This is a genomic window from Micromonospora sp. NPDC047762, from assembly GCF_043204655.1.
Lineage (GTDB): Bacteria > Actinomycetota > Actinomycetes > Mycobacteriales > Micromonosporaceae > Micromonospora.
Genome location: NZ_JBIDCQ010000009.1, coordinates 228,149 through 285,819, shown reverse-complemented (window position 1 = coordinate 285,819; position 57,671 = coordinate 228,149). Strand labels below are relative to the sequence as shown.

General features: G+C 70.9%; 50 protein-coding genes and 1 pseudogene (1 of these 51 cut by a window edge). 26 read left to right on the top strand and 25 right to left on the bottom strand.

The features are described from left to right. The first annotated feature begins 42 nt into the window (after positions 1-42). The gene (locus ACGF3C_RS26590) at positions 43-1,215 is read left to right on the top strand and encodes a lactonase family protein (RefSeq protein ID WP_393226243.1); all 1,173 of its coding nucleotides are present in this window, start codon (positions 43-45) and stop codon (positions 1,213-1,215) included. Between the two features lie 99 nt (positions 1,216-1,314). On the opposite strand, the gene ACGF3C_RS26585 is transcribed toward ACGF3C_RS26590, so the two are convergent. Next, on the bottom strand, positions 1,315-1,617 hold the full coding sequence (locus ACGF3C_RS26585; RefSeq protein WP_357225152.1) for a helix-turn-helix transcriptional regulator: 303 nt from the start codon (positions 1,615-1,617) through the stop codon (positions 1,315-1,317). Between the two features lie 65 nt (positions 1,618-1,682). Here ACGF3C_RS26585 and map point away from each other — a divergent pair, with 65 nt between their 5' ends. The 5 genes and pseudogenes from map (at position 1,683) to ACGF3C_RS26560 (ending at position 7,115) form a co-directional block, all read left to right on the top strand. Continuing rightward, entirely contained in the window at positions 1,683-2,456 is a 774-nt protein-coding gene (gene map / locus ACGF3C_RS26580; RefSeq protein WP_393226240.1) for a type I methionyl aminopeptidase, read from the top strand. Positions 2,457-2,619: 163 nt separating this feature from the next. Continuing rightward, positions 2,620-3,324: pseudogene (locus ACGF3C_RS26575) on the top strand (CDP-alcohol phosphatidyltransferase family protein); the annotation flags it as partial. A 254-nt stretch (positions 3,325-3,578) separates the two neighbouring features. Further along, positions 3,579-5,234 carry a sulfatase-like hydrolase/transferase gene (locus ACGF3C_RS26570; protein WP_357225158.1) on the top strand — a complete coding sequence of 552 codons (1,656 nt, stop codon included), beginning with the start codon at positions 3,579-3,581 and terminating at the stop codon, positions 5,232-5,234. Between the two features lie 35 nt (positions 5,235-5,269). After that, positions 5,270-6,067 carry an FkbM family methyltransferase gene (locus ACGF3C_RS26565; protein WP_393226237.1) on the top strand — a complete coding sequence of 266 codons (798 nt, stop codon included), beginning with the start codon at positions 5,270-5,272 and terminating at the stop codon, positions 6,065-6,067. Between the two features lie 91 nt (positions 6,068-6,158). Then, complete coding sequence (locus tag ACGF3C_RS26560) at positions 6,159-7,115, top strand: LysR family transcriptional regulator (protein ID WP_357225165.1); 957 nt, start codon at positions 6,159-6,161, stop codon at positions 7,113-7,115. Here ACGF3C_RS26560 and ACGF3C_RS26555 read toward each other — a convergent pair. From ACGF3C_RS26555 to ACGF3C_RS26520, 8 genes are read right to left on the bottom strand one after another with little or no spacing between them, the layout of a single operon-like run. Then, positions 7,040-8,278 (bottom strand): VWA domain-containing protein, encoded by a 1,239-nt coding sequence (locus ACGF3C_RS26555; protein WP_393226234.1) that lies wholly within the window; start codon positions 8,276-8,278, stop codon positions 7,040-7,042. The genes ACGF3C_RS26560 and ACGF3C_RS26555 overlap by 76 nt on opposite strands. Continuing rightward, positions 8,275-8,997: an SRPBCC family protein gene (locus tag ACGF3C_RS26550; protein WP_393226231.1), complete on the bottom strand. Its 723-nt coding sequence runs from the start codon at positions 8,995-8,997 to the stop codon at positions 8,275-8,277. The genes ACGF3C_RS26555 and ACGF3C_RS26550 overlap by 4 nt, the downstream gene beginning before the upstream one ends. Then, on the bottom strand, positions 8,994-9,863 hold the full coding sequence (locus tag ACGF3C_RS26545; protein WP_393226228.1) for an AAA family ATPase: 870 nt from the start codon (positions 9,861-9,863) through the stop codon (positions 8,994-8,996). Before ACGF3C_RS26545 ends, ACGF3C_RS26550 begins: the two co-directional genes overlap by 4 nt. After that, positions 9,860-10,435, bottom strand: coding sequence for a nucleotidyltransferase family protein (locus tag ACGF3C_RS26540; RefSeq protein ID WP_357225182.1), 576 nt, complete (start codon positions 10,433-10,435; stop codon positions 9,860-9,862). Before ACGF3C_RS26540 ends, ACGF3C_RS26545 begins: the two co-directional genes overlap by 4 nt. A gap of 3 nt (positions 10,436-10,438) precedes the next feature. After that, positions 10,439-11,305, bottom strand: a complete 867-nt coding sequence (locus ACGF3C_RS26535) for an XdhC family protein (RefSeq protein ID WP_393226225.1) — start codon at positions 11,303-11,305, stop codon at positions 10,439-10,441. A 10-nt stretch (positions 11,306-11,315) separates the two neighbouring features. Next, on the bottom strand, positions 11,316-13,706 hold the full coding sequence (locus tag ACGF3C_RS26530; protein ID WP_393226222.1) for an aerobic carbon-monoxide dehydrogenase large subunit: 2,391 nt from the start codon (positions 13,704-13,706) through the stop codon (positions 11,316-11,318). Continuing rightward, the gene (locus ACGF3C_RS26525) at positions 13,703-14,251 is read right to left on the bottom strand and encodes a (2Fe-2S)-binding protein (protein WP_393226219.1); all 549 of its coding nucleotides are present in this window, start codon (positions 14,249-14,251) and stop codon (positions 13,703-13,705) included. Before ACGF3C_RS26525 ends, ACGF3C_RS26530 begins: the two co-directional genes overlap by 4 nt. Positions 14,252-14,253: 2 nt before the next feature. Next, positions 14,254-15,126, bottom strand: a complete 873-nt coding sequence (locus ACGF3C_RS26520) for an FAD binding domain-containing protein (protein ID WP_393226216.1) — start codon at positions 15,124-15,126, stop codon at positions 14,254-14,256. A gap of 118 nt (positions 15,127-15,244) precedes the next feature. Here ACGF3C_RS26520 and ACGF3C_RS26515 point away from each other — a divergent pair, with 118 nt between their 5' ends. The 4 genes from ACGF3C_RS26515 (at position 15,245) to ACGF3C_RS26500 (ending at position 19,611) form a co-directional block, all read left to right on the top strand. Further along, complete coding sequence (locus ACGF3C_RS26515; RefSeq protein ID WP_357231420.1) at positions 15,245-16,318, top strand: XdhC/CoxI family protein; 1,074 nt, start codon at positions 15,245-15,247, stop codon at positions 16,316-16,318. A gap of 200 nt (positions 16,319-16,518) precedes the next feature. Further along, positions 16,519-16,938, top strand: coding sequence for an ASCH domain-containing protein (locus ACGF3C_RS26510; RefSeq protein ID WP_357231415.1), 420 nt, complete (start codon positions 16,519-16,521; stop codon positions 16,936-16,938). Positions 16,939-17,008: 70 nt separating this feature from the next. Beyond that, entirely contained in the window at positions 17,009-17,773 is a 765-nt protein-coding gene (locus ACGF3C_RS26505) for an ABC transporter ATP-binding protein (protein ID WP_357231412.1), read from the top strand. Further along, the gene (locus ACGF3C_RS26500; RefSeq protein ID WP_357231409.1) at positions 17,770-19,611 is read left to right on the top strand and encodes a hypothetical protein; all 1,842 of its coding nucleotides are present in this window, start codon (positions 17,770-17,772) and stop codon (positions 19,609-19,611) included. Before ACGF3C_RS26505 ends, ACGF3C_RS26500 begins: the two co-directional genes overlap by 4 nt. A 9-nt stretch (positions 19,612-19,620) precedes the next feature. Here ACGF3C_RS26500 and ACGF3C_RS26495 read toward each other — a convergent pair whose 3' ends face one another. Beyond that, positions 19,621-20,613 (bottom strand): hypothetical protein, encoded by a 993-nt coding sequence (locus tag ACGF3C_RS26495; protein WP_357231406.1) that lies wholly within the window; start codon positions 20,611-20,613, stop codon positions 19,621-19,623. A gap of 77 nt (positions 20,614-20,690) precedes the next feature. After that, positions 20,691-21,395: a permease-like cell division protein FtsX gene (locus ACGF3C_RS26490; RefSeq protein WP_357231403.1), complete on the bottom strand. Its 705-nt coding sequence runs from the start codon at positions 21,393-21,395 to the stop codon at positions 20,691-20,693. A 131-nt stretch (positions 21,396-21,526) separates the two neighbouring features. On the opposite strand from ACGF3C_RS26490, the gene ACGF3C_RS26485 reads away from it, so the two are divergent. The 4 genes from ACGF3C_RS26485 to nrfD all read left to right on the top strand — a co-directional run bounded on the left by ACGF3C_RS26485 (position 21,527) and on the right by nrfD (position 27,745). Then, positions 21,527-22,324, top strand: a complete 798-nt coding sequence (locus tag ACGF3C_RS26485) for a PrsW family intramembrane metalloprotease (protein WP_393226210.1) — start codon at positions 21,527-21,529, stop codon at positions 22,322-22,324. A gap of 145 nt (positions 22,325-22,469) precedes the next feature. Next, positions 22,470-25,745, top strand: a complete 3,276-nt coding sequence (gene fdh / locus ACGF3C_RS26480; protein ID WP_393226207.1) for a formate dehydrogenase — start codon at positions 22,470-22,472, stop codon at positions 25,743-25,745. Positions 25,746-25,748: 3 nt separating this feature from the next. Then, positions 25,749-26,792, top strand: a complete 1,044-nt coding sequence (locus ACGF3C_RS26475; protein ID WP_393226205.1) for a 4Fe-4S dicluster domain-containing protein — start codon at positions 25,749-25,751, stop codon at positions 26,790-26,792. Beyond that, a complete protein-coding gene (gene nrfD, locus ACGF3C_RS26470; protein ID WP_393226202.1) occupies positions 26,789-27,745 on the top strand; it encodes an NrfD/PsrC family molybdoenzyme membrane anchor subunit in 957 nt (318 codons plus the stop codon). The genes ACGF3C_RS26475 and nrfD overlap by 4 nt, the downstream gene beginning before the upstream one ends. An 86-nt stretch (positions 27,746-27,831) precedes the next feature. Here nrfD and ACGF3C_RS26465 read toward each other — a convergent pair whose 3' ends face one another. From ACGF3C_RS26465 to ACGF3C_RS26430, 8 genes are all read right to left on the bottom strand, one after another. Continuing rightward, positions 27,832-29,391: an OFA family MFS transporter gene (locus tag ACGF3C_RS26465; RefSeq protein ID WP_357234206.1), complete on the bottom strand. Its 1,560-nt coding sequence runs from the start codon at positions 29,389-29,391 to the stop codon at positions 27,832-27,834. Between the two features lie 248 nt (positions 29,392-29,639). Then, on the bottom strand, positions 29,640-31,220 hold the full coding sequence (locus tag ACGF3C_RS26460) for an MDR family MFS transporter (protein ID WP_357228403.1): 1,581 nt from the start codon (positions 31,218-31,220) through the stop codon (positions 29,640-29,642). 73 nt (positions 31,221-31,293) lie between these two features. Continuing rightward, a complete protein-coding gene (locus tag ACGF3C_RS26455) occupies positions 31,294-31,914 on the bottom strand; it encodes a TetR family transcriptional regulator (protein WP_357228406.1) in 621 nt (206 codons plus the stop codon). Between the two features lie 41 nt (positions 31,915-31,955). Then, a complete protein-coding gene (locus ACGF3C_RS26450; protein WP_393226198.1) occupies positions 31,956-32,816 on the bottom strand; it encodes an alpha/beta fold hydrolase in 861 nt (286 codons plus the stop codon). Further along, positions 32,813-33,685, bottom strand: coding sequence for an SDR family oxidoreductase (locus ACGF3C_RS26445; protein ID WP_357228412.1), 873 nt, complete (start codon positions 33,683-33,685; stop codon positions 32,813-32,815). The genes ACGF3C_RS26450 and ACGF3C_RS26445 overlap by 4 nt, the downstream gene beginning before the upstream one ends. After that, the gene (locus ACGF3C_RS26440; protein ID WP_393226195.1) at positions 33,675-35,168 is read right to left on the bottom strand and encodes a flavin-containing monooxygenase; all 1,494 of its coding nucleotides are present in this window, start codon (positions 35,166-35,168) and stop codon (positions 33,675-33,677) included. The genes ACGF3C_RS26445 and ACGF3C_RS26440 overlap by 11 nt, the downstream gene beginning before the upstream one ends. Beyond that, positions 35,169-35,465 carry a DUF4873 domain-containing protein gene (locus ACGF3C_RS26435; protein WP_357232455.1) on the bottom strand — a complete coding sequence of 99 codons (297 nt, stop codon included), beginning with the start codon at positions 35,463-35,465 and terminating at the stop codon, positions 35,169-35,171. Further along, on the bottom strand, positions 35,462-36,190 hold the full coding sequence (locus ACGF3C_RS26430; protein ID WP_357232452.1) for a TetR/AcrR family transcriptional regulator: 729 nt from the start codon (positions 36,188-36,190) through the stop codon (positions 35,462-35,464). Before ACGF3C_RS26430 ends, ACGF3C_RS26435 begins: the two co-directional genes overlap by 4 nt. A 48-nt stretch (positions 36,191-36,238) precedes the next feature. On the opposite strand from ACGF3C_RS26430, the gene ACGF3C_RS26425 reads away from it, so the two are divergent. Next, the gene (locus ACGF3C_RS26425) at positions 36,239-37,129 is read left to right on the top strand and encodes a diiron oxygenase (protein WP_357232449.1); all 891 of its coding nucleotides are present in this window, start codon (positions 36,239-36,241) and stop codon (positions 37,127-37,129) included. A 60-nt stretch (positions 37,130-37,189) separates the two neighbouring features. On the opposite strand, the gene ACGF3C_RS26420 is transcribed toward ACGF3C_RS26425, so the two are convergent. After that, positions 37,190-37,762, bottom strand: coding sequence for a winged helix-turn-helix domain-containing protein (locus ACGF3C_RS26420; protein WP_357232446.1), 573 nt, complete (start codon positions 37,760-37,762; stop codon positions 37,190-37,192). 195 nt (positions 37,763-37,957) lie between these two features. On the opposite strand from ACGF3C_RS26420, the gene ACGF3C_RS26415 reads away from it, so the two are divergent. Continuing rightward, positions 37,958-42,382, top strand: coding sequence for a S8 family serine peptidase (locus ACGF3C_RS26415; protein ID WP_393226190.1), 4,425 nt, complete (start codon positions 37,958-37,960; stop codon positions 42,380-42,382). A gap of 73 nt (positions 42,383-42,455) precedes the next feature. Here the strand turns inward: ACGF3C_RS26415 and ACGF3C_RS26410 are convergent, their stop codons facing one another. Further along, entirely contained in the window at positions 42,456-42,962 is a 507-nt protein-coding gene (locus tag ACGF3C_RS26410) for a winged helix-turn-helix domain-containing protein (protein ID WP_355006572.1), read from the bottom strand. Between the two features lie 270 nt (positions 42,963-43,232). Between ACGF3C_RS26410 and ACGF3C_RS26405 the strand changes: the two genes are divergently transcribed. Genes ACGF3C_RS26405 through ACGF3C_RS26390 form a run of 4 tightly spaced genes read left to right on the top strand, consistent with a single transcriptional unit; the run spans position 43,233 to position 46,876 of the window. Then, positions 43,233-44,210, top strand: a complete 978-nt coding sequence (locus ACGF3C_RS26405; protein WP_393226187.1) for a phosphatase PAP2 family protein — start codon at positions 43,233-43,235, stop codon at positions 44,208-44,210. Positions 44,211-44,226: 16 nt separating this feature from the next. Continuing rightward, a complete protein-coding gene (locus ACGF3C_RS26400; RefSeq protein ID WP_357228537.1) occupies positions 44,227-44,919 on the top strand; it encodes a response regulator transcription factor in 693 nt (230 codons plus the stop codon). After that, complete coding sequence (locus ACGF3C_RS26395) at positions 44,916-46,376, top strand: ATP-binding protein (protein WP_393226184.1); 1,461 nt, start codon at positions 44,916-44,918, stop codon at positions 46,374-46,376. The genes ACGF3C_RS26400 and ACGF3C_RS26395 overlap by 4 nt, the downstream gene beginning before the upstream one ends. After that, positions 46,373-46,876, top strand: a complete 504-nt coding sequence (locus ACGF3C_RS26390; RefSeq protein WP_357228531.1) for a hypothetical protein — start codon at positions 46,373-46,375, stop codon at positions 46,874-46,876. The genes ACGF3C_RS26395 and ACGF3C_RS26390 overlap by 4 nt, the downstream gene beginning before the upstream one ends. Before the next feature lie 12 nt (positions 46,877-46,888). Here ACGF3C_RS26390 and ACGF3C_RS26385 read toward each other — a convergent pair whose 3' ends face one another. From ACGF3C_RS26385 to ACGF3C_RS26375, 3 genes are read right to left on the bottom strand one after another with little or no spacing between them, the layout of a single operon-like run. Next, complete coding sequence (locus ACGF3C_RS26385; RefSeq protein ID WP_357228528.1) at positions 46,889-47,914, bottom strand: D-alanine--D-alanine ligase family protein; 1,026 nt, start codon at positions 47,912-47,914, stop codon at positions 46,889-46,891. Then, positions 47,911-49,053, bottom strand: coding sequence for an alanine racemase (gene alr, locus ACGF3C_RS26380; protein WP_357228526.1), 1,143 nt, complete (start codon positions 49,051-49,053; stop codon positions 47,911-47,913). Before alr ends, ACGF3C_RS26385 begins: the two co-directional genes overlap by 4 nt. Then, the gene (locus ACGF3C_RS26375; protein WP_357228523.1) at positions 49,050-50,204 is read right to left on the bottom strand and encodes an acyltransferase; all 1,155 of its coding nucleotides are present in this window, start codon (positions 50,202-50,204) and stop codon (positions 49,050-49,052) included. The genes alr and ACGF3C_RS26375 overlap by 4 nt, the downstream gene beginning before the upstream one ends. Before the next feature lie 149 nt (positions 50,205-50,353). Between ACGF3C_RS26375 and ACGF3C_RS26370 the strand changes: the two genes are divergently transcribed. Further along, positions 50,354-51,226 (top strand): LLM class F420-dependent oxidoreductase, encoded by an 873-nt coding sequence (locus ACGF3C_RS26370; protein WP_357228520.1) that lies wholly within the window; start codon positions 50,354-50,356, stop codon positions 51,224-51,226. A gap of 108 nt (positions 51,227-51,334) precedes the next feature. Here the strand turns inward: ACGF3C_RS26370 and ACGF3C_RS26365 are convergent, their stop codons facing one another. Beyond that, a complete protein-coding gene (locus tag ACGF3C_RS26365) occupies positions 51,335-53,596 on the bottom strand; it encodes a catalase (protein ID WP_393226179.1) in 2,262 nt (753 codons plus the stop codon). A 184-nt stretch (positions 53,597-53,780) separates the two neighbouring features. Between ACGF3C_RS26365 and ACGF3C_RS26360 the strand changes: the two genes are divergently transcribed. The 5 genes from ACGF3C_RS26360 to ACGF3C_RS26340 form a co-directional block, all read left to right on the top strand. Continuing rightward, the gene (locus tag ACGF3C_RS26360) at positions 53,781-54,680 is read left to right on the top strand and encodes an alpha/beta hydrolase (RefSeq protein ID WP_357231677.1); all 900 of its coding nucleotides are present in this window, start codon (positions 53,781-53,783) and stop codon (positions 54,678-54,680) included. 137 nt (positions 54,681-54,817) lie between these two features. Further along, the gene (locus ACGF3C_RS26355) at positions 54,818-55,606 is read left to right on the top strand and encodes an ATP-binding cassette domain-containing protein (protein WP_355006583.1); all 789 of its coding nucleotides are present in this window, start codon (positions 54,818-54,820) and stop codon (positions 55,604-55,606) included. 58 nt (positions 55,607-55,664) lie between these two features. Next, complete coding sequence (locus ACGF3C_RS26350; protein WP_355006584.1) at positions 55,665-56,387, top strand: ABC transporter ATP-binding protein; 723 nt, start codon at positions 55,665-55,667, stop codon at positions 56,385-56,387. 30 nt (positions 56,388-56,417) lie between these two features. Then, the gene (locus ACGF3C_RS26345; RefSeq protein WP_091399163.1) at positions 56,418-57,296 is read left to right on the top strand and encodes a branched-chain amino acid ABC transporter permease; all 879 of its coding nucleotides are present in this window, start codon (positions 56,418-56,420) and stop codon (positions 57,294-57,296) included. Next, on the top strand, positions 57,293-57,671 hold the start of the coding sequence (locus ACGF3C_RS26340; RefSeq protein ID WP_393226175.1) for a branched-chain amino acid ABC transporter permease. The gene runs 734 nt beyond the window's last position; 379 of the gene's 1,113 nt are visible here — the first part of the coding sequence; it begins with the start codon at positions 57,293-57,295; its stop codon lies beyond the right edge, outside the window. The genes ACGF3C_RS26345 and ACGF3C_RS26340 overlap by 4 nt, the downstream gene beginning before the upstream one ends.

The window sequence follows — 57,671 nt, the reverse complement described above, 5'->3', positions numbered from 1 at the left end:
GAAAACTCGTATTCCTCCCTTCGGGTGCATAAGGAGTCAGTGATGAAGCGCAGTGTCGCGCTCGCGGCAGCCCTCCTCGCAGGTCTGACCAGCATCGGATCGATCCCCGGGGCCGCCTTCGCCGATGGCGGTGGCCCCGGGTACCACGACGACCGCAAGGGGGGTGATCACCACGACGGCGACGAGGGCGCTGTCTTCGTCCAGACCAACAAGGCCGAGGGCAACACCATCAAGGTGTACGACCGCGACGAGGACGGCCGTCTCACCAAGGCGGGCGAGTACGAGACCGGGGGGCTGGGCGGCTTCACCATCGGCGCGCCGCTCGACGCGCTGGCCTCGCAGGGCTCCCTGACCTACCACCGTGGACTGCTGTTCGCCGTGAACGCCGGCAGCAACACCGTGACGGTCTTCCGCGTCGAGGGCACCAGGCTGCACAAGCTCCAGGTCATCTGGTCCGGCGGTCTGCTGCCGGTCAGCGTCGCGGCCCGTGGCGACCTCGTCTACGTCCTCAACGCCGGCGGCGAGGGCTCGGTGCAGGGCTTCGAGCTGCACAAGGGGCGCCTGTCGCGGATCGAGGACGCCAACCGGTCGCTCGGGCTGCACAACGGCAACCCGCCCGCGTTCGGGACCGCCCCGGCCCAGGTCAAGATCGACCCGGACAGTGAGTTCGTCCTGGTGTCGACAAAGGCCGCCAACGTCATGTTCAGCTACGAGATCGGTCGCGACGGCAAGCTGTCCCGCAACCCCGTCATCAGCGACGCGGGCAACACTCCGTTCGGTTTCACCTTCGACACCGATGACTCGTTGCTGGTCACCGAGTCGGGCGCGAACGCGGTCAGCCGGTTCGAGCTGGAGGACGACGGCGCGCTCGACCAGGTCGGCCCGTCGGTGCCCAACGGGCAGCAGGCGACGTGCTGGATCCAGCGTGTCGGCGACTACTTCTTCGTCGCCAACGCCGGCAGCTCCACCATCAGTTCCTACCGGGTCGACGACGACGGCAAGCTGGAACTCGTCAAGAACGTCGCGGCCGACACCAACGGTGGGTCGATCGACATGACCGCCAGCGACGGCTTCCTGTACGTGCAGAACGCCACCGCCGGCAACGTGCAGGGCTACAAGGTGCACGAGGACGGGTCCCTGAATCTCGTCACCACCGTGGAGGGTCTGCCCAAGTTCACCGACGGCATCGGCATGGAGGGCATCGCCGCCTCCTGAGCGCATCACCCGCTGGTCCCGGTCGTTCGTCGACCGGGACCAGCTTCGTCTGGTGGGTCGCCGGCCAACGCGTCGTCGTGCTGCGCCAGCGGGTCCTGTCTAGGAGGCCAACCGTTCGCGCTCGGTGCGCGTCGGCCGGGGGACTTCGGCGCTGCCGTCCGACGTGTTGATCTCCGACCAGACGGCGTCGAGGGAGAGTCCGAGGACGTCGGCGATCGCCGCGATGGTCGGGAAGGCGGGGGTGGCTATCCGGCCGGACTCGATCTTTCGAAGGGTCTCTGGCGAGACGCCCGCGTCCAGCGCGGTGAGGAGCATCGAACGCTCTCCACGGGCCCGACGCAGGAGCGCGCCGAGGCGCTGTCCGCGTTCGAGCTCTTCGGGAGTGAGCGGCAACCTGACCATGCCCCGATTCTAGTACCGGGATAATATGGCCGGGATACTTATTGGTTGCCAGAGGAAGGCGCTGCATGATCGAGATCCTGAGCCCCACCGACGTGCTGCGAGCGAAGGGCGCCGGCGCGCTGGTCGCCAGCATCCTGCAGACGCTGAAGAGCCGCTGCGTGGTCGGCACCAACCTCCTGGACATCGACCGGTGGGCGCAGGCCATGATCATCGAGGCCGGGGCGCAGTCCTGCTACGTCGACTATGAGCCGTCCTTCGGGCGTGGGCCGTTCGGCCACTACATCTGCACGTCGGTGAATGACGCCGTACTGCACGGGTTGCCGAACGACTACCCACTCGCCGATGGGGACCTGCTCTCGCTCGACCTCGCCGTCTCCCACCGTGGAGTCGTCGCGGACTCGGCCGTCAGCTTCATCGTGGGCGACGTGCGGCCCCCGGAGAGCGTCGCGCTGATCGACGCGACCGAGCGCGCGTTGCGGGCGGGGATCGCCGCCGCCGGCCCCGGCGTTCCCATCGGTGACATCTCCCACGCGATCGGCTCGGCTCTCACGGCGGCGGGATACTCGGTCAACACGGAGTTCGGCGGTCACGGCGTCGGATCGACGATGCACCAGGACCCGCACGTCTCCAACACCGGGCGCCCCGGTCGCGGCTACCGGCTACGCCCGGGGCTGCTGCTGGCGCTGGAGCCCTGGGTGATGGCGGACACCGCCACGCTGGTCACCGATGCCGACGGCTGGACCCTCCGCAGCGCGACGGGCTGCCGGACGGCGCACAGCGAGCACACCATCGCGATCACCGACGACGGTGCCGAGGTGCTGACCCTGCCGGCGCCCTGACCGACGGCCCGGCGGTCGACCCGCACCCACGGTTGACGATTAACCGGCCGGCCGAGGGGCAGGTCTCTGTGTGCCACCCCTGCGGGTCGCGTTCAGAATGAACCGATCGGTCATATTTTCCGTGATGACGGTCAGGGTCACCCACCAGAGTCGCGGAGGCACGATGTCAACGGTTCGAACTGGTCCGGTCATCGGACTGCTCGTGCAGATCGGCCTGCTGGCCCTGCTGGCGGAGACGGTCGGTCTGGGCACGGCGGGCTGGTTGGCGGGGCTGGCGTACGGGGTGATCCTGTGCGCCCTGCTGAGCCGGGGGATGTCCCGCTCGGGCGCGGGTGCGCTCAGCCCGGCCGACCGGGTGACACTGAGCCGGGCGATCCTCGTCGGCGGCGTGACGGCCCTGGCCGCCGACTCGTTCGGCCGGTCGGCGCCGGTCACCCTGATGGTCGTCCTCACCAGCGTGGCGTTGGCCCTCGACGCCGTCGACGGGTACACGGCCCGCCGTACCGGAACCACCAGCGAGCTCGGCGCGCGCTTCGACATGGAGATCGACTCCGTCCTGGTCCTGGTGCTCTGCCTGCACGTGGCACCCGCCGTGGGTGGCTGGGTGCTCGTGATCGGCGCGATGCGCTACCTCTACGGCGCCGCGACCTGGGTGTTGGAGTGGATGCGGGGATCCGCGCCGCCGCGTTACTGGAGCAAGGTCGTCGCCGCGATCCAGGGCGTCGTGTTGACGGTGGCGATGGCCGACGTGCTGCCCGCGCCGCTGACGACAATGGTGCTGGTGGTGTCGGTGGCGCTGCTGGTCGAGTCGTTCGGGCGGGACGTGACCTGGCTCTGGACGACCCGGCACCGCCGCCGCGCCGTCACCCACGCCACCCCGGCCGCGACGGTCCACGCGGGCAACTCGGCGAGCCACAGTGCCCCGAGCGCCGCGACGGCGCTGGGCTCGGGCCGGCCGGACGGGCTGCCCTGGTCGGACCGTCCCACGGTCACCGTGGCCCGACGCGGGACCGCCCGCGTCTGAGCATCCCGGATGCCGCGACCAACAAAGATCATGGAAGGATGCCCGGGTTGTCGCTCTTGACGCGCGTACGTCGGCTGCCGAGCCAGGGACGGAGGGCGATGGAGGTCGAGGTCTCGGACGGCACCGCCGACGGCACCGACGTCGAGGAACGGCCGAAACGCTCCTTCGCCGCCCGGCTGACGACTGTGCTGGCCGCGCTGCTGGTGCTGCTCGTCCTCACGGTGCCGTACGACTACGGCCGGCTCAGCCCGGCGGCGTTCGCGCGGATCCCCCTGGAGGCGCTGCTGGTCGTGGCCCTCCTGCTCGCCCTGCCGTCTCGTGGCAGCCGGATGGTCGCGACGCTCGCCGGCGTGGCTCTCGGCCTGCTCGGCCTGTTGAAGCTGCTCGACCTGGGATTCACCGCGTCGCTGAGCCGGGCGTTCGACCCGGTGCTCGACTGGGCGCTCCTCGACGAGGGGTTCGCCTTCCTCAGCGAGTCGTACGGCCGGCCCGCCGCCATCGGTGCCGCGGTCACCCTGGCGGTGGTGCTCGTGGTCCTGCCGACACTTGTCACGCTGTCGATGCGGCGACTGCGGGGGGTGGTGGTCCGGCACCGCACCGGGACCACCCGGGTCGTTGCCGCGCTGGTGGTCGTCTGGGTGGCCTGCGCCGCGTTCAACGTGCGGGTGGTCGAGGGCGTACCGGTCGCCGACACCTCCGCGACCACCCTGGCCAACGGTCACGGCTTCCAGGTGCGCCTGCGCCTCGACGACCGCGAGACGTTCGGCGCCCTGATCGAGGCCGACGCGTTCGGCGACACCCCGGGCGACCAGCTGCTGACCGCGCTGCGCGGCAAGAACGTGGTCGTCGCCTTCGTGGAGAGCTACGGCCGGGACGCCGTCGAGGACCCGGAGTTCGCGCCGTGGGTAGGTGCGGTCCTCGACCGCGGCACCAGTCAGCTGAGCGCGGCGGGTTTCGCCGCGCAGAGCGGCTTCCTCACCTCGCCGACCTTCGGTGGCGGCAGTTGGCTCGCGCACGACACACTGCTCTCCGGCCTCTGGATCGACAACGACCAGCGCCACCGCACCCTGCTGGCCAGTGACCGGATGACCCTCAACCGCGCCTTCCAGCGCGCGAACTGGCAGACCGTGGGCGTGATGCCCGCCGTCACCAAGCCGTGGCCGGAGGGCTCCTTCTTTGGCTACGACCGGTTCTACGACGCCAGGACGCTCGCGTACCGAGGCCCGAAGTTCAGCTTCGGCACCCCGCCCGACCAGTACACCCTGGCCAGCTGGCAGCGCCTGGAACAGGCGAAGCGCGACGGCAACGTGATGACCGAGCTGGCGCTGGTGTCGAGTCACGCGCCCTGGACGCCCGTCCCGCCGCTGCTCGACTGGGCCGACGTCGGCGACGGCGCGGTCTACCGTGGGGCCGGCGCGGGCAGGTCGGACGACAAGCGCCGCAACACCGCCCAGATCCGGGCGGACTACCGAAAGTCCATCGAGTACACCCTCGGCGCGCTCACCTCCTACGTGCGGACCTACGGAGACGACGACCTCGTGTTCATCGTCCTCGGTGACCACCAGCCCGCCGCGGTCGTCACCGGCGAGAACGCCAGCCACGACGTGCCGATCTCGATCATCACCCGGGACCGGGCCGTGCTGGACCGGATCTCCGGGTGGGGCTGGCAGGACGGGCTGAAGCCCGGACCGCAGGCGCCGGTCTGGCGGATGGACGCCTTCCGGGACCGGTTCCTGACCGCCTTCGGACCGTGACCCGGCCACCTCTCTCACGGACTGGACCCAGACAGATGACGGCTAGCACCGCCACCAGGATCGCCGCGCTCCGGACCGACCCGGCCCTGTCCCTGCTGCACCGGTCGCTGGACGTCTACTACGGCGATCCCGAGCGGGACGCGAGGATGGACGCCTTCTACTCCCGCTTCGTCAGCGGCGGGGACCTCGTCTTCGACATCGGCTCCCACGTGGGCGATCACATCGCCAGCTTCCGTCGCCTCGGTGCCCGGGTCGTCGCTGTGGAACCGCAGCCGTTGTGTCTGCGCGCCCTGCGGGCGATCTACGCCGACGACGACCGGGTGACAGTGGTCGACGCGGCGTGTGGCGCGCTCCCCGGGCGTACCCGGTTGCACGTCAACTCCGCCAACCCCACAGTGTCCACCGCCTCACCGGATTTCGTCCTCGCGGCAGAGGGCGCGGGCGGGTGGGAGGGCCAGGTGTGGGACACCGACATCGAGGTGGCGGTGGTCACCGTCGACGCGCTGATCGAGACGTACGGCGTGCCGGCCTTCACCAAGATCGACGTTGAGGGTTTCGAGGACGAGGTGCTGGCCGGCCTGAGCCGCCCGCTGCCCGCGCTGTCGTTCGAGTTCACCACCATCGCGCGTGCGGTCGCCGACCGGTGTCTCGATCGCCTGACCGCGCTGGGTTTCGACGGCTTCGACGTCGCGGTGGGCGACGACAAGTCGATGACCTTCCAACGGTGGACGTCCGCGACCGACCTGGCGACGCACCTGCACGACCTGCCGCACGCCGCGAACTCCGGCGACGTGTACTGCGTGTCCGGAAACCAGGCGGTCACCACCGACTGATCGGGTGCTGGCGGTGGCGCGGACCAGCGCGGGATGATCGACGTTCGTCTCGACGTCGAGCCGCGCCACGCGATCGCGGGGAAGAGGACCGATGACCCCGACACAGCTGCGCGCGTACGTCGCCGTGGTCCGGTTGGGCTCGGTCAAACAGGCCGCCGCGGAGCTTCAGGTCTCCGAGTCGGCGGTGTCGCTGCACATCGCCCAACTGCGCAAGGAGTTCGGCGACAAGCTCTTCGCCCGGACGGCGGCGGGCCTCGCGTTCACAGCGGGTGGGCTGCGGCTGGCAAGTCGGGCGGCCGAACTGCTGGGCCTGCAGGACCGCACCATCCTGGAGGTCAGCGCCGCGACGCGCGGCCGACGGATGCTGCGGGTCGCGGCGTCGAGCCTGTTCGCGGAGTTCGCCGCGCCGGGCCTGATCGAACTTTTCGCGAAGCGCGCCGCCGACCTCGACGTCGAGTTGAGCGTGCGCAACCCGGGGGCGTTCGAGTCGCTGCTGTTGACCCGCGCCGCGGACATCGCGATCGGGCCGCAACCGTCGGTCGTCCACAGCGCGATCGACTGCCGGCCGGTGATGAACTACCGGCTCGTGATCGCCGTCGGTCCGGAGCATCCACTGGCCGGCATGGCGGCGTCACCGGGGCAGCTGCGGGAACAGACCTGGCTGCTCGGGCCGTCGGCCGCCACCGAGTGGGGCGCGGTCCCGGCGCTGCTGCGTCGGCTCGCCGTACCGGACGAGCGGCAGCAGTTGTTCCAGAGCCACGCGGCCGCGCTGGGGGAGGCCAAGCGGGGCAGAGGGGTGGCGCCGGCCCTCGCGTTCACCGTCGCGCCGGACATCCGTCAGGGCCAGCTCGGGCAGGTGCTGGGGCCGCACGCGACGATGGAGGCGGTGTGGCATGCCCAGGTGCTCGCCACCCCCGGATCCATGTCGGCAGCCGAGGAGCTGTCGCGCTTCTCGTCGACGCCGAGGGCGATTCAGGCGATGATGCGCGGCGCGGGCGTCAGCGTCGGCCATTTCCGGCCGTCGGTGCACGTGACGCTCTGGAGCTGACGGGCGACGACCAGCAGGTCCTGGAAGGTGCCGGCCGGCAGCATCCGGTCGCAGTAGGGAAGTGCGGCGGCCATCCCGCCGACGCGGGGGGCGAAGCCGGGCGCGCCGGCGCGGGGATTCAACCAGAGAATCCGGTACGCGCGGCGGCTCAGCCGGGCCATCACCGCTGCCAGGTCGGCGGGCGGATCGCTGTCCCACCCGTCCGACCCGATCACCACCACTGCCCCGCGTACGGCCTCCGCGTGGTGGGAGGTGAGCAGGGCGCGCAGGTTCGTGGCGATCCGGGTGCCCCCGTACCGGTCGGTCACGGCGGCGCTGGCCTGTGCGACCGCCTCTGCCGCCGAGGTGTGCCCGAGCACCACGGTGAGCCGGGTCAGCGTCGTGGCGAACGCGAACACCTCCGCGTCGGCGACCACCGCGAACGCCCGCATCAGGTGCAGGTACGCGGTGGCCTGCGCCCGCATCGACTCGCTGACGTCACAGAGCAGCACGACCCGGCGTGGCCGCCGTACCGGGCGCGCGCGGACGACCTCTATCGGCTCCCAGCCGGTACGCCGGGACCGGGCGATGGTGGCCCGCAACGCGATCCGGGCGCCGGCCGGCCCCACGGTGTGCCGCCGGGTGCGTCGGGTCGGCCAGCCGGCTACGGCCGCGCGCAGGGCGTCGCCGAGTTGCGTTACCTGAGCGCCGTCGAGTTCGTCGAACGGACGGTCGGCGAGCCCGGTGTGGGCGCTCGGGCGCCGCTCGGGCAGTCGCAGCGGGGTGTCGTGTTCGGGGGTCTCGGCGACCACCGGCGGCAGTGTCGCCCAGGGCAGGCCGCCGCCCGGCCCGGCGTCGTCGGTGTCGGCCGGCACCCGGACGTACACGTCGTCGGAACTGTCGGCCGGTGGCGCGGACCGCTGCGGTCGGGGCAACGGTGGTGGGTCCGCGAAGATCGCCGCGAAGACCCGGTCGAACGCGGGCACGTCGGTGTGCCGTCGCACCAGGCTGATCCGGGCGGTCCAGTAGAGCGACGACATCGAGTCGGGCGGGCTGGCGGCGAGCGCACGGACGAAGTCGTCGACGGTGGTCAGCCCGGCCGGAACCCCGGCCCGGCGCAGCCGGCTGGCGAGGGCCACCGCGAACGCGGCCCGGTCGACGCCGCGCAGCACGCCCTGGCTCACCGGCGCGCGACCAGCCAGGCGATCACCGCGCCGACCGCGACCAGACCGACGACCACCGGTACGAGGCGCTTGGTGACCGACCCGCCGGCGATGCTGAGCAGGTCGAGCGCCTCCGGCTCGGCGGTTGGCGCGACACGGACGGCATCGCCCGACGGCCCGACATCCGACGGCCCGACATCCGACGGCCCGACATCCGACGGCCCGATGCCCGACGGCGCGGGCGGCGCGGCGGACGTGGCCGCCACGGGTTGGGCGTTCGGATGCGGGGCCGGCGGTTCGGCGGCGAGCTTGGCCTCCAGGTTCGCGACGAACTGGGTCAGGAGCTTGCCCGACACCTCCTTGATCATGCCGCTGCCGAACTGAGCCAGTTTGCCGGAGATCTTCAGGTCGGTGTCCACACTGACCAGCGTCCGGTCGCCGTCCGGCCGCAGATGGGCGGTGACCAGCGCGGATGCGGTGCCGGTCGAGCGGGCGTCACGGCCCTTCGCGTCGATCACCCCGCGATAGGCGGCGTCGTCCTTCTCGACGAAGCGGGCGGTGCCCGCGAACTCCGAGACGACCGGGCCGACCTTGACCCGCACCCGGCCCTGGTAGACGTCGCCGTCGACGTCGGTCAGCTGGGCGCCCGGCAGGCACGGCGCGAGCCCTTCCAGGTCGGTGAGCACCGCCCAGGCCCGGTCGATCGGAACGGTGACCGCGAACTCGTTGGTGATCTTCATGGTGGACTCTCCTGGTAGGCGCCGAGTGCGGCGGCGACCACGGCGCGGTCGTCGGGGGTCTTGGCGATGGTGCCGATGGTCTGCGCGACACCGTCGGCGGCCAGGTCGGTGACACCCAGCACGGACAGCGCGCCCACCCAGTCGATGGTCTCCGCCATGCCCGGCGCCTTCTCCAACTCCCGGTGGCGTACGCCGCCGACGAACTGCACGGCCGTCTGGATCAGCGGCCCGGCCGCGCCCGGTACGGCCCGGCGGACGATCTCCACGGCGCGGGCCGGTTCGGGGTATTCGATCCAGTGGTAGAGGCAGCGGCGGCGCAGCGCGTCGTGCAACTCCCGGCTGCGGTTGGAGGTGAGCACCACGACCGGTGGCGTCCGGGCGGTGAAGGTGCCGAGTTCGGGGATCGTGATGCCGGCCTCGCCGAGGAACTCGAACAGCAGCGCCTCGAACTCGTCGTCGGCCCGGTCGATCTCGTCGATCAGCAGCACCGGCGGGACGGGCCCCCGGTGGCGTACGGCCCGCAGGATCGGCCGTTCCTGAAGGTACTCGGCGCTGAACAGGTCCGCGTCGGTGAGCTGGGTGTGGTGCGCCTCGGCGAGCCGGATCGCCAACAGTTGCCGCTGGTAGTTCCACTCGTAGAGCGCCTCACCCGCGGTGAGCCCCTCGTAGCACTGCAGCCGGATCAGCGGTGTCTCCAACGCGAGGGCCAACGCCTTCGCGGCGGTGGTCTTGCCGACCCCCGGCTCGCCCTCCAGCAGCAGCGGCCGACCGAGGCGCAAGGCCAGGAACAGGGCCATCGCCATGCCGTCGTCGACCAGGTAGTCGACGGCGTCGAGGCGGTGCCGGACGGCCTGGGCGTCCTTCATGCCTCGCCCGCCAGCAGGCGCTCGTAGTCGGCCCGGGTGTCCACGTCGATCGGCACCGGCCCGTCGACTGTCACCTCGGTCACCGGGTGACGCCCGGAGTGCAGGAGCTTCCAGACGGCCTTGTCGCCGTGCAGGTCGTACAGCTCGGGCAGGACTTCACGGCCGAAGCGGAAGGGATGGCCCAGGCCGTCCGCGTACCGGCACACGGCCAGCGGGGTGCCGGCCGCGGCGACCCGGCGGACGTCCGCGGCGCGGACGCCGGGCTGGTCGCCGAGGAGCAGCACGATGGCGTCGGCGCGCGGGTCCACCGCCCGCGCGGCGGTGCGCACCGACGACCCGCAGCCGGTGCTGAACGCCGGGTTCTGCACGACCTGGCAGCCGGTCAGGTCCACCCGGTCGCGGATGTCGCCCGCCGCGCCGCCCACTGTGACGAGCAACTGGTCGAAGCCGCACGCGCGGGCCAGGTCGAGGGTGGCGTCGAGCAGCGTCCGCCCCCGGTACGGGAGCAGTTGCTTGGCCTCGCCGAGCCGCACCGACGCTCCAGCGGCCAGCACCACGCCGGTCAGGAACACCTGTCACGCCGCCGTGAAACTCGCGAGGCAACCGGGGCAGCAGAACCAGAAGTCCTGCCCGTCGACGCGCGTGTGCGGCGTCTCTGCCCCGACCAGCACCGTCATCCCACAGACCGGGTCGACGGCCTGCTGCGGTCGGGCGGCCGGCGCGCCGGTGGCCGGGGCCAACCCGTCCACCCGGATGGCCCGGACCACCTCACCCATGATCGCCAGAGCGATCTCCGCCGGCGTACGCGCGCCGATCTCCAGCCCGGCCGGGGTGTGGACGCGGGCACGTTCCGCGTCGGTGAGGCCCAGCTCGTCGAGCAGGGCCACGCCGCGTCTACCACTGGCGACCAACGCGATGAACCCGACGCCGGCGTCGAGCGCGGCCCGGATCGCCTCCGGCTCGCCCTTGCCCAACCCGGCCACCACCACAGCGGTGCAGCCGGTGCTGTCGTCGGCGGTGACGACGTCGAAGTCGAGGAACGCGGCCACTGTCGTCACGGCGGCGCTGATCGGGGTGTCACCGACCACGCGCAGCGCCGGCGCCGGCAGTATCGGCCGGAGGAAGACCTCAATCGCCCCACCGGAGTGGCACGGGTTCACCACCACCCGGGCCCCCGGCGTCTCCGGGAACGGGGTCGCGCCTTCCGGCAGCACCCGCAGCAGCAGGGCGGTGCCGTCGCGCAGGGCATCGAGGGCTGCCGCCCGCACCGAACTCTCCGCGCACACGCCGCCCACGAAGCCCTCGATCGAGCCGTCGGACCGGATCACCGCGTCGTCGCCCGGCCGCGCCGACGTCGGATCCTGCGCGCGGACCACTGTGGCGTGGACGAACGGCTCCCGGGTGTCGGTCAGCTCCCGGGCGCGTTCGGCGATGGTGGTCATCCTCGGCTCCTCAGATCGGCGGCCGGGCCTGGCCGCGCATCGCGTCCCAGACCCGCGACGGCGTCAGCGGCATGTCGGCGTGGCGGACGCCGAAGGGCTTCAGGGCGTCGATGACCGCGTTGACGATCGCGGGCGGCGACCCCACGGTGGCGGACTCGCCCACGCCCTTCGCGCCGATCGGGTGGTGCGGCGACGGCGTGACGGTGAACCCGGTCTCCCAGTCGGGCACTTCGAGGGACGTCGGGATCAGGTAGTCCATCAGGGACGCGCCGAGGCAGTTGCCGTCCTCGTCGAACGCGATCATCTCCATCAGCGCCATGCCGACCCCGTCGGTCAGGCCGCCGTGCACCTGCCCCTCGATGATCATCGGGTTGATCCGGGTGCCGCAGTCGTCGACCGCGATGAACCGTCGGACCTTCACCTGCGCGGTGCCGGGGTCGATGTCGACCACGCAGATGTACGCGCCGTGCGGATAGGTCAGGTTCGACGGGTTGTAGCAGATCTGCGCCTCCAGGCCACCCTCGATGCCCTCGGGCAGGTCACCCGCGCCGTGCGCGCGCAGGGCGATGTCCTGGATCGTGACGGACCTGCCCGCGTCACCGGCGACGTGGAACGCGCCCTTCTCCCACTCCAGGTCGGCGACCGACACCTCGAGCATCCCCGAGGCGATGATCCGGGCCTTGTCGCGAACCTTCCGGGCCACCAGGGCCGCCGCCGCGCCCGAGACGGGCGTCGAACGGCTGCCGTACGTGCCGAGGCCGAACGGGGTGTTGTCGGTGTCGCCGTGCAGCACCTCGATGTCCGCCGGCGGGATCCCGATCTCCTCGGCGACGATCTGCGCGAACGTCGTCTCGTGGCCCTGACCCTGCGACTGCACGCTGAGGCGTACCACGGCCTTCCCGGTCGGGTGGACGCGCAGCTCGCAGCCGTCGGCCATGCCCAGCCCGAGGATGTCCATGTCCTTGCGCGGCCCGGCGCCGACGGCCTCGGTGAAGAACGCGATGCCGATGCCCATCAGCTCGCCCCGGGCCCGCTTTTCGGCCTGCTCGCGGCGCAGCTCGTCGTAGCCGGCCATCTCCATCGCCAGCCGCATCGTCGGCTCGTAGTTGCCCGAGTCGTACACCCAGCCGGTCTTCGTCGTGTATGGGAACTGCTCCGGCTGGATGAAGTTCTTCAGCCGCAGCTCGGCCGGGTCCATGCCGAGTTCGTCGGCGAGGCAGTCGACGATCCGCTCGACCAGGTAGACCGCCTCGGTGATCCGGAACGAGCAGGCGTACGCGACGCCACCGGGTGCCTTGTTGGTGTAGACCGCTGTCATCTTGCAGTACGCGGCCTCGATGTCGTAGCTGCCGGTGAAGACCCCGAAGAAGCCCGCCGGGTACTTCACCGGTGCGGCGGTGCCGTTGAACGCGCCGTGGTCGGCCAGCACGTTGGTACGGATGCCGAGGATCCGGCCGTCGCGGGTAGCGGCGATCTCCCCGCGCATGATGTAGTCGCGGGCGAAACCGGTGCTGATCAGGTTCTCCGAGCGGTCCTCCATCCACTTCACCGGCTTGCCGGTCACGATCGAGGCGACGATCGCGCAGACGTACCCGGGGTAGATCGGCACCTTGTTGCCGAACCCGCCGCCGATGTCCGGCGAGATCACCTGGATCTTGTGCTCGGGCAGGCCCGCCACGATGGCGTAGAGGGTGCGGTGCGCGTGCGGGGCCTGGGTGGTCGACCAGAGTCGCAGCTTGCCGTCGACCGCGTCGTAGTCGGCGACCGCCCCACACGTCTCCATCGGCGCCGGGTGCACCCGGGGGTAGACGAGATCCTGGCTGACCACGACGTCCGCGCGGGCGAAGACCGCCTCGGTGGCCGCCTCGTCGCCGGTCTCCCAGTCGAAGCAGTGGTTGTTCGTTTTGCCGTCCAGATCGTCGCGGATCAGCGGTGCGTCCGACTCCAACGCCCGGCGCGCGTCGATCACCGGGTCGAGGACGTCGTACTCGACGTCGATCAGCTCCAGCGCGTCACGTGCCGCGTAGCGGTCGTCGGCGACGACGAACGCCACCTCCTGGCCCTGGAAGCGCACCTTGTCGGTGGCGAGCACGGCCTGCACGTCGTTGGAGAGCGTCGGCATCCAGGCCAGGTTCTGCTGCGCCAGCATCGCACCGGTCACCACCGCCCGCACCCCGGGCGACGCCTCGGCGGCGCTGGTGTCGATGCTGACGATCCGGGCGTGCGCCACCGGCGACCGGAGGATCGCGAGGTGCAGCATGCCGGGGAGCTGGACGTCGTCGACGTACCGGCCGCGCCCCCGCAGGAAGCGCGGGTCCTCCTTGCGCAGCATCCGGCCGTACCCGACGGGCTTCTGGTCGTTGTCGTGGAACGTGTCCACGCGCTCGTGCACAGTGGTCATGCGACGGCCTCCGCGGGCTGGCCGGCGTTGTCGATCTCGCCAGCCTCGGTTGATTCGGTGGTCTCGGTGACCTGGGCCGCGGCCTGCGCCTCGGCCACGGCGGCCCAGCGGACCGAGCGCACGATGGTGGCGTAACCCGTGCACCGACAGATCTGACCCGAGATCGCCTCCCGGATCTCCGACTCGCTCGGGTCGGGGTTGCGGTCGAGCAGCGCCCGCGCGGTCATCATCATCCCCGGGGTGCAGAAACCGCACTGCAGACCGTGGCACTGCATGAACCCCTGCTGGATCGGGTCCAGCTCGGCGCCCTTGGCGAGGCCCTCGACGGTACGCACCTGGTGGCCGCCCGCCATCGCGGCGAGGACCGTGCACGACTTCACCGGCTCGCCGTCGAGCCAGACCACGCAGGTGCCGCAGTTGCTGGTGTCGCAGCCCCAGTGCGTGCCGGTCAGACCCAGCACGTCGCGCAGGAAGTGCACCAGCAGCAGCCGGCCCTCGATCTCCCGGGTGACCTCGACGTCGTTGACGGTCATGGTGACCTGCATGCTCAGCTCCTCGCCCGTTCGACGGCCCGGCGCAGGGTCCGCCGGGTCAGCTCGGCGGCCAGATGCCGCTTGTAGTCCGCGCTGCCGCGCTGGTCGGTCACCGGGTCGCAACTGTCCGCGGCGATCGCCCCGGCCTGCTCGTAGAGGCTCTCCGAGGGTTCCTGCCCGCGCAGCGTCGCCGAGATCGCCGGGATGCCGGTGGTGTTGGGGCCGACCGCCGCGAGCCCGACCCGGGCGTCGACGATCGCGCCGCCGTCGAGCCACACCGCCGCGCCGGCCGACACCACGGCCCAGTCGCCGGCCCGGCGCTCGACCTTGGCGTACGCGCTGCCACAGCCGGGCCGTACCGGTAGCCGGATCTCGACCAGGATCTCGTCGTCGGCGACGGCCGTCTCGTACGGCCCGACGTGGAACTCCTCCATCGACACGACCCGCTCCGCGCCGCCCGGGCCACGGATCACGCACCGCGCGTCCAGCGTCGTGCAGACCGCCGACAGGTCCTCGGACGGGTCGGCCTGGCACAGCGAGCCGCCCAGCGTGCCCCGGTTGCGCACCACCGGGTCGGCGATCACCCGCTCGGCGTCGGCGAAGATCGGGAACGCCGTCGCCAGCACGGGGGATTCGAGGAGCTCCCGATGCCGGGTCAGCGCACCGATGCGGACCTCGTCGGGGCCCGCCTCGACGTAGCCCAACTCGCCGTGGAGGTCGTTGATGTCGATCAGATAGTCGAAGTTGGCCAGCCGGAGCTTCATCATCGGCAACAGGCTGTGCCCACCGGCGATCAGGCGGGCTGTCCCGCCCAACCGCTCCAGCAGGCTGATCGCATGGTCCACACTGGTGGCTCGCTCGTACTCGAACGGTGCCGGCACCTGCATGTCGCACCTCCGTAGTCCGGCAGAATCTCTGCCCGGCGGAGGTCAAAGTCAACGGTGACCTAAGCAGTTGCTTAGGTCACCGTTGACGGTGCCGCCGGGGCTCGCGGATCGTGCGGCCATGCGGGACATCGTCGACGGGCTGACCGGCTGGCGTGCGGAGGACGTCGCGTTCGCCGTCGCGACCGTCGCGCGGACCTGGCAGTCCGCGCCCCGGCAACCGGGCGCGGCGATGGCCGTCTCGGCGAGCGGCGACGTGGTGGGCAGCATCTCGGGCGGCTGCGTCGAGGGTGCCGTCTACGAACTCTGCCGGGCCGCGATCCAGACCGGCACGGCGCGCACCCAGACCTTCGGCGTCAGCGACGACGACGCGTTGGACGTCGGGCTGACCTGCGGCGGCACCATCCAGGTCCTGGTGCAACCGAGCGTGGCGATGGCCGAGTTCGACGAGGTCCTCGCCGCGATCCGCGACGGCCGTCCGGTCGCCACCGCATCGGTCGAGAACGCCCAGCTGGTGATCTGGCCGGATCGGGTCGCGGGCAGCCTCGGCGCACCCGATCTGGACGACGCGGCGGCCCGGCAGGCGACCGGGATGCTCGCGCTCGGCGTCACCGGCACGATCCACCTGGGCCGGCAGGGGCAGCAGCGCGGCGACGAGGTGGCCGTGTTCGTCCAGTCGTACGTGCCACCACCCCGGATGATCATCTTCGGCGCGATCGACTTCGCCGCCGCGATGGCCCGGATCGGCAAGTTCCTCGGCTACCACGTGACGGTCTGCGACGCCCGCCCGGTGTTCGCCACCCGTGCGCGCTTCCCGGACGTCGACGACCTCGTCGTCCGCTGGCCGCACGCGTACCTGGAGTCGACGACCGTCGACGACCGCACGGTGCTCTGCGTCCTGACCCACGACCCCAAGTTCGACGTGCCGCTGCTCCAGGTCGCCTTGGCCACGCCGGCCCGTTACATCGGCGCGATGGGCAGCCGACGTGCCCACGACGATCGGATACGCCGGTTGCGCGAGGCCGGTGTCCCGGAGAGCGCGCTGGCCCGACTCCGCTCACCGATCGGGCTGGACCTGGGCGCGCGGACACCGGAGGAGACGGCCGTGGCGATCGCCGCCGAGATCACGGCCCAGACCTGGGGCGGCACGGGACGCCCGCTCAGCGACCTGGCGACCCCGATCCACCACACCTGACCAAGGGCCGACTCGTCGGCGCGGTCCGGTCCCGTCGATCATGGAGTTGTGGTGCCGAACTTCGCCCTGTAGAAGCCACTTTGGCACCCACCACAACTGCATGATCGTCGAGGCAGGGCAGGTTGACGACCGCTGAAGCTGGATCAGGCGTATGTCGACGACGGTCCGGCCCGGCGCGTCGGGTCGCGTACGCTCCGCGGATGGACCTCGATGATCTTCCGCTTGCCGAGTTCGCGTTTCCGGGGCCACTGCGGGACAAGCTCGTGGGCGCGATCCTGTCCGGGGCCAAGACCTCGACGACGGGCCTGCTGATCGGGTACGAGTGCGCGAACGAGCCACTGCCCGAGGTGGGTCAACTGTCGGCCGTGGTGAACTCCGCCGGCCGCCGGGTCGCGGCCATCGAGCTGACCGACGTACGGGTGGTCCGGCTCGCCGACGTCGACCTGCCACACGCCCTGGCCGAGGGGGAGGGCGACGAGTCGGTGGCGCAGTGGCGTGCGGGACACGAGACGTTCTGGCACAGCGCCGAGGTACGCGCCGAGTTGGGCGATCCCGACTTCACAGTGGATGACGACACCCTGGTGGTGACCGAACGCTTCCGGCTGGTGCACATCGCCTGACCCGCAACGCCCACTGTGCACTGTTGATCAGCGGACGACACGATCGTCGAAGGTCACCTATGCTCGGCGCGTGATCCCCCCGGCACTCGAGATCCGTGGCCTGGTCAAGACCTTCGCGGCGCATCGCGCGGTGGACGGCATCGATCTGACCGTGCGTTCCGGCACCTTCCACGGCATCGTCGGGCCCAACGGCGCCGGCAAGTCCACCACCATCGGAATGGCCGTCGGCCTGGTCACCCCGGACTCCGGGGAGATCCGGATCCTCGGCCACGACGCGCTGCGCGAGCGCGGCCTGACCCGCGCGCTGACCGGAGTGCTGCCCGACGGCCTCGACTTCCCGGAGCGCCTCACCGGCGTCGAACTGCTGCGCTACAGCGCCGGGCTGCGAGGGCTGCCCCGGGCGGAGGCCGCCGAGCGGGCGGCCGAACTGATCGATGTGCTCGGCCTGGTCAAGGGCGCCGGCACCCCGTTGGCCGACTGCTCCACCGGCACCCGCAAGAAGCTCGGCCTCGCCCAGGCGCTGCTGCACGCGCCGCGACTGCTCGTGCTCGACGAACCGTTCGAGGCGGTCGACCCGGTCTCCGCGGCCACCATTCGCCGGGTGCTGCGCCGGTTCGTGGCCGGTGGCGGCACCTGCGTGCTGTCCACCCACTCGATGCTGCTCGTCGAGCAGATGTGCGACGAGCTCACCGTGATCCATCAGGGCCGGGTGGTCGCCGCCGGGTCGGTCGCCGAGGTCGCCGCCGGCAGCAGCCTGGAGGACCGGTTCGTCGAGTTGGTCGGCGCCGAAGCCTCCGGCAGCGCCGGTCTGGACTGGCTGACCGGGGCACGATGAGCGCGCAGTCCACCGTCTCCGGAGGGCGGGGCGGCACCCTCGGCACGATCACGGTTCCGGCCCGGATGCGCGCGACGATGTTCCGTCGCTCACTGCGCGAACACCCTGGTCCCACGGTGGCCGGCCTGGTCGGTCTGCTCGCCGCCGCCTGGTTGATCCGGTACGCCCTCCACGGTGACCAGCACACTCTCGGCCTGCTCGCCGGGGCGTGGGTTCTCGGCTGGATCGTCCTGCCGCTGCTGCTCGGCGGCGGGCGTGGCCGGGTCCGCCCGGCCCACCTGCGGTTGGAGCCGATCGGCGGTGTCCCGGCCGCGATCGGCCTGCTCGCCGCGTCGGCGATCGGGGTCGGCCCGGCCGTCTCGCTGGTGGCACTCGCCGCGCTGCCGGTGCACGCCGCCCGGTACGGCACCGTCGCGGTCCTCGTCACCGCCTTCGGCGCGGTGCTGCTCTGGCTGCTCGGGCTGATCGGCTCGGCCATCGCGCTGGAGGTCGTCGGCCACGCCGGTGGTCCGGCCGGGGCGCTGCTCACCGGCGTCCTCACCGGTACGGCGATGGGTGTCGCCGGGTCGCTCTGGGCCGTCTTCCCGTGGGTGTCGGTACTGCTCGTGGCAGCGCCGCAGGACGTGGTCCGGGTCACGGGGTACGTGCCGAGCGGCTGGCCGGTCACCGCCGTGACCGGGCCAACCGGGCAAGGGGTGCGCCTGATGGCGGCCCTGATGGGCATCGTGGGGCTCTGCGCCGCCGCGTACATCATGCTCGTCCGAAGGGTGATCGCCACCGGCGTGCCGTTCCGGCCGCGCCGGACCACGGCGGCGTCACCGGCCACGGCGGAGCGGGAGTGGCCGGGGTGGGTGCCGGCCGCGACGCGGGCGGTCGTCGGACGTGAGTTGCGGTCCTGGATGCGGCACCCGTTGCGGTTGCAGTATCTGGCTTTCGCTGTGGTGTACGGGGCGTTGCTCGCCGGTCTGCCGCTGCTGTCGGACGTGGACCTGCTGTTGCCGTGGGCCGGAACGCTCGCCGTGCTCGGCGCGGCGGCGATGTCGGCCGGGCTGGTCGGGCTGGACGGCACCGCGTTGTGGCTGCCGTTCACCACACCGGGCGGTGAACGGGCTGAGGTCCGGGGACGTGCCCTGGCCTGGCTGGTGCTGGTCACTCCGATCGGCGTGCTGCTCACCGTCGTCGGCATCATCCTCGCCCCCGACGTCGACCCGCTGGCCGCGCTCTCCACCCTGCCGGCCCTGCTCGGCGCGGGCGCGTCGGTGCCGGTGTGGGTGTCGTTGCTGCGCGTACGCCCGGTGGCCGACCCGCGGCACCCCACTGCGGCTGACAACCCGACCGACATCGTCAGCGTGCTGGTCGCCACCGCTGCCGGGCTGCTCGCCGCCGCGCCGGTGCTCGCCCTGATGATCTGGGGTCCGCCGCAGGCGGCACCGCTGCTACCGGTGGTCGGGCTGCTGTCCGGCGTGGCGACCTGGTGGGGTGGCTTGTGGCTGGCCGACGAGCGGCTCGCCCAGCGCGGCACGACGGTGCTCGCCGCGGCAGGTCAGCGGAGCCGGCCCCCGGAGGCGGCGCTCCCGCTGACCTGGGACGTGCAGTGGTATCGGGAGAACACGTCGACAGCGTGGGCGCTGGGGTTGCTGACGGTCGGGTGGATCCCGGTGATCCCGCAGGGGCTGATGCCGCTGGCGTTCGGAATCGACAGCGGGTGGATCGTGGCCGGTCACCTGAGCGGGAGCGCGCACACGGCGGTGGGGTTGGCGATGGTCGGTCTGGGCGTCGCGATGCTGCTCACCGGCCTGGTGCTGTGGGATCGCCGACCGCAACCGGGCAGCCCCTGATCCACAGCTCTACAGCAGCGCGAGCTGGCCCTCGACCTCGTCCGTGTGTGGCTCCCGGAGTTGCCAGAGGCGGAGCACCCCGAGGCAGGCGTCGTACGTCAACCAGTGGCCCTGCCCACCGGCGGACCGGATCGAGTTCTGGGGCATGTCGATGTCGTAGTCCATGACGGTCTGCGGGCGCAGCGTGCGGGTCGAGAGGAGGAGATGCTGCTCGGCGTCGCCCTGGTCGGTGGCGACGCCGACCATCACCCAGTCGTCGGATACGACCGCTGCGGCCTCGTACATCCGGTAGTCGTCGGAGTCGCCGAACTCGGGGATGTCGTCGTAGCGGCGCTCTACGCGGGCACTGTCGTCGGCGCCATCGCGTATCGCGATCCAGCCGCTGCCATGCGGCATGGAGAGGTAGAAGCTCCCGCTGGCGTTCATGTCGGCCAGGCAGCCGTTCATGGTCTGCCCGGCGACCAGCTGCTGATCACCCGTCGTCCAGCGGTAACTGAGGCAGGTCTCCGGTCCCACCGCGATGTGCAGCCCGACGTGCTGTCGGTTGGCGTCCAGGACGAATGTGGCAGAGCCTTCAACGGTCTGAAGCAGGCGCCGGTCGACCTCCGCGCCGCCGCCGGACGCGTCCAACACGACGAGTTGGTCGCCGGCACCGTCGGGCAGAAACAGCCAGAGAAGGTCGTCCCCGGCCAGGTGGCAGCTCGGCCGGGGCCAACCTGTCGACAAGGCCCTGCCGTGCTCGACCGCCCACCGGACGCGGCCGTCGGCGTCGCGGACCTGCACCTGTCGTGGTCCCACGAGCGCGAACCGCGACCGGTCCGGAGCCACGCCGACGGCCAGGATCGGGTCCTCGTCGGAGGGCTCCCACGCCAGCGCGACGGTCAGGTCCGCATCCAACACGCGCAGCGAGCGATCGTTCCACACCAGCAACCCGGCGCCGGTCGAACACTCGACAATGGACGACGGCGTCAACACTGTCTCGGCGATCAGCAACGGGCGCACAGCCGTGAGCCTACGCACGGGTCTCCCGGGGATGGGCGGCCGACGGTGCGGAGGAAGAGCCGCTCTCTCCGCAGGCGCTACAGCATCGCCAGAGGCGCCAGGGGTATGCCGTCGACGCCGTCGAGCCTCATCAGCTCACCCACTCCAGATCCTTGTCCGTTCAGGGGCATCTCGAACCGCCACGACTCGTGCGTCATCTGCGGTTGGAGCTGCGAGGACAGGTCGCCCTTGCCCTGGCACAGCTCTCGCAGGCGTTCGTACGCGGCCTCGCGGTCCTCGAATTCGATCGACTTCGCCGTTGGGAGTGCCCGGACGGCCTTCTCCACGGCGGCTCGTTGTTCGGCGGTCACCGACGACTTGAGCCGGACGATGACGCCGATCCGCGACGGCCGAGGGTCGACGTCCGCGATCCTGAGCGCCACATCCTCCACGCCGTCGGCCTCGGCCACCACCAGTTCGACCGCCTCGGCGACCGACGCATCGGTGACGGTGGCGTGGAGAAGCTCCGGCATGTACTCCGGCTTGAGGGCCGCCAGCAGGTCTGGCTGATCCTTCAGCTCCGCCTTCTGGCGTTCGTACGCCTGCTCGCGGGTTTCGAGGGACACCTCCCTGACGCTGGGCATCGACCGGAGCTGCTGCTCCACGCTGCCCTTCTGCGCCACCGTCACGTCGTTGTCGAGGAAGACGGTCAACGCCACGTCCCGGGGTTCCTCGGGTGTCGAGGTGCAGGCGGGAAGGGCCAGCAGGACGACGAGTGACAGTAAGGGTGCTCCGCGGCGCATGGGCGGAGATAGTAACCATCACTCGCGTGGATCGCCGCCCCTGAACAGCGGACTTCGCCGCCGCTGGGGAGTCGTCAGGATCTCGGGGGCGGAGCTGGTCTTCGTAACCTTGGTCCGCCAGACTGCGCGGTATGGCTGATCGTTGGCGCCGGTGGGCGTGGGTCGGGGTGCTCGTCATCGGGCTGATCCTTTATCTGGCGGTGCTGCGGACCTTGGTCAGCACCAAGAATCCGAACTTCGTACCGGCGTTGATCCTGCTCGGGGCGACGTTGGTGCCGTTGACGTTCCTGACGTTCGCGCAGGCCCGGACCGGGCGCTGGCAGGTGCCGGCTTCGGTGTTGGTGACGTCGGCGTTCTTCGGCGGTGTGATCGGCACTGTGGTCGCGGGCACCCTGGAGTACGACACCCTGCGCGGCCTCGGCACCCTGCCGATGCTGTTCGTCGCGTTGATCGAGGAGTCGGCGAAGCTGATCGTCCCGGTGGTGCTGCTGTTCACGGTGGTGGCCCAGCGTCGTCGCCGGGTGCCCTCCGACGGGCTGATCATCGGCATCGCCGCCGGTATGGGGTTCGCCGCGCTGGAGACGATGGGCTACGCCTTCAGCGCGCTGCTGAGTTCCCAGGGCAACATCGGCGCGGTGGAGCAGACGCTCTTCATCCGGGGTTTGACGGCACCCGCCGGTCACACCGCCTGGACCGGGCTGACTGCCGGCGCGCTCTGGGCGTTGCTGGCGAGCCCGAGCGTCGCTCGGCTCTTCGGGTTCATCGGCACGTTCCTGGGTGTCGTCGTCCTGCACACCCTCTGGGACACGTTCTCCGGTTCGCTGGTCTTCGTCGTGTTGGCGATCATCAGCATCGGCTGGCTGTTCTGGGAGCTGCGCCGCTACCGGACCTTCAGCGATCAACACGTCGGCCAGCTACAGCCGCACTGACCAACGCAGTACCCCATGCCTCTCCCGGCCCGTACCGAAGGGCTGGGGGAGGCATGACTGTTGGTGATCTCGCTGCGGCCGGGCCGGCACCTCAACTAACGTCAGAGTGTTCATATTTGGCGGGATTGGTCGGGAAGGTGCGACGATGGGGGTGCGCAGCTGGTTCGAAGGCTGGCCGGTCTATCGCCAGCTCACCGGCACGGACCCGCTGGGCCGGGGTGCCGCGGCGAAGTCTGACGGGTCCCGCGCGCTGACCGCCCGCACGGATGACGCCGATTCGGTGGCCCGGTCTGTCTGCCCGTACTGCGCTGTGGGGTGTGGTCAGCGGGTGTTCGTGAAGGATGGGCGGGTCAGTCAGATCGAGGGTGATCCGGATAGTCCGATCTCGCGGGGTCGGCTCTGTCCGAAGGGTTCGGCGAGCAAGAGCCTGGTGACCAGTCCGCTGCGGCAGACCACGGTCCGTTACCGCCGGCCGTACGGCACCGAGTGGGAGAACCTCGACCTCGACACGGCGTTGAACATGATCGCCGATCGGGTCCTGGCCGCCCGGGACGAGACCTGGGAGGACGTCGACGCTGAGGGTCGGCCGCTCAACCGGACGCTGGGTATTTCCAGTCTGGGTGGGGCGACGTTGGACAACGAGGAGAACTACCTCATCAAGAAGTTGTTCACCGCGATGGGGGCGCTGCAGATCGAGAACCAGGCCCGTATTTGACACTCCTCCACCGTCCCCGGTCTGGGGACCAGCTTCGGTCGTGGCGGCGCCACCCAGTACCAGCAGGACCTGTCGAACTCCGACGTCATCGTCATCCAGGGTTCGAACATGGCCGAAGCGCACCCGGTGGGTTTCCAGTGGGTGATGGAGGCCAAGCGTCGGGGGGCGAAGGTCTTCCACGTCGACCCGCGGTTCACCCGTACCAGCGCGCTGGCTGACTCGTACCTGCCGATCCGGGCGGGCACCGACATCGCGCTGCTCGGCGGTGTGGTGCGCTACATCCTCGACAACGAGTTGGACTTCCGGGAGTACGTCGTCGCCTACACCAACGCCGCGACGATCGTGACCGAGGAGTACGCCGACACCGAGGACATGCACGGCCTCTTCTCCGGCTTCAACGACGACAACGCCACCTACGACCAGGCCAGTTGGCGGTACGAGGGCCACCCGCAGGACCAGACGACCCGCGACAGCGAGACGCAGCGGGAGACGGCGGCCGGGCTGGAGAACGAGTCGCACGGCGCGCCCGTCGGCGGCGAGACCGAACGTGACGAGACGTTGCAGCACCCGCGCTGCGTCTACCAGATCCTCAAGCGACACTTCGCCCGCTACACCCCGGAGATGGTGGAACGGGTCTGCGGCATCCCGCAGGAGAAGTTCCTCGAACTGGCCCAGGCGTGGACGGAGAACTCCGGCCGGGACCGGACCGGCATGCTCGTCTACTCGGTGGGCTGGACGCAGCACAGCGTCGGCGTGCAGTACATCCGCACCGGCGCGATCATCCAACTCCTGCTGGGCAACGTGGGCCGCCCGGGTGGTGGGGTCATGGCGCTGCGCGGGCACGCCAGCATTCAGGGCTCCACCGACATCCCGACGTTGTTCAACCTGTTGCCCGGTTACCTGCCGATGCCCCACCACGCCGACCACCCGACCCTGGACAAGTGGGTGGACAGCATCGCGCACCCCGGGCAGAAGGGCTTCTGGGGCAACGCCCGCACCTACGGCGTCAACCTGCTGAAGGCGTACTGGGGTGAGGCGGCCACCGCCGACAACGACTACTGCTACGGGTACATGCCGCGGATGACCGGCGACCACGGCACCTACCAGCAGGTGCTCGACATGATCGACGGCAAGATCAAGGGCTATTTCCTGCTCGGGCAGAACCCGGCGGTCGGTTCGGCGCACGGCCGGGCGCAGCGTCTCGGCATGGCCAACCTCGACTGGCTCGTGGTCCGCGACCTGTTCGAGATCGAGAGCGCCACGTTCTGGAAGAACGCGCCGGAGCTCGAAACCGGCGAGATCACCCCTGAGGAGTGCCGCACCGAGGTGTTCTTCCTACCGGCCGCCTCCCACGTGGAGAAGGAGGGCACCTTCACCCAGACCCAACGGCTGTTGCAGTGGCGGGAGAAGGCCGTCGAACCGCCAGGCGACGCCCGCTCGGAACTCTGGTTCTTCTACCACCTCGGTCGCGTCATCCGGGAACGACTGGCGACGTCGACGAAGCCGCGCGACCGTGCGCTGCTCGACCTGGCCTGGGACTACCCCACGCACGGCCCGTACGCGGAGCCGAGCGCCGAGGCGGTGCTGCGCGAGATCAACGGGTACGACGTGGCCACCGGCCGGCCGCTGGCGTCGTTCACCGAGATGAAGGACGACGGCTCCACCCTCGGCGGTTGCTGGATCTACACCGGGGTGTACGCCGACGGCGTCAACCAGGCGGCCCGCCGCAAACCCGGCTCGGAGCAGTCCCTTGTGGCACCCGAGTGGGGTTGGGCGTGGCCGGCGAACCGGCGCATCCTCTACAACCGTGCCTCCGCCGACCCGGACGGCAACCCGTGGTCCGAGCGCAAACGCTACGTCTGGTGGGACGCGGACAAGGGCGAGTGGACCGGCTACGACGTGCCGGACTTCGAGAAGACCAAACCGCCGTCCTACCGACCGGCGCACGACGTCTCGGGCGTGGCGGGCATCGCCGGCGACGACCCGTTCATCCTCCAGGGAGACGGCAAAGGCTGGTTGTACGCGCCGACTGGTGTGCTCGACGGGCCGATGCCCACCCACTACGAGCCGGTCGAGTCGCCGGTGCGCAACCCGCTCTACCGACAGCAGGCCAACCCGACCCGCAAGGTCTACACCCACCCGATCAACACGCTCAACCCGAGCCCGCCGGAACCGTACAGCCAGGTGTTCCCGTACGTGTTCACTGTCAGCCGACTCACCGAGCACCACACCGCCGGTGCGATGAGCCGGATGGTCTCACCGCTGGCCGAGCTGCAACCCGAGATGTTCGTCGAGGTGTCGCCGGAGTTGGCGGCCGAACGTGGTCTCACCCACCTGGGTTGGGCGCACCTGGTCACCGCCCGTGCGGCGATCGAGGCGAAGGTGCTGGTGACCGATCGGCTCACCCCGTTGCGGGTGGACGGTCGGATCATCCACCAGGTGTGGTTGCCGTACCACTTCGGTTTCGAGGGTCTGGTGACCGGCGACTCGGCCAACGATCTGTTCGGCATCAGCCTGGACCCGAACGTGCTGATCCAGGAGAGCAAGGTCGGCACCTGCGACGTCCGATCCGGGCGACGCCCGAGAGGCGCCGAGCTGATGGCTCTCGTCGTCGACTACCGGCGACGGTCCGGCGACCTGAGCCCGCACTATCCACCGCAGGTCACGACCGACTCCGCCGACAGCGGCCCGGACCAGGAGGTCTGACCCATGCCCCACGCCAACGCCCTGTACGGGCCGCTGGACCCCGCACCGGACGCCGGCTACGAGAACCCGCCACCGCGGATGGGGTTCTTCACCGACACCAGCGTCTGCATCGGCTGCAAAGCGTGCGAGGTGGCCTGCAAGGAGTGGAACGGCGTCCCGGAGAGTGGGCTCGACCTGCTGGGCATGTCGTACGACAACACCGGCGCGTTGACAGCGAACTCGTGGCGGCACGTCGCGTTCGTGGAGCAGCCCCGTTCGGCCGGCTGGGCGACTCCGGCGTTCGCGGGGGACCCGGACGGGCCGGCGATCAGCCCGGTGACGGCGGCGGCCGGCGCGCGTACCAGCACCGACACCGGAACGGACCCCGGCCTGCCCACCGGCTCGCCCGCCGCAGCGGTCCGCATGTCGGGCGGACCGGAGTTCCTGGGGATGCCGGGTGCGCAGCCGCCGGGGAGGGGTTCCGGCGCGGAGGGGCGGACGGATTTTCGCTGGTTGATGATGTCGGACGTGTGCAAGCACTGCACCCACGCGGCCTGCCTGGACGTCTGCCCGACAGGTTCGTTGTTCCGGACGGAGTTCGGGACGGTGGTGGTGCAGGAGGACATCTGCAACGGCTGCGGGTACTGCATCTCCGCCTGCCCGTACGGCGTCATCGATCAGCGCAAGGGCGATGGTCGGGCGTGGAAGTGCACGCTGTGCTACGACCGGTTGGGCGCGGGCATGACCCCCGCGTGTGCGCAGGCGTGTCCGACGGAGTCGATCCAGTACGGCGCTCTGGACGAGTTGCGGGAGCGGGCCGCCGCGCGGGTGGCGAAGCTGCACGAGCAGGGGGTGCCGGAGGCGCGGTTGTACGGGCACGACCCGAACGACGGCGTCGGTGGTGACGGTGCGTTCTTCCTGCTCCTGGACGAGCCGGAGGTGTACGGGCTGCCACCGGACCCGATCGTGACCACCCGCGACCTGCCGGCCATGTGGAAGCGCGCCGGCCTGGCCGCCCTCGCGATGACCGCCGCCACTGTTGTCGCATTCCTGGGCAGGCGGTCATGACCCGCGGCGGTGAGCAGCTCACGGTGCCGCCGGCCGACTTCGCCTCCTACTACGGCCGGCCGGTTCTGAAGCCGCCGGTGTGGAAGTACGACATCGCCGGCTACCTGTTCACCGGAGGCCTCGCCGCGGGAAGTGCGCTGATCGGCGCGGGCGCCCAACTGACCGGACGACCCGGGCTGCGCACCGTGGGCCGCTGGACGGCCCTCGGCGGTGTCGCGGCCAGCACGTACCTGCTGGTTCACGACCTCGGCCGGCCGTCTCGGTTCCATCACATGCTCCGGGTCGCCAAGGTGACCTCGCCGATGTCGGTCGGCACCTGGATCCTCGCCGCGTTCGGGCCACTGGCCGGCGTGGCCGCCGTCGCCGAGCTCGCGCCGCTGCTCCCGCAGCACGGTGTGCTCGGCCTGGCCCGTCGGATCGCACCGCCCATCGGCAACGTCGCCGGCCTGGCCGCCGCGGCCACCGCGCCGGCGCTGGCGACGTACACCGGGGTGCTGCTCGCCGACACGGCCGTGCCGTCCTGGCACGACGCCTACCCGTCGCTGCCGTTCGTCTTCGCTGGCAGCGCGCTCGCCGCCGCGTCCGGGGTGGGACTGATCGCGGCACCGGCCGCGGAGACCGCCCCACTGCGACGACTCGCCCTGGCCGCCGCGGTCGTCGAGTTCGGCGGAGGGCACCAGTTGGAGCGGCAGGGCCTCACCAGCGAGCCCTACAAGCAGGGCCGCAGCGGCCGGCTGGTGAAGGCTGGACGTGCCCTGCTCGCCGTGGGCACCGTCACCGCCCTGCTCAGCCGACGCAGCCGGGTCCTGTCGGCGATCTCCGGCGCCGCCCTCGTGGCATCGTCGGTCGCCACCCGGTTCGGCGTCTTCGAGGCGGGACGGGTGTCGGCACGCGATCCGAAGTACACGGTCGTGCCACAACGGGAGCGGCTCAGGTCGACCACCCAGCCCTGAGCGGATCGGTGAAACGGAAGGCGCCCCTGTGAAAGGGCGCCTTCCGTTGTGAGGCAGGAGGTCTGGCCGCGACGGCCCGCCGCGCCTCAGCCGGTGAACAGCTTCGCGGCGGTGATGGCGGTCTGGACGATGCCGTACCCGAGCAGCACCGCGACCAGCAGCCACGACAACCAGAGTCGCCCGGTCTGGCTGCCGACGTGCGGCGGCGCGGGCGGCTGGCTGTCCGGCCCGAGAGCGACCGGCTCGGTGACAGTCGCCTTCGCCACGGGCGAGGTCGGCCCTCGGTTCGGTTCGTGGAACCGTTCGGGCACGGAACGCACCAGCAGGTTCGCGATGAACCCGATGGCGAGGATGCCGACCATGGTGAACAGCGCGGGCCGGTACGCCGCCGCGGTGAGGGTGCCGGGCTTGCCCTGCGTGTCGAGGATCCCGTTGACGATCAGCGGGCCGGCGACACCCGCGGCCGACCAGGCGGTCAGGATCCGGCCGTGGATGGCCCCGACCTGGAAGGTGCCGAACAGGTCACGCAGGTAGGCGGGCATGGTGGCGAAGCCACCGCCGTAGAAGGAAATGATCGCGGCGGCGATCAGGACGAAGACCGCGGTAGCGGAGTGGCCAGCGACGGCGAGCAGCAGGTACAGCACCATGCCGACGCCGAGGTAGACCATGTAGATGGGCTTGCGGCCGATGAGGTCGGACGTCGTCGACCAGACGAACCGCCCAGCCATGTTGAACAGCGACAGCACTCCCACGAAACCGGCCGCAGCCGTCACCGAGACAGTGGTGGCGGTCCCGTTGTCCCGGAAGAAGTCCTGGATCATCGGGCTTGCCTGCTCCAGGATGCCGATGCCCGCTGTGACGTTGCAGAACAGCACGATCCACAGCAACCAGAACGACCGGGTACGCACGGCGTTCGACACGGACACGCTCGCCGTGGTCACCAGGGGCCGGGCGGCGACGCTCGCTGGGTCGAACCCGGCGGGTCGCCAGTCCGGTGCCGGAACCCGGACGTTGAACGGGCCGAACATCATGATCACGAAATAGCCGATGCCGAACGTGACGAACAGTGCCACGAGGGCGTGGCCCGACGCCACGGCGGCCGGGTTGTCGGGGTTGTAGCCGGAGTCGTAGAGGGAGAGCAGTTGGCGCGCGAGCGGGCCGGCGACCAGGGCGCCGCCGCCGAACCCCATGATGGCCAGCCCGGTGGCGAGGCCGGGGCGGTCCGGGAACCACTTGATCAGCGTGGAGACGGGCGAGATGTAACCGATGCCGAGCCCGATGCCGCCGATGACGCCATACCCGAGGTAAAGCAGCCACAGCTGCTGGGTCGCGATGCCGAGCGCGCCGACCAGGAACCCGACGGCCCAGAAGCACGCCGAGACGAACATCGCCCGGCGCGGTCCGTTCCGCTCCACCCAACGTCCACCGACCGCCGCCGACGAACCCAGCATGACGATGGCGATGCTGAAGATCGCCCCGATCGCCGTCTGGCTGGTGTCAAAGTGCGCGATGAGGGAGTTCTTGTAGACACTTGTCGCGTAGACCTGGCCGATGCACACGTGCACGGCCAGTGCCGCGGTCGGGATGAGCCAGCGGCTGTATCCCGGGGGAGCGACAGTGTGCCGAGGATCGAAGACCGACAGCATGGGCATCGTCCACACCTCCTGCGGCTGAGTAGGCCGCGACGTTGCCGAGCTGTCCCGCCCCGGCAGTTGGCCGAGCGGCGCCGCCGCAGTGGCGGCCCGGCGCACGTCTGGCGTCAGCCGATTACCGGCTTCACCTCACGTTACGTGTCGGCTGGTTCACAACACGTCATTACCGAAAAACGCGGCGGGAGGTGGAAACAGGACGGGGGCGGGCCCACCGGCCCGCCCCCTGACTGCTGTCGTACGGCTCAGTGGATCGCGGCCTTGGCGGCCGCCTCCTCCTGGACGCGTCGTTCCTCCCCGCTGAGGGTGTGCAGCGGCTTCTCCCTGATGAACAGCACGACGATCAGCGCGAGCAGCGCGAACGGCGCGCCGACCAGGAAGAGATCCGCTGTGGCGATGCCGTACACGTCCTGCACGATGCGCAGCACCGGCTCGGGCAGGGTGGACAGGTCGGGCACCTCGGCGGAGCCACCGCCGGCCGTCGCCGCCGGGCCGAGCCGCTCGGCGGTCAGCGAGGCCACCCGGTTCGCCAGGACCGCGCCGAGGGCACTGACCCCGATGGCGCCGCCCATGCTGCGGAAGAACGTCACCACGGAGGTGGTGACGCCGAGCTCGTGGGCCGGTACGTCGTTCTGTGCGGCCAGCACGAGGTTCTGCATGAGCATGCCGACGCCGATGCCCAGCACGGCCATGTAGATCGACAGCACGAGGACGCTGGTGTTGGCGTCGATGGTGCCCAGGAGCAGCATCCCGACGCTCATCACCGCGGCACCGGCCACCAGGTATGCCTTCCACCGGCCGTACTTGGTGATGAGCTGTCCGGCGACCGTCGACGAGACGAGCAGGCCGAAGATCATCGGGAGGCTCATCAGGCCCGCGACGGTGGGCGACTTGCCCAGCGAGATCTGGAAGTACTGGGACAGGAAGACGGTGCCGCCGAACAGCGCGACACCGACCAGCACGCTGGCGACAGTGGCCAGGGAGACCGTGCGGTTACGGAAGATGCCCAGCGGGACGATCGGCTCGGCGGCGCGCGATTCGACGAGCACGGCCAGCGCCAGCAGAACCAGGCCACCGACGACCATCAGGGCCGTCCAGCCGGAGGCCCACTCGAACTTGTTCCCAGCCAGGGACGACCAGATCAGCAGCGTTGAGACGCCAGAGGTGATGAGCAGGGCGCCCAGCCAGTCGATCTTTGCCTTGCGGCGGACGACCGGCAGGTGCAGGGTGCGCTGGAGCAGGGCGATGGAGATGATGCTGAACGGGACGCCGATCAGGAAGCACCACCGCCAGCCCAGCCACGACGTGTCGACGAGCAGGCCACCGATCAGCGGACCGGCGATGGTGCCCACACCGAAGACCGCGCCGAAGATGCCGGCGTAACGGCCCAGCTCACGGGGCGGGATCATCGCCGCCATGACGATCGTGGCCAGCGCCGTCATGCCGCCAGCGCCGATGCCCTGGACGACACGGCTGAGCAGCAGCACCTCGACGTTCGGCGTGAAGCCCGCGATGAGCGAACCCACCACGAACAGGCCCAGCGAGAGTTGGATCAGCAGCTTCTTGCTGTACAGGTCGGCCATCTTGCCCCACAGCGGCACCGTCGCCGTCATGGCGAGCAGTTCGCTGGTGACGATCCACGTGTAGACGGTCTGGCTGCCGTTCAGGTCCGCGATGATCCGTGGCAGCGCGTTCGCCACCACCGTGGAGGCGAGGATGGACACGAACATGCCGACCATCAGGCCGGAAAGGGCCTGGAGAACCTCCCGACGCGACATGCGCGTGCCGACCTCGGCGGTGTCGGCGGGCGGGACGGTGGTGGTCATTGACGCTCCCTTGGCGGGTTTGTGGCGGGGTGACTGGCCCCGCAGCTGGTGCGGCGGGGCGGGCAGTGGCGGGTCAGGAGGGGGACGGCGGATCCGGCAGCCCGGCGGCGATGGCGGCGAACGCCTCGTCCACGTAGTCGCGCAGGGGGCGGGTGTCGTCGCCGGCGGACCAGCGCAGCATCGCGGTGTGGAAGGCAGCACTGGTGACAGCGGTGATGAGCGGCGGGAGGCCGTGGTCGGGACCTACGCTGAGGCGGGTGGCGATGACCGAGACCATGGCTCGCTCCGTCGCGATGTTGCCGGACACCAGCCGGGGCAGCAGCGCGGGGTTCTGGGTGATGACCGCCAGCCGCAGCCGCCACAACTCCCGGTCGGCCTGGATCGTGTCGATCGCCTCGTCGAGGGCCAGCCGGACGGCCTGCAACGTCGGCACCTGCGCAGGTGTGGCCGCCAGACGCGCCACGACCGGGTTGCCGTCGAGCGCCGGATCGTCGGTGAGTGCCTCGTCCTTGCAGGTGAAGTAGTTGAAGAAGGTCCGCGAGGACACGTCCGCGGCCTCGCTGATCTCCTCCACTGTCACGTGCTCCAGGCCGCGTTCGGCGACCAGCCGCAGCGCGGCGGCGGTCAGCGCGGCCCGCGTCTGCGCCTTCTTGCGGTCGCGACGCCCGGGCGCGGCTTGGTCGGTGTCGGTCACGCGAGCGAGATTAGGAGCGAACTTGCACAGCCTGCAAGTTTTTAGAGTGTGAAGTGATCTTCCTGACTCGCGATGCTGGTCGGAGCCGGACGGTCCGGTCGCTCGGTGCGGGGCACGGCGCCGGTGGTCTCCAGGATGAGCCCGGCGACCAGGTCCGGGTCGTCGCTCATCGGCACGTGCCCGCACCTGGGCAGCGTCACCACCCGTGCCGCCGGCAGGCCCGCGCGGGCCCGCTCGGCCTGGTGGACGCCGAATATCCGGTCGCAGTCCCCCCAGCCGATGGTCACCGGCACCGTCGCGTCGGACAGCCGAAGGCAGTCGAGGCGATAGCCGCGGGCGGCTCGGGCCACGGCGTTGAAGCCGACCCCGCGTCGCAGGGCGAGCGCGTCGCCCAGCGCGCGCTCGACATCCAGCAGCGTCGGGCGGGCCATCAGCGGCGCGAAGCACAACGCCCGAAGGTACGCCGAGCGCAGTGCGACCCGCATGATCGTGGTGGGCAGGTACGAGTTGGCCCGCAGCATCCGGAGGATGGCCAGCGCCCGGCGGCGCTCCGCCGGGGTGAAGAAGCCGGCGGGGGAGAAGGCGGTGGCCGAGGCGACCGCCCCGGTGGCGGCAAGCTCCAGGGCGATCGCCCCACCGAGGCTGTAGCCGGCGACGTGCGGACGCTCCAGCCCCCACTCGGTCAGCGCCGGCAGGACCCCGGCCACGGTGGCGGCCATGTCGGCGGGCATGCCGGTTTCGGGCACCGGAGAGTTCCCGAAGCCGGGCAGGTCGAGCGCGATCACCTCGTGGTGGGCGGTGAGCCGGTCGAACACCGGCTCCCACGCCTGATGGCGGTGACCGATGCCGTGGATGAGCACGAGCGGCTCTCCGCTGCCCGCACGCCGGAAGTGAATGCTCACGACCGCTCTCCCACCGACGTCCGGCCGAACGAACGCCCGAGCTGGCGCACCTCGTCCTCCATCTGGTCGACCATCGTCCGGCCGCCGAACCGGGTGATCAACGCGTCCGAGAGGCCGCTCAGCACCACCGGCCGCAGCGCCTGCACCAGGGCGAGCGACCGTGGCACGTACACCTTGCGCCTGCGGCGCTCGATGCCGTGGAGCAGGGCCTCGACGCACTGCTCGACGGGTACGACGGTGGACAGCGGCCACGGCAGCCGGCGCAGCGTGGCGCGGAACGACGCCAGGTCGTCTTGGATGTCGCGGACCAGGTCGGTGTCGATCCAGATCGGATGCGCCGTGCCGACGGTGACGCCGCGCGGGCGGGTCTCCAGGCGCAGCACGTTCGCGAACTGCTCCACGCCCGCCTTGGACGCGCAGTAGGCGGCCATCCCGGGCATCGCCGTGAAGGCGGCGGCCGACGAGACGATCAGGACGTGGCCACGGGCGGCGGTGACGTGCGGCAGCGCCGCGCTGACCGTGCGGATCGCGCCGCAGAGGTTCACCTCGACGGTACGGATCAGCGCGTCGACCGGTCCGACGGCGACGGTGCCGAGGTTCGCGATGCCCGCGTTGGCCACGACGACGTCGATGCCACCGAAGCGGTCCACTGTGGAGGCCACCGCGGCGTCCAACGCCGCCTGATCGGTGACGTCACACTCGTACCAGTGCGCGTCGAGGTCGGCGCTGAGCTGTTCGAGCAGCTCGCCCTCCAGACCGACGAGGGCGACGCGAGCCCCACGGCCGACGGCCTCGCGGGCCAGTCGCGCCCCGATGCCGCGCGCCGCGCCGGTGATGAACAGGACCTTGCCTGCCAGGTCATACCGCATCGGCGTGCTCCCGCTCCGGTTCGTTGGGGGTGCTGCCGGTCGAGGCGATGTGGTAGTCGGCCGGGCGGAACCGGCGCAGCCTCATCCGGAAGCTGGTGGCGAAGCCCGGCCAGATGGTGGTGTTGCGGCCGGTGGCGTCGAGGTACCAGCTCGAACAGCCGGTCTGCCAGACGGTGCCGGCCATCTTCTGGTCGACCCGCTCGGTCCAGCGTCGTTGCGCCTGCGCGGTGGGCTCGATGGCCTGGATGCCCCTGGCCCGCATGTGACGCAGGGCCGCGAGCACCAGGCGCAGCTGCGCCTCGATCATCAGCACCACCGAGGTGTGCCCGAGCCCGGTGTTCGGGCCGAGCAGGAAGAACAGGTTGGGGAAGCCGGCGATCGCCGTGCCCCGGTACGCGTGCATGCTGGGGGTCCACGCGTCGCCCAGGCTGTGCCCGGCCCGGCCGTGGATGCGGCGTACGACGGGGGAGTCGGTGACGTGGAAGCCGGTCCCGAGGATGATCGTGTCCGCCAGGTGGTGGACGCCATCGTCGGTGACGAGACCGTCCGGCACGATCCGGGCGATGCCGGCGGTGACCACGTCGACGTTCGGCCGGGTGAGCGACGGCCAGTAGTCGTTGGAGATCAACACTCGCTTGCAGCCCATCGCGTAGCGGGGGGTGAGCTTGTCCCGCAGGATCGGATCGGGAACCTGACGCCGCAGCGTACGCAGGGACCGGCGCGAGACGAGGCGGTTGACCGCCGGGTGCAGGAAGCCCAGGCCCATGCTCTCGCGTACCAGATAGAGCCCTGCCCGGGCGGCCCGCTGCGCACCGGGCACGGTGCGGAACGCGGCCTGCTCGACCCCGCTGATCCGGCGCGACAACCTCGGCATGATCCAGGCGGGAGTGCGCTGGAACAGCGTCAGCTTCTCGACCGTCGGCTGGATCTGTGGCACGAACTGGATGGCCGAGGCGCCGGTGCCGATCACCGCGACGCGCCGGCCGGTCAGGTCGTGGTCGTGCCGCCAACGGGCGGAGTGGAACACGGTGCCGGCGAACTCCTCGATTCCGGGCAGGTCGGGGATGGCCGGGTCGCTGAGCGGGCCGGCGGCACAGATCAGGACCCGGGCGCTGTGGTCGCCGCCCGAGGTGCGCAGCAGCCAGCGTTGGCGTTGGTCGTCCCACCTCGCCTCCAGTACCTCGTGGCGCAACCGCAACCTCGGACGAATGCCGAAGCGGTCGACGCACCCGCGCAGGTAGTCCCAGATCTCCGGCTGGCTGGAGAAGGTGTTCGACCACCCGGGGTTGGGGGCGAAGGAGAACGAGTAGAGGTGCGACGGGACATCGCAGGCGCAGCCCGGGTAGCTGTTGTCACGCCAGGTGCCGCCGACGTCCTCGCCCCGGTCGAAGACGAGAAAGTCGGTGAACCCGGCCCGCTGTAGGCGGATGGCGGCGCCCAGGCCACCGAAGCCGGCACCGATGATGGCAATGTCTGTCTCCATTCACTCCTCCGTGAGCTCGGGCGCTGTCAGGTCGGCCACCGGCGGCCAGGGCGGATCGCCCACGCCGGTGATTCGTACGCCGCCCCACGGATCGACCTCGGCCAGTCGGGCCGCCCGGACGCGGTCGGCGATGCGCACCTCGACGTCGCGCCGGCCGGAGCGCAGCAGATGGGCCACCCGTGGCTCGGGTTCGATCCGTCCGCCCCAGTGGAAGCGGCCGTCGACCGGCTCCCACCGCCCGCTGAGGTGCACCCGCACCGTGGTGCCCTCGACACCCGCCGGGCCGTGGTAACTCACGGCACGATCCGCTCGTGGGCGCGGGTCAGCTCGTGCGGCAGGTCGGCGCTGGCCCGTACTCCCTCGATGCCGCTCCACAGCAGGGCGGTCAGGTAGTCGGTGAGGGCGGCCCGACTGATCGGCTGGCCGTGCGTGGTCCACCAGTCGCCGACCGCCTGCACGAAGCCCACCAGGCCGTACGCCCAGGGCTCGGCGGGACCGGCGTCCAGGCCCAGCGTGCGTAGCCGGTCGCCGATCACCCGGGCGAGCCCGGCGGCCACCTGCCGGCTGGTGCCGGCGATCACCTGGTGGATGCCGGGGTCGCCGGACTGGTGCATGAGGAACCGGTAGAGCCTCGGCTCCGACTCGATCACGCCCAGGTAGGCGTCGATCGTCGCTTCGACCAGGTCACGTTCCTCGCGGACCTGTTCGACGGCGGGCGCGATGGCGTCGACCACCCGGGCCGCCACCACCTCGCTGACAGCGACCCAGAGCTGCGACTTGTCGGCGAAGTAGCGGTAGAGAACCGGTTTGCTGACGCCCGCGGCGGCGGCCACCTGTTCCATGTCGACCTCTGGCCCGTGCCGCAGCAGCGCCTGCACGGCGGCACCGACCAGCTGCTGCCGTCGTTGCTCACGATGGTCTGCCCAGCGGTCCCGGCGGCCGTTGCCCTTCGCTTTCGGGCTGCCGTCGGGGGGCGTGGCAGGCGGGTCGGACGCATTGACACCGGTGAGCGGCGGTTGCATGCTACTACTCGTAACAGTTACTGGTCGTCACGTCAATATGGAGGAGCCATGGAGGCGGCGGAAACCGGGCGTGCGGCAGTCGCCGAGCGCCTGCTCACGTCCTCACTGCGGACCAGCTACGACCCCACCGTCGAGATCGACTGGGACGCCCCGCACACCCCCGGCGCCTACTGGCTTCCGCCTCAGCGCAGCAGCCTCTACGGCACGCCGCTGTGGGACCAGCTCAGCGAGGAGCAGCGCGTCGAGCTGACCAGGCACGAGGTGGCCAGCGCGGCCAGCGCCGGGCTGTGGTTCGAGACGATCCTCATGCAGATGCTGATCCGGGAGTACTACCGCGCCGACCCGACCAGCCGGCAGGCCCAGTACGCGTTGACCGAGGTCGCCGACGAGTGCCGACACTCGATCATGTTCGGCCGGCTGATCGAGGCGATGGGTTGTCCGGTCTACCGCGCGAGCACTGTCGACCACCATCTCGGGCGCTTCCTCAAGGCCACCGCCAGCGGCCCTCGGATGTACGCCGCGATCCTCATCGCGGAGGAGATCCTCGACGCGTTCCAGCGCGAGATCATGGCGGACGCGTCACTCCAGCCGCTCATTCGGATGGTGTCCCGCATCCATGTGGTGGAGGAGGCGCGACACGTCCGGTTCGCCCGCGAGGAGCTGGCCGCCGCGGTCGCGGCAACCGGTCCGGTGGGCATGGCGTACGCCCGGCTGCTGGTCGGTCGCGCAGCCCACACGATCGCCAATCGCCTGGTCCATCCCGACGTGTACGCGGCGGTGGGCATTCCGCCGGCGGTCGGTCGGGCCGCTGCCCGCGCCAACCCGCACTGGCGTGCCACGCTGCGCTGGTCCGCGGCGCGGGTGCACGCCAACCTGGCGGACGTCGGCCTGGTCGCTGGGCCGGGGCGTCTGCTGTGGGCCCGGGCCGGGCTGATCTGATCCGTTGCCCCGCAGAGGGCGGCATGGGGTGGGGCGAGATCAGTTCATGTGACGTCGCTGTCAGGCCCGTTCGACCCGCGCCTGCTGGTGATCGGTCAGCCGCAGCCCCACACCGCGCACCACATCGATGGTGGCTTTGGTGCCCAGGTCGTGCAGCTTGCGCCGCAGCCGCTTGACCAGCGACTGTACGTCCGCCTTGCGTTCGCGCCCCTCGTCACCCCAGACCGACCGGTGCAGCTCGGCATAGCTCCAGACCCGGGCCGGCTCGGTGATCAGGCAGGTCAGCAGGTCGTGTTCCAGGCGGGTGAGGTCGATCTCGCGGTCACCGCAGCGGGCGCTGGAGCGGGCCGAGTCGATCACCAGGGCGGCGACCGGCGTCGGTTCGGACGGGGCGGCTGCCTGCTGCGGGGCGGCGATCAGCCGGCGCAGCTCGTCGAGGTCGGCGACCAGCAGCAGCGGTGCGATGCCGTCGAGAAGCTCCGCGAGCCGGATGCGCTCGGCCGGCGACGGGGTCACCGCGATGAGCAGTGGGAACGGCTCGTCGGCCGGATCGCCCCTGTTCACCGTTGCCTCGTCGTCCTCGGCCACCGCACCGCCCGGGATCGATGGGCATCCCTGCCCAGCTCTCGTCATGGTTCTGACAATGATTGGCAAGCACGCCGCCAGCCAGGGCAACTCTTAGCGACAAGTTGCTCACGGCAAGTTCTTGATCGTCCGTTCTTCTCGATCATAGTGTCCACTCGGGCAACCGGCGTGACCCGCGCGGTGCATGGGGGAGGTCCACCATGGCCCATTACACCCTGGGTCGTTCTGAGGGAGGCAGCACCGATGTTCAGACGTCCACAATGGCGGCGCGCGGCCAGATCACTGGTGAGCGCCGGCGCGGCGACGATCCTCGCCGCGACATGCTTGGCGACGATCAGCTCGGGCGCGCAGGCCGCGCCGGGCGGTGCGATGGGGGCGGGCGCCCAGACCGGGGACAAGATCCGACCGGAGCTCGCCAAGCAGCTCCAGGCCAAGAGTGAAGGGGACTTCTGGATCCGGTTCAAGGACCGGGCCGACCTGAGCAAGGCCAGCGCCATCAAGGACTGGTCGAAGCGTGGCACGGCGGTGGCGGACGCGCTGCGCAAGACGGCCGCAGCGAGCCAGGGCAAGATCCGGGCCGACCTCGACAGCTCGGGCACCAGATACCAGACCTTCTGGGCCACCAACGCCATCAAGGTGAACAGCGGCTCGCTGGCGATGGCCCAGAAGTTCGCCGGGTACTCGGAGGTCGAGGGCCTCTACGCCCCGGTCTCGTACAAGGTGCCGGAGACGACCAAGGGCACCGACGAGAAGACCGTGAACGCCCTGGAGTGGGGCATCGCCAACATCAACGCCGACGACGTCTGGTCCCAGTACGGCGTCAAGGGCGAGGGCATCACCATCGCGAACATCGACACCGGGGTGCAGTTCGACCACCCGGCGCTGGTGAACTCCTACCGCGGCAACAACGGCGACGGGACGTTCGACCACAACTACAACTGGTTCAACGCCGCGAACGCGACCGGGGCCTGCGCCGCCGCCCCCTGTGACGGCGACGGCCACGGTACGCACACCATGGGCACCATGGCCGGCTCCGACGGCGCGAACCAGATCGGCGTCGCCCCCGGAGTCAAGTGGATCGCGGCGAACGGTTGCTGCCCCAGTGACGCCGCTCTGATCAATTCTGGTCAGTGGATGCTCGAACCGCTGGACCTCAACGGTCAGAACGCGGACGCGAGCAAGCGCCCGAACATCATCAACAACTCGTGGGGCACCCGGGACCCGTCCAACGAGCCGTTCATGGAGGACGTGACGGACGCCTGGACCGCTTCCGGGATCTTCGGCACCTGGTCCAACGGCAACAGCGGGCCGGCCTGCGAGACCAGTGGCTCGCCGGGCAGCCTCGTCAGCAACTACTCGACCGGCGCGTACGACGTCAACAACAACGTCGCCGGCTTCTCCGCCCGCGGCGTCGGTCAGAACGGCGAGATCAAGCCCAACATCTCCGCGCCGGGCGTGAACGTCCGGTCGAGCATCCCGGGCAGCGCCTACGGCACCATCAGCGGCACCTCGATGGCCGCACCGCACCTCGCGGGCGCGATCGCGCTGCTGTACTCGGCGGCGCCGTCGCTGGTCGGCGACGTCAACGCGACCCGCGCGCTGCTCAACGGCGCCGCGATCGACAAGGCCGACGACCAGTGTGGCGGCACCGCCGCCGACAACAACGTCTACGGCGAAGGCCGACTGGACGCCCTCGCCCTGCTCAACGCCGCCCCGACCGGCGACATCGGCACGCTGGCCGGCACGGTCACCGACGCGACCTCCGGCGCCCCGATCGCCGGGGCGACACTGACGCTCACCGGCGCGTCCGAGCGTGAGCTGACCACCGGTGCCGACGGCAAGTTCTCCACCCAGCTTCCCGCCGGCGACTACCAGGTCGCCGTCGCGGCGTTCGGGTACGGCAGCACCACCAGGACGGCGACGGTCGCCAAGGGCGCGACCACGACGCTCAACGTCGCCCTCACGGCGGTGCCGAGCGTCAACGTCACCGGAGCGGTCACCGACGGCTCCGGCCACGGCTGGCCCTTGTACGCCAAGGTGACCGTGACGGGGGTGTCCGGCGTCTACGACCACACCACCCCGTCGAACGGCCGCTACAGCATCAAGCTGCCGGCCGGGCAGACCTACACCCTGAAGTACGAGCCGCAGTACCCGGGCTACCAGACCGTCACCAAGCAGGTCGTGGTCGGCTCGGGCAACGTCACCGCCAACGTCGCCGTGCCGGTGGACAGCAACGCCTGCACCACCGCCCCCGGGTACACGTACGGCTCCGACGGTGAGTACGAGACCTTCGACGCCACGACCACGCCGGCCGGCTGGACCGTCGTCGACAACGCGGGCAGCGGTCAGGTCTGGAAGTTCACCGACGACGGCGACCGGGGCAACCTGACCGGGGGCAGCGGCAACTTCGCGATGATCGACAGCGACGCGTACGGGGCGGGCACCAGCCAGGACACCTCGCTGGTCAGCCCGGTGGTCGACCTGACCAGCGTCACGGCTCCGGTCATCCGGTTCAACCAGGACTTCAACCAGCTCAACGACGACACCGCCGACGTGGACCTCAGCATCGACGGCGGTGCCACCTGGACCAACGTGCTCCGGCAGGAGACGGATGTCCGGGGACCGAAGCTGACCGAGATCTCGATCCCGCAGGCGGCCGGTAAGGCGCAGGTGCAGGTGCGGTTCCACTACTACGACGCCTCGTACGAGTGGTGGTGGGAGGTCGACAACGTCCTGATCGGCAGCCAGGTCCTCTGCGTGCCGGTCGACGGCGGTCTGGTCGTCGGCAACGTCCGCGACAAGAACGACGACAGCTACGTCAACGGCGCGACCGTCACCAGCAAGGACCGGCCCGCCGAGAAGGCCGTCACCGTGGCGACCCCGGACGACCCGGGGCTGGCCGACGGCTTCTACTGGATCTACTCGTCGCTGACCGGCGAGCACCCGTTCACGGCGACCGCCGGCAACTACGTCAGCCAGACCAAGCAGGTCGACGTCGAGGCCGACTGGGCGACCACCGCGAACTTCCAGCTCGCGGCCGGTCGACTGGCGGTGACGCCGACGCAGTTGAGCGCGACGCTTCAGATGCCCAACGGCAAGACCAGCAAGTCGTTCACTGTGACGAACACCGGCGGCGCGCCGGTCGAGGTCAAGTTCGGTGAGCGGGACAACGGGTTCGAACTCCTGCGGGCGGACGGCTCCACTGTCACCCGGCAGCAGGTGCTCGGGTCCAGCGGCGCGCCGGAGCAGCGGCTCACCGTACCGACGTCGTTCGCCGCCAAGGCGTCCGGCAAGGAGGCCAAGGCGGCTGCCGCTGCGGCGGGCCCGCAGGCGGCGCCGTGGACCGACATCGCCAACTACCCGGCCACGATCATGGACAACCGGGTGGTGAACCTGGACGGCAAGGTGTATTCGATCGGTGGTGGCGACGGTGAGGCCTCCACCACCAAGAACTACGCCTACGACCCGGCCGCACAGACCTGGACGGCGATCGCCGACCTTCCCGGCGCGCGTAACGCGGTGACCGCGGGCGTGGTGAACGGCAAGATCATCGTCAGCGGTGGCTGGGGCGACTCCGGCCCGGACTCCGCCACCTGGTCGTACGACCCGGGGGCCAACACCTGGACGGAACTGGCCGACAACCCGGCACCGCGGGCCGCAGCCGGTCAGGCCGTCGTCGACGGCAAGCTGTACGCGGTCGGTGGCTGCACGACGGCGGCCTGTCTGCCGATGTCGAACAGCGTCGTCCGGTACGACCCGACCGGTGACACCTGGGAGACGATGGCCAACTACCCGAAGTCGGTGGCCTTCGCCTCCTGCGGCGGGATCGACGGCGTCCTCTACTGCACCGGCGGCAACGACGGATCCGCCGCACAGAAGTCCAGCTACGCCTTCGACCCGGGTGCCAACACCTGGACCGCCGTCGCCGACGCGCCGGCCGACAACTGGGCCAGCTCGTACGCCGTCGCCAGCGGCAAGCTCCTCGTCGTCGGCGGCTCGCAGGGCGGGGCCATCAGCAACGCCGGCTTCGCCTTCGACCCGGCGGCCGGTTCGTGGTCCAACCTGCCCAACGCCAACACCGCGCGGTACCGCGGCGGCGCGGCGTGCGGCTTCTACAAGATCGGCGGCTCGTCCGGCAGCTTCAACGCGGCCCCGGACAGCGAGGTGCTCCCGGGCTTCGAGGGATGCTCCGAGTCGGCGGCCGACGTCAGCTGGATGACCATCGACAAGTCGGCGGTCACCCTCGCACCGGGTGCGAAGGTCACCGTCACCGTCGGTCTGACGGCGAACGTGGACCAGCCGGGCACCTACTCCGGTGCGGTCGCGATCTCCGAGAACACCCCGTACTCGGTGGCACCGGTCGCGGTGACCATGACCGCGAACCCCCCGAAGACCTGGGGCAAGCTCATGGGTACGGTCACCGGCACCAGCTGCCAGGGTGCGACCTCGCCGCTCACCGGCGCGGTCGTGCAGGTCGACTCGTGGGCGGCGTCGTACACCTTCGCCACCGATGCCGAGGGCAAGTACGCCTACTGGGTGGACCGCCGCAACAACCCGCTCACGATGATCGTGGCCAAGGACGGCTGGAAGCCGCAGACCCGTCAGACCAGGATCGACACCGCCACCCCGACGGTGGAGAACTTCGGGTTGGCGCCCATCAGGTGCTGACGCCTGAGCACTAGCCGAAGAAGTCCGGCCCGCCTGGTCCCCGACCAGGCGGGCCGGACCGCGCCCGGGGTGATCAGACGGGCGCGAGCCGGAAGCCGACGCCGCGTACCGAGTGGATCGTCGCCGCGGCGTTGAGACTGGCGAGCTTGCCGCGCACCCGGCGGACCACCGAGTGGATGTCGGAGCCCCGGCCGAGGTGCCGGTTGCCCCAGACCTCGAGGTGCAGGCGCTCGTAGGTCCAGACCTGACCGGGCGCGTGCACCAGGCAGAGCAGGACGTCGTGCTCCAGCCGGGTCAGGTCGATCTCCTGGTCGCGCCAGCGCAGCACCCGGCGGTCGGAGTCGACGGCCAGATCCGGTGGCGGTGGCTGTGGGCTCGGCGTCACCTCGGCGAGCGCCGCGGTGGTCGGGGGAGCCGGGGCGGCAGGCGCCTCGACCACCCCGAGAAAGTCTCGTGCCTGGTCGACTGTCGAGACGATCAGGAAGGCGTCACTGCCGCCGAGCAGCCGGGCCAGATGTCGCCGCTCGGCCGGCGAGGATGCGATGCCGATGACCAGGCTGGCCGCTGGAGTTCCCTGCATTTGCCAACACCTTCCGGTTCCCCAACTCACTCCGGATGGATTTTTCGCACCGCCGACCGAAACATCGATCGGCGTCCTGACCCTAGTGGTGGCTGATCTCGGCTGGGTAAAACATAGTTGCATGCAAGCATGTGAATCCCATCGAGCCGTCCAGGTCCACCCGGCCACACCGCCGACGATCCGCTTCTCCGGAAGCGGTGGGGGTGGTTGTGACAGAACCAAGACAATCCGAGGACGGGGTACGGACCTGCCGAGGCGAGCATGGTCGCCATGTCCATCGGATCGTTGTACTCCGTCGGGCGGTCGACGCCCGGTCCGGCGCGACCGCTGCCCCATGCCCGCGCCGCGGTTCCCCTGGGGCTTCGGTTGCTCGCGGCGGCGCTGTCCGGTCTGGTTGCCCTGACCCTCACCGCCGCCGCCTTCGTGCGGACGTACCCCGGGCAGTGGCTGGACGGGGTTCTCCTGCCGCGCGCCGAGCGGGGCGGAGGCTACGAGCAGCAGACCGTGCTGGTGGGCCCGGCCAAGACCGTGCTGGCCACCTTCGGCAGCCCGACCCTCATCGCGGCCCTGCTCGGTGTGGTGCTGCTGGTGGGTGTGCTCCGCCGGCGGCTGGTGGCGGGTGTCGCCGGTGTGGGCATCGTCGTCTGCGCGGTGCTGCTGGCCGGCGCGGTGAAATCGGAGCTGCCCCGCCCGGATCTGGAGGTCCTGAGCTCCACCACCCACAACAGCTTCCCCAGCGGCCATGTCGCGGCGGCGACCGCCCTGCTGCTGGCGTTCATGCTGGTTCTGCCCGGGTGGGCCCGGCGCTGGCTGGCGGCGCCGGGCGGGGCCGGGGTCTCGGTGATCGCCGCCGCCACGATGATCGCGGGCTGGCACCGGTTCAGCGACGTGCTCGGTGGCGTACTGCTGGGGGTGACCCTGTTCTGCCTGGCGTCGGCAGCGTTGGCGACCTGGTCCGGCGACCGCGACACGACAGGCGGTACGGACGGCGGCAGCCTCTGGCGCAGGCTGGCCGAGGCGGTGGTCGGGCTGGTCGTGCTGGTCTGGGCGCTGCTGGTGGTCGTGCCCGGTCTGGCCGCCTCGGTGCAGCGCGGCTTGTTGATCGCCATCGTGGCCGCTGCCGCGGCGACGATGGCGCTGGTGGGGGCGGTGGTGTTCCTGGTGCGGTCGACGGGTTTCGCGGTGCCGCTCACCCCGCGGAGCCCTCCGCAGCCACCGTCGACGACCGAAACCCGAAAGATCTCATGATGGGATACTTGCCGACATGTCCCAGGTGCTGTTGATCGAAGACCACCAGACGGTGCGCGACGGACTGCAGTTGGCGCTCACCCGACAGGGCCACACCGTGCACGCGGTGGGCACCGGTGAGCAGGGGTTGGAGCGGCTGCGCACGACCCCGTCCGACGTCGTGGTCCTCGATCTCATGCTGCCCGGGATGGACGGGTTCGAGGTCTGCCGCCGGATCCGGCAGCTCGGCGACCTGCCGATCATCATGCTCACCGCCCGCAACGACGACATGGACGTGGTCGCGGGCCTGGAGGCCGGCGCCGACGACTACGTGGTCAAGCCCGTGCAGGCCCGGGTACTGGAGGCCCGCATCCGCGCGGTGCTGCGACGGACCGGTGGCGACTCGCGGCGTGGCGGCGACCGGACCGCCCTGGAACAGCACGGTGAGTTGACCATCGACCGGGCCGCGCTGGTGGTCAGCAAGGACGGAACGCCGGTCAGCCTCGCCCCGACGGAGCTGCGGCTGCTGCTCGAACTCTCGCACACGCCGGGCCAGGTGCTCAGCCGCCAGCAGCTGCTGGAGGCCGTCTGGGAGCACGGGTATCTCGGCGACTCGCGACTCGTGGACGCGTGCGTCCAGCGGGTACGCGCCAAGATCGAGGCCGACTCGTCGGCGCCGGTCTTCATCCAGACGGTGCGTGGTTTCGGATACCGGTTCGGGCCGCTGTGACGCTGTGGCGCCGGGCCGGCGCGTGGGTCTCGGGTCTACGGGTCCGGCTCCTCCTGGCGTTCGCGCTGCTGGGCGTGACCACGACGGTGGCGGTGGCCGGTGGCAGCTACTTCCAGGCTCGGACCGTCGTCCTGCAGCAGGCGCAGGACGCCGCAGTGATGTCGCTGACCGATCAGCTCACCAAGGTCTACCCGATCGTTCAGCTGCCGCCGACCCAGGACGACCTCGAACTGTTGGCCCAGCGCCTCAGCGACCGGGAGAGCTTCGCGGTGGTCGTCTACCGGGACATGCGGGCGCAGGGCGGCTCCGACCTCGCCGACCCGCTCACCCCCGAGCTGCGGCAGAAGGTCCGTGACGGTCGCATCGCCTGGCAGCGGGTCTCACTCGACGGAGAACCCGCACTGCTCATCGGTACCCAGTTGGCACTCGACCGCCCGGACGGCACGTCCCGCCCGTCCGGGCTGGAGGTCTACTCGGTGCGCAATCTCGTGCCCGAGCAGCAGAGCATCGACCGGCTCGCCAACAGGGCCTGGCTGACCGGCGGGTTGTCAGTGGTCCTCGCCGTCCTGCTGGCCCTGCTGTCCGCCCGCGGAGTCCTGCGACCCGTCCGCGACCTCAGCCGAGCGGCGCGCCGCCTCGGTGAGGGCGACCTGAGCACCCGGTTGACGGTCCGGGGCGCCGACGAACTGGCGGATGTGGCACGGACCTTCAACGACACAGCCGGCACGCTGGAGCGGCAGGTCGGCGAGCTGCGGCGGTTGGAATCCGACGCCCGCCGCTTCGTGGCCGACGTCTCGCACGAACTCCGGACGCCGCTGGCCGCGATGACGGCGGTCACCGACGTGCTCGACGAGGAGGCCGAACACCTTCCCGGGGACGCGGGCCGGGCCGCCCGGCTGGTCAGCCAGGAGACGCAGAACCTCACCCAACTGGTCAACGACCTCATCGAGATCAGCAGGTTCGACTCCGGCACCGCGCGGCTCGCCCTGGACGACGTGGACGTGGCCGCGGCGGTCACCGCGACCCTGCGGATCCGCGGCTGGCTGGACCGGGTACGAACGGATCTGCCACCCGGCATCGTGGCCCGACTCGACCCCCGCCGACTGGACGTCATCGTCGCCAACCTGGTCGGCAACGCCTTCCGGCACGGTGCCGAGCCGGTGTCGGTGCGACTCGGCGCCGACCCGGACTGGGTCACCATCGAGGTGGCCGACCGGGGGCCCGGACTGGACCCGGAGGTGCTGCCACACGTCTTCGACCGCCTCTACAAGGCCGACACCGCGCGAACCCGCTCCGAGGGCAGCGGCCTCGGTCTCGCCATCTCCTGGGAGAACGCGCGCCTGCACCGCCACGGGGAGCGACGGGGGAGTCTCGTCGCGGGCAACGGCACCCACGGCGGCGCGGTGTTCACCCTCCGCCTGCCCCGCGAAACGGCCGACACCGGAGGTGCCCGGTGACCGGCCGACGGACGGGCCGCGCGATGCTCGTCGGCGGCCTGCTTCTGACGCTGGTCGCGGCGGGCTGCGGGGTACGACCCAGCACTGTCATCACCGGTCGCCCGCCGGTCAGCGGCTCCGCCCAGGGTGCCTGGCTCTACCTGCTCGCGCGGGGCGAACTGGTGCTGGTCCTCCGCCCGGTCAACACGGCCCCGCCGCCCGCCGCCGCGCTCTCGCTGCTCGCGGCCGGTCCCCAGGCGGACGAACGTGCCCAGGGTTTCACCAGCGACGTTCCGGCGGGCCTGGACCCGGTCACGGTGACGGCGGGAACCGGTCGGACCGGTGGCCTCACGGTCCGGGCGGACATCGCCGCGCGGGCGTTGTCGGAGCAGGCGGTCGACCAGATCATCTGCACGACGGTCGCTGCCGCGGCGCAGGTCAGCGCGGCGACCACCGCCACCACCGTCACCATCGTCGGGTCGGACGGCGACCGAGGGCCTCGGGCGTGCTCGATCAGGTGACCGAACGCCGACTCACACCAGGTGGTCGACCGCGCGTTGCGGCCGGGGCAACCCGCTGTGGTGGCCGTGGTCCTGGTCGGCCAGCGCGCCGGCGATCAGGATGTCGATCAGGGCGGCGAAGCCGATGCCGGCCTGCTGCCAGATCTGCGGGAACTGGGACGCGGCGGTGAAACCGGGGAACGTGTTGACCTCGTTCACGATGGGCTCGGGTGACCCCTCGGTGGGCAGGAAGAAGTCGACCCGCAGCAGCCCACGGCAGTCGAGGGCCTGGAAGGCGCGAATCGCCCGGTCCTGAAGCACCTCGGTGGTCGCCGCGTCGAGCGGGGCGGGAATCTGGAAGGTCGCCCCGCCGTCGTACTTCGCGTCGTAGTCGAAGAAGCCGGCGCCGGTCACCCGGATCTCCAGCGGCGGACCGGCCTGCACCCGGCCGTCCGGGTGCTGGAGGACGGCCACGTCGATCTCGCGTCCCCGCGCCCCCTGCTCGACGAGCACCTTCGGGTCGACCTGGCGGGCCTGCTCCAGCGCGGCGGGAACTCCCGCCCAGTCGTCCACCCTGACGACGCCCAGGCTCGACCCGGCACGGGCCGGCTTGACAAAGACCGGCAGCTCCAGCCGACGCTGGTCCTCGGCCGACAGGGCCTCACCGGGACGCAGGGTCACCCCCGGGCTGACCCGCAGACCCTCCGCCGCGAGGAGCCGCTTGGTGACCCCCTTGTCCATGCCAGCGGCGCTGGCGAAGACGCCGTTGCCGACGTACGGCACGCCGAGCCACTCCAGCAGCGACGACACGATGCCGTCCTCGCCGTACGGGCCGTGCAGGGCCGGGAACACCACGTCCTGGGCGCGCAGGACACGCAACGCCGCGGGCAGGGGCGTCGGTCGACCGCCGACGTGCCACCCGCCGTCGCGGTCGATGAGCACCTCGGTGACCTGGTACCGCTCACGGTCCAGGTGGGCGAGGATGCTCGCCGCCGAACGGCAGGACACGTCGTGCTCGCCGCTCTGCCCGCCGTACAGCACTGCCAGTCGGGTTGTCATGAGTTCCGTGCCCTTCCATGGAGGTGCTCGCGGGCCACCCGGGCCCCGATGCCGGTCAAGATCTCGTGTGGGTTCGTGTCCGCCCAGCGGGCCCACTCGACGACCGTCGGAGGGTGCTGGTCGCCCTCGGCCGGGCCGAACACCACGACCGGGTCGCCGATCATCACGGGAAGATCCCCGGCGTCGACAACGCACTGGTCCATGGCGATGCGCCCGACGATCGGGCACCGCCGGCCGGCGAGCCACACCGAGGCGCTGCCACCCGCGGCCCGGGGCAGCCCGTCGGCGTAGCCGAGCGGCAGCAGCGCCAGCGTGGTCGGTGTGCCGGTCACATGGTCGGGCCCGTAGGAGACGCCCGTGCCGGCCGGCACCCGCTTGACGTTGACCACGCTCGTCCGCAGAGTCATCGCGGGGTGCAGCCCGAACTCACCCGGACCGCTCACGCCGAACGGGTCCACGCCGTAGAGGGCGATCCCGATCCGGCAGAGGTCGAACCGGGTCCGCGGTGCGGAGAGCGCGGCGGCCGAATTGGCCAGGTGGACGAGATCAGGGTCCAGGCCAGCCGACCGTGCGGTCCGCAGCGCCTCCTCGAAGATCGCCACCTGACGGGTGAGCGCCGGGGCGCCCGGCAGATCGGCGTCGGCGAGATGGGACCACACCCCGCGCACCCGGATCCCGCCCTCTCGTTCGTACTTGCGGGCCCAACCGACCAACTCGGGCCAGTCGTCCCCGGCGGCCCCGTTGCGGGACAACCCGGTGTCCGCCTTGAGCTGCACCATCGCCGGTGCGCCGAGCAGGCGGGCCGCGTCGGCGACGGCGTGCAGGTGCGTCGTCGTGGACACGCCGACGTCGACGCCGCTCTTGATCAAGATACCGAAGTCGTCATCCGGACCGTGCAGCCAGCTCAACGTGGGCGCTGTCACACCCGCCTCGCGCAGGGTCAGCGCCTCGGCCGTCGAGGTCACTCCCAGCCAGGAGGCGCCGGCGCGCAGTGCGGCCCGGGCCACCTGCACCGCCCCGTGGCCGAACCCGTCGGCCTTCACCACTGCCATCAGTCCGGTGCCGGCGACCGACGCGATCGTCCGCACGTTGCTGGCGATCGCGTCCAGGTCGACCAGAGCTTCGGCGAGGGCGCTCATCCGGCCGTCTCCACCGTGCGCCTGCCGGGCAGCGCGAACAGCCAGCCCGCGCGGACCGCCAGCAGCCGGCGGTGAACGGCCAGGCTCAGACCGATCACCAACCCGCTCAGCAGAATCGGATAACCGAGCACGATCAAGCCCTGAGCGGACCCACCCAGCCCGGAAACCGGTACGAGCAACAGCCGGTGCAGCAGGGCCAGGACCGGCATGTGAATGACGTAGATCGGCAGGGTGATGCGGCCGAGCCTAGCCAGCGGTTCGCTGAGCGCCGACCACCGCGACAGCCGGGCAGCGGCGGTTATGCCGAAGATCACTGCCACCACCGAGACCGCCGGCCATACTCCGAACCACTGCTGGGCGCCGGTCACCGCCATCGCGGCAAGCGCCAGGACGTAGCCACCCGAGGTCAGCAACAGCCGGCGGCGGCTGGCGGTGGCGGCCCACTGCTGGATCTGCGGCCGCAGGTACAGGCCGGCGAGGAAGAAGACCAGGTTCTGGTAGAGGCCGGCGCGGTTACCCGGGGTGTCGAGCAGGCCGGCGGCAGCGACGGCGGACAACGCGGCGGCGGGCACCAGGACCAGCGCCCGGGGCACCCGGCTGGTCGCCTTGGCGATCGTGAAGTACAGCGCCAGGGCGTACAGGTACCAGAGGTTGGACGGCGTGACGGTGAGCTGCTCCAGCAGGCCGAGCGCCGAAGTGGCGCGGTCGGTCGGCAGTTCCGGCGCGGCGGCGAGGACCACGGTGTGGATCAGCAGCCAGACGGCGTAGAGGTAGAGGAACCCGACGATCCGGCTGCGGGCGACGACCCGCCACGGCCGCTGGACGGCGTTCGCCGCGAAGACGCCCGAGATGGTGAAGAACAGCGGCATCCGCAGTGGCAGGAACTGCTCACCCAGCGTTCCCCAGAAGCCCGGCACCGGTACGCCGACGTGCCAGTCGACCTGGAGGTAGTCCTTCACGACGACGTGCCACAGGACGACGAGGACGATGCAGACGCCCTTCGCGGCGTCCGCCCACTGCGCCCGGTGTGATCCGGCGGCGGCGGGTGCGGAGGCACTGGCGGGTCCGGTCCGTTGGCGGTGGCGAGACCGGACGCGCGTCGCGTCGGGCTCCAGTTCGGCGGGCCGGGACCTGGTGGGCTGTGGGATCACGCACCGAAAGCTGCCAGCCGGATATCCGCACGTGATCCACGAATTGTCATGATCCGGTAATGGACGGCGCAGGACCCGATCCGTGGGCGGTTCCGAGCCGCCCCCGGCGGACGTCGGACGGCACTAGGCTCGTTGCGGAGGTGCCGACCATGAAGCTCGGACTGCACTACTGGAACTACTCGATCCCGGCCGACCCGGCGGCGATCGCGCCGACCCTGGCGCAGGCGGCGACAGTCGCGGAGCAGGCCGGGGTCGCGTCGTTCACGGTGATGGACCACTTCTTCCAGATGGACGCGGTGTTCGCGGCCGAGGAGCCGATGCTGGAGGCGTACACCACTCTTGGCTACGTCGCGGCCATGACCCAGCGGATGACACTGGGCGTACTGGTCACCGGCGTGATGTACCGCTACCCGGGGTTGCTCGCCAAGACCGTGACGACCCTCGACGTGCTCTCCGGCGGTCGGGCCCGCCTCGGCATCGGCGCCTCCTGGTACGAGCGGGAGCAGCTCGGACTGGGTGTGCCGGTCGTCCCGGTGGCCGAGCGGTTCGAGCGGTTGGAGGAGACGTTGCGCGTCTGTCTTCAGATGTGGAGTGCCGACGACGGCCCGTTCAACGGGCAGCACTACCAGCTCGCCGAGACCATCAACTCGCCACAGCCGTTGAGCCGTCCGCGTCCGCCCATCATGATCGGTGGTGGCGGCGAGAAGAAGACCCTGCTGCTGGTGGCCCGGTACGCCGACGCCTGCAACCTGTTCGGCCGCGGCGGCATCGACGACATCGCCCGCAAGCTGGACGTGTTGCGCGGGCACTGCGCCGCCGAGGGCCGCGACTACGACACCATCGAGAAGACGGTGGTCGCCTCCCAGGCGCCGCTGGACGACACCGACGCGTTCCTCGCCGAGGTGTCCGCGTACGCGGCGCTCGGGGTGAGCGAGGTGCAGGTGACGCCGGATCGGGACCCGGTCGAGTTCGCCCGGCGGCTCGGCGACGAGGTGCTGCCCCGGTTGGCCGACATCGGCTGATTCGCCTCGCCGATGCCGGCGGGGACGAACCGGACCCCATGCGATGGTTGGACTCGCCGAGGGCCGTCCTCCCGGTGGTACGGAGGACGGCCCTCGTCGGTGGTGGGGTCAGGCGACCGCTGCGGGGAACCGCTCCCAGACCCGGTGCGCGGCCATCAACTGCTGCACCGCGGTCAGCGCCTCGGCACCCGAGCCTGCCGCCACGACGCCCGGGGTGCCGGCGACGCCGGCCTGCTCCAGCACTGTGACGCCGGCACCCCAGGCGCCGATCGCCTTGGCGTGCCGCCAGCACTCCTCGACGAGCAGCAGCACGCGGGGGTCCACGGTCGCCGGGCCCGGCGTGCCCGCCTTGGCGTCGCGGGCGGGCAGGGCATCCGGTGCGGGTGTCGGCGCTCCGGCCAGCAGGACCGCGTCGAACTCGACCGACCGGCCGGTGGCGAAGGTGCGCTGCACCGGCAGGTCGCCCACCATGCCGCCGTGCGGGGCGATCAGCAGCGGCACCATGCCGGCGTCGAACACGGCCCGGCGGACCTCGTCGACGCCGTCCAGGTCACCGGCGGGGTCGACGACGATTCCGACGGTCCGGCCGTCACTCGGCCACTCCCGACCGACCTGCGACAGCGCCGGGCTGGGCGTGACGTCGGGGAGGGCGACGGTCGGCTGGGGTGCGGGCAGGCCCAGGCCGGTGGCGACCTGCTCGCACAGCACCGGGTCGATGTTGGCGAGGCTCTGCAGCTGGCGCTCCTTGATCGCCTGGTGGTAGCACTTGCCCAGCTCGAAGGTGTACGCCCGGATGATGTGTTCCCTCTCGACCGGCGACATGCTCAGCCAGAACAGGCGGACCTGGCTGTAGTGGTCGTCGAACGAGGCCGGGTTCGCGCGTACCTTCGGTGCCTGCGCGACAGTGACCGGCACGTCGACGAAGGCGTGCTCGGCGTCCCCGGCGGGGAACGGGTTGCCGCCGTCGAGCGAGTTCGGCCGGTACGGTGCGACGCCGCCGTGCACGGCGTGCTGGTGGAAGCCGTCGCGCAGCATGTCGTTCACGGCGGCGTGCGGGCGGTTGATCGGAATCTGCGTGAAGTTCGGCCCGCCCAGCCGGGTGAGCTGCGTGTCGAGGTACGAGAAGAGCCGGCCCTGCAACAGCGGGTCGTTGGTGACGTCGATGCCCGGGGGCAGGTGACCGAGGTGGAAGGCGACCTGTTCGGTCTCGGCGAAAAAGTTCGTCGGCGTCCGGTTGAGCACCAGCCGCCCGATGGGCTGCACCTCGGCCAGTTCCTCTGGCACGATCTTCGTCGGGTCGAGCAGGTCGATGTCGGCGAAGGTCTCCTCGGGAGTGTCCGGGAAGACCTGGATGCCCAGCTCCCACTCGGGATACGCGCCGGCCTCGATGGCGTCGTAGAGGTCGCGTCGGTGGAAGTCCGGGTCGATGCCGCCGAGCAGCTGGGCCTCCTCCCAGGTCAGCGAGTGCACGCCCAGCTTCGGCTTCCAGTGGAACTTGGCCAGCACCGTCTCCCCGGCCTCGTTGACGAGGCGGAAGGTGTGCACGCCGAAGCCCTCCATCGTCCGGTACGAACGCGGAATGCCCCGGTCGGACATGTTCCAGATGGTGTGGTGCTGCGCCTCGGTGTGCAGCGACACGAAGTCCCAGAAGGTGTCGTGGGCGCTCTGCGCCTGCGGGATCTCCCGGTCGGGGTGCGGCTTGCCGGCGTGGATGATGTCCGGGAACTTGATCGCGTCCTGGATGAAGAAGACCGGCATGTTGTTGCCGACCAGGTCGAAGGTGCCCTCGTCGGTGTAGAACTTCGTGGCGAAGCCACGGGTGTCGCGGACCGTGTCGGCCGAACCCCGCGAACCGAGCACAGTGGAGAACCTGACGAAGACGCCGGTCTCCCGGCCCTTCTTGAGGAAGCCGGCACGGGTGACCGCCTCAGCGGTGCCGTACGCGGTGAACACCCCGTGCGCGCCGGCGCCGCGGGCGTGCACCACACGCTCCGGAATGCGCTCGTGGTCGAAGTGCGTGATCTTCTCGCGTAGGTGGTGGTCCTGGAGGAGCACCGGGCCGCGGGGGCCGGCCTTGAGCGAGTGGTCGGTGTCGCGCAGCCGCGCCCCGTTCGCGGTCGTGAGGTAGGCCCCCTGCTGACCGTTCGCGGTCGTCGGCGCGCCGGTTTCCGCGCCGGTCGGCGTGCGCGTCTGCGGTGCCCCCTGTTCTGGCTTCGGCGGCAGCGGGTCGTGCGGCGTCGTCGGCTCCTCGACGATCGGTGGCGCGCTCCCCGGCGCACCGGGGACATCCGGGCTGAGGGCGTCGGCGATCTTTCCTGAGGCGGTCTTCACGGCGTTCTTGACCGCCTCGGCGGGCTTGCTGGAATCCACTGAATGAACCTCTCCATGGCACGTGGGCGGGCCGGCGCCTGCCCTGCTACCCCTGGTCAGAGGGTCGAAACACGACTGATCTCGGCATTTCACGTCGGGACTGGTGATTTCGCCGATGCCGGGATCGGCGGAGCAGCCAAAACTGACACACGTCGATATCCCTCGACTCTAGGGAGTGCCCGACGTGTCCTCACCAACCACCACCCGTCCCCGTTCCATCACAGCCCGTGCCACCCGGCTCGCGTTGGCCGCCGTCCTGGCCGCCGGCGGTGCCCTGGCCGGGTCGTCCAGCGCCGCCCAGGCCGCCGGCCCGTACGAGCGCGGCCCCGCCCCGACCACCTCGATCCTGGAGGCCAGTCGCGGACCGTTCGCCACGGCGTCGCAGAGCGTGTCCTCGCTGAGCGTCACCGGCTTCGGCGGCGGCGTCATCTACTACCCGACCAGCACCAGCGAGGGCACCTTCGGCGCCATCGCCATCTCGCCCGGCTACACAGCGGCCTGGTCCAGCATCAGCTGGCTCGGACCGCGTATCGCCTCGCACGGCTTCGTCGTGATCGGCATCGAGACGAACACCCGGCTGGACCAGCCGGACAGTCGGGGCCGTCAGCTGCTCGCCGCGCTGGACTACCTGACCCAGCGCAGCTCGGTGCGCACCCGGATCGACAGCAGTCGACTCGCGGTGGCCGGTCACTCGATGGGTGGCGGGGGCAGCCTGGAGGCGGCCTCGTCGCGGCCGTCGTTGCAGGCGGCGGTGCCGCTGGCACCGTGGAACACGGACAAGAGCTGGTCCGAGCTGCGGGTGCCCACGCTGATCATCGGCGGCGAGAGCGACAGCGTCGCGCCGGTCGCGACGCACTCGGTGCCGTTCTACAACAGCATCCCGTCCTCCGCCGAGAAGGCGTACCTGGAGCTGAACGGGGCGAGCCACTTCTTCCCGCAGACCACGAACACGCCGACCGCGCGGCAGATGGTGGCCTGGTTGAAGCGGTTCGTCGACGACGACACCCGCTACGAGCAGTTCCTCTGCCCCGGCCCGAGCGGCTCGCAGATCCAGGAGTACCGCAACACCTGTCCCAGCGCCTGACGGCGGTCACGGGGCGGTCGCCGCTGGCGGCCGCCCCGTCCACGTGCGTGAAGGGGGCATTGAAGGTCTTGACGCCTAACCCGAGAAACGTACACTGCGAGTGTAAATAAACACCCGCCACGACAGAGGGATGGGTGATGGAGCGCGGCCTCGAACTGCACCACATCGGCGTCCGTTTCGGCGGCCTCACCGCCCTCGACGACGTGTCCCTGCGGGTGCCACCCAACCGGGTGGTGGGCGTCATCGGGCCCAACGGCGCCGGCAAGACCACGCTGTTCAACGTCATCTGTGGCTTCGTCGCACCGGAGACGGGCTCACTCACCCTCGACGGCCGGCCGCTGCGGCCACGGCCGCACCGGCTGACCCGGCTCGGCATCGCCCGGACCCTCCAGGGCACCGGGCTGTTCGCCGGGCTGAGCGTGCTGGAGAACGTGATGACCGGCGCTTCGCACACCGCCCGTGCCGGCTTCGTCCCGGCACTGCTGGGGCTGCCGGCCAGCGACCGCGACGAACGCCGGCTGCGCGCGGACGCCCTGGCCATCCTCGACGAGCTGGGCATCGCCGAGCACGCCGGGGCCGCGCCGACCACCCTGCCCTTCGCCGTACGCCAGCGGGTCGCCCTGGCCCGCGCGCTCGCCGCCCGCCCCCGGCTGCTCCTGCTCGACGAGCCGGCCGGTGGCCTCGGGGCGGACGACATCGCCGAGCTGGGGGAGCTGGTCCGCCAGCTGCCCCGGCGGGACACCGATCCCTGCGCCGTGCTCCTGGTCGAGCACCACATGGACCTGGTGATGGCCGTCTGCGACGAGCTCGTGGTGCTCGACTTCGGCCGGGTCATCGCCGCCGGCACCCCGGACGAGATCCGCGACGACCCCGCGGTCACCGACGCGTACCTCGGTGCCACCGTCGAGGAAGAGGTGTCACCGTGAGCGTGAGGAGTGAGCCGGGTTTGCGAGCCCCGCAGTCGCGAACGAAGGGCGGTGCGGTGTGAGCGGCACCGATCTGCTCGTCGTGCGGGGGCTGGTCGCCGGTTACGGCGCCGCGCCCGTGTTGCGGGCCATCGACCTCACCGTCCCGGCCGGCACCATCGCCGCTGTCGTCGGCGCCAACGGTGCCGGCAAGACCACTCTCCTGCGGGCGCTCTCCGGCATGATCCGCCCGGCCGCCGGCCAGGTCCTGCTGGCCGGCGAGGACCTTCGCGGTACGCCGGTGGAGCAGCTCGTCCGACGCGGCATGGCGCACGTCCCGGAGGGTCGGGGCGTGATCAGCGAGCTGACCGTCGACGAGAACCTGCGGCTGGGCGGGCTGTGGCGGCGCGACCGGGCCGACGCCGGGCGGGCCCTCGACGAGGTCTACCAGCTCTTCGAGCCGCTCGCCCGACGCCGCCGGCACCTCGGTCACCAGCTCTCCGGCGGCGAGCGGCAGATGCTGGCGCTCGGTCGGGCCCTGGTCGGCCGACCCCGCCTGCTGCTGCTGGACGAGCCGTCGCTCGGCCTGGCGCCCCGGGTCGTCGCCCGGACCATGGCCCTGCTCCGCCAACTGCGCGACCGCACCGGCCTGACCGTCCTGCTGGTCGAGCAGAACGTGCGCAGCGCGCTCGCCGTCGCCGACCAGGGCGTCGTGATGTCCCTCGGTCGGGTGGTGATCGCCGCCCCGGCGGCGCGGCTACGCGACGACGTCGACCTGCGCCACGCCTACCTCGGTTTCTGACCACCATCTCGTCCCCCGGAGGGAGGACTGTTGGACCGCTTCGTCTTCCTCACCGTCGACGGCCTGTCCCGCGGCGCGGTGTACGCCGCGTTCGCGCTGGCCCTGGTGCTCATCTGGCGGGCGGCGCGGGTCGTCAACTTCGCCCAGGGGGCGATGGCCGTCGCCGCCGCGTACGTCGCCTACACGGTCAGCACCGCTACCGGTTCCTACTGGCTGGGCTTCGTGGTCGCGATCGTCGCCGGCCTGCTGCTCGGCGCGCTGGTGGACCGGGTGGTGATGCGGCACGTCGATCACGCCTCACCGCTCAACCCGGTGATCGTCGCGCTCGGGCTGGTGCTGCTGATCCAGGCCGTGCTGGGAATGGTGTACGGCAGCGAGTTCCGCCCCGCCGAGGCCCCGTTCAGCCGGTCCGCCCTCACCGTGGGCGGCGTCGCCGTGCTGTCCCCGTACGACCTGTTCGTCTTCGCCACGATCGGCGTGGTGGTCAGTGGTCTGGCCTGGATGTTCGCGCGTACCCCGGTGGGGTTGCGGATGCGCGCGGCGGCCTTCGCTCCGGAGGTCTCCCGGCTGCTCGGGGTCAACGTCGGTGGGATGCTGACCCTCGGTTGGGCGCTCGCCTCCGGGGTGGGCGCGCTGGCCGCCATGCTGGTCCTGCCGACCGAGCTGGGCCTGCACCCGCACGCGATGGACCTGGTGTTCGTCTCGGCGTTCACCGCGGCGGTGGTCGGCGGGCTGGACAGTCCACCGGGGGCGGTGGTCGGTGGGCTGGTGGTGGGGTTGCTGCTCTCCTACGTGAGCGGCTACGCCGGCAGTGACCTCACTCCGCTCGCGGTGCTGGTCCTGCTGCTGGCGGTGCTGCTGGTCCGGCCCGGTGGGCTGTTCGCCCCGGTCGCGGCGAGGCGGGTGTGAGCGCCACGAAGGCGGCCGTGCCGCCGAGAGAGCAGCTCGACGACCCGGGCGGTCGGCCGGTCGACCAGCGACGCGGCTCCACCCTGCTGCGCCACCTCGCGGTGGTGCTGGCCGCCGGGTTGCTACTGGTGGCGGTCAGCTACTCCGTCGAGCCGTTCCGCAACTTCCAGCTCGCCACAGTGGCCGCCTACCTGTGCGCGACCGCCGGGCTGACCGTCCTCACCGGGCTCAACGGTCAACTGTCGCTCGGGCACGGCGCGCTGATGGCCACCGGGGCGTACACGGTGGCGCTGTGCCAGACCGCGTTCGCCGACCGGGGAATGACCGGCGGCTGGCTGTTGCCACTGTCGTTGGCAGCGGCGATCGTCAGCACGG

Coding starts and splice junctions, on each gene's coding strand:
- ACGF3C_RS26590 (WP_393226243.1), top strand. CDS start 43: ATGAAGCGCAGTGTCGCGCTCGCGGCAGCCCTCCTCGCAGGTCTGACC.
- ACGF3C_RS26585 (WP_357225152.1), bottom strand. CDS start 1,617: ATGGTCAGGTTGCCGCTCACTCCCGAAGAGCTCGAACGCGGACAGCGC.
- map (WP_393226240.1), top strand. CDS start 1,683: ATGATCGAGATCCTGAGCCCCACCGACGTGCTGCGAGCGAAGGGCGCC.
- ACGF3C_RS26570 (WP_357225158.1), top strand. CDS start 3,579: ATGGAGGTCGAGGTCTCGGACGGCACCGCCGACGGCACCGACGTCGAG.
- ACGF3C_RS26565 (WP_393226237.1), top strand. CDS start 5,270: ATGACGGCTAGCACCGCCACCAGGATCGCCGCGCTCCGGACCGACCCG.
- ACGF3C_RS26560 (WP_357225165.1), top strand. CDS start 6,159: ATGACCCCGACACAGCTGCGCGCGTACGTCGCCGTGGTCCGGTTGGGC.
- ACGF3C_RS26550 (WP_393226231.1), bottom strand. CDS start 8,997: ATGAAGATCACCAACGAGTTCGCGGTCACCGTTCCGATCGACCGGGCC.
- ACGF3C_RS26545 (WP_393226228.1), bottom strand. CDS start 9,863: ATGAAGGACGCCCAGGCCGTCCGGCACCGCCTCGACGCCGTCGACTAC.
- ACGF3C_RS26535 (WP_393226225.1), bottom strand. CDS start 11,305: ATGACCACCATCGCCGAACGCGCCCGGGAGCTGACCGACACCCGGGAG.
- ACGF3C_RS26530 (WP_393226222.1), bottom strand. CDS start 13,706: ATGACCACTGTGCACGAGCGCGTGGACACGTTCCACGACAACGACCAG.
- ACGF3C_RS26525 (WP_393226219.1), bottom strand. CDS start 14,251: ATGCAGGTCACCATGACCGTCAACGACGTCGAGGTCACCCGGGAGATC.
- ACGF3C_RS26520 (WP_393226216.1), bottom strand. CDS start 15,126: ATGCAGGTGCCGGCACCGTTCGAGTACGAGCGAGCCACCAGTGTGGAC.
- ACGF3C_RS26515 (WP_357231420.1), top strand. CDS start 15,245: ATGCGGGACATCGTCGACGGGCTGACCGGCTGGCGTGCGGAGGACGTC.
- ACGF3C_RS26510 (WP_357231415.1), top strand. CDS start 16,519: ATGGACCTCGATGATCTTCCGCTTGCCGAGTTCGCGTTTCCGGGGCCA.
- ACGF3C_RS26500 (WP_357231409.1), top strand. CDS start 17,770: ATGAGCGCGCAGTCCACCGTCTCCGGAGGGCGGGGCGGCACCCTCGGC.
- ACGF3C_RS26490 (WP_357231403.1), bottom strand. CDS start 21,395: ATGCGCCGCGGAGCACCCTTACTGTCACTCGTCGTCCTGCTGGCCCTT.
- ACGF3C_RS26485 (WP_393226210.1), top strand. CDS start 21,527: ATGGCTGATCGTTGGCGCCGGTGGGCGTGGGTCGGGGTGCTCGTCATC.
- ACGF3C_RS26475 (WP_393226205.1), top strand. CDS start 25,749: ATGCCCCACGCCAACGCCCTGTACGGGCCGCTGGACCCCGCACCGGAC.
- nrfD (WP_393226202.1), top strand. CDS start 26,789: ATGACCCGCGGCGGTGAGCAGCTCACGGTGCCGCCGGCCGACTTCGCC.
- ACGF3C_RS26465 (WP_357234206.1), bottom strand. CDS start 29,391: ATGCTGTCGGTCTTCGATCCTCGGCACACTGTCGCTCCCCCGGGATAC.
- ACGF3C_RS26460 (WP_357228403.1), bottom strand. CDS start 31,220: ATGACCACCACCGTCCCGCCCGCCGACACCGCCGAGGTCGGCACGCGC.
- ACGF3C_RS26445 (WP_357228412.1), bottom strand. CDS start 33,685: ATGCGGTATGACCTGGCAGGCAAGGTCCTGTTCATCACCGGCGCGGCG.
- ACGF3C_RS26440 (WP_393226195.1), bottom strand. CDS start 35,168: ATGGAGACAGACATTGCCATCATCGGTGCCGGCTTCGGTGGCCTGGGC.
- ACGF3C_RS26430 (WP_357232452.1), bottom strand. CDS start 36,190: ATGCAACCGCCGCTCACCGGTGTCAATGCGTCCGACCCGCCTGCCACG.
- ACGF3C_RS26425 (WP_357232449.1), top strand. CDS start 36,239: ATGGAGGCGGCGGAAACCGGGCGTGCGGCAGTCGCCGAGCGCCTGCTC.
- ACGF3C_RS26420 (WP_357232446.1), bottom strand. CDS start 37,762: ATGACGAGAGCTGGGCAGGGATGCCCATCGATCCCGGGCGGTGCGGTG.
- ACGF3C_RS26415 (WP_393226190.1), top strand. CDS start 37,958: ATGTTCAGACGTCCACAATGGCGGCGCGCGGCCAGATCACTGGTGAGC.
- ACGF3C_RS26410 (WP_355006572.1), bottom strand. CDS start 42,962: ATGCAGGGAACTCCAGCGGCCAGCCTGGTCATCGGCATCGCATCCTCG.
- ACGF3C_RS26405 (WP_393226187.1), top strand. CDS start 43,233: ATGTCCATCGGATCGTTGTACTCCGTCGGGCGGTCGACGCCCGGTCCG.
- ACGF3C_RS26400 (WP_357228537.1), top strand. CDS start 44,227: ATGTCCCAGGTGCTGTTGATCGAAGACCACCAGACGGTGCGCGACGGA.
- ACGF3C_RS26385 (WP_357228528.1), bottom strand. CDS start 47,914: ATGACAACCCGACTGGCAGTGCTGTACGGCGGGCAGAGCGGCGAGCAC.
- alr (WP_357228526.1), bottom strand. CDS start 49,053: ATGAGCGCCCTCGCCGAAGCTCTGGTCGACCTGGACGCGATCGCCAGC.
- ACGF3C_RS26370 (WP_357228520.1), top strand. CDS start 50,354: ATGAAGCTCGGACTGCACTACTGGAACTACTCGATCCCGGCCGACCCG.
- ACGF3C_RS26355 (WP_355006583.1), top strand. CDS start 54,818: ATGGAGCGCGGCCTCGAACTGCACCACATCGGCGTCCGTTTCGGCGGC.